At 72.3% G+C, this 55,253-nt stretch carries 55 protein-coding genes; 21 read left to right on the top strand and 34 right to left on the bottom strand.

Translation table 11 applies throughout. The features are described 5' to 3' along the window. Positions 1-155: 155 nt before the first annotated feature. Positions 156-1,709 carry an EamA family transporter gene (locus IG05_RS50700; RefSeq protein WP_158839042.1) on the bottom strand — a complete coding sequence of 518 codons (1,554 nt, stop codon included), beginning with the start codon at positions 1,707-1,709 and terminating at the stop codon, positions 156-158. 78 nt (positions 1,710-1,787) lie between these two features. On the opposite strand from IG05_RS50700, the gene IG05_RS0129935 reads away from it, so the two are divergent. Beyond that, positions 1,788-2,678, top strand: coding sequence for a LysR family transcriptional regulator (locus IG05_RS0129935; RefSeq protein WP_030347159.1), 891 nt, complete (start codon positions 1,788-1,790; stop codon positions 2,676-2,678). Between the two features lie 21 nt (positions 2,679-2,699). Here IG05_RS0129935 and IG05_RS0129930 read toward each other — a convergent pair whose 3' ends face one another. Further along, positions 2,700-3,584 (bottom strand): helix-turn-helix transcriptional regulator, encoded by an 885-nt coding sequence (locus IG05_RS0129930; protein ID WP_030347158.1) that lies wholly within the window; start codon positions 3,582-3,584, stop codon positions 2,700-2,702. Positions 3,585-3,890: 306 nt separating this feature from the next. On the opposite strand from IG05_RS0129930, the gene IG05_RS0129925 reads away from it, so the two are divergent. Beyond that, complete coding sequence (locus tag IG05_RS0129925; RefSeq protein ID WP_030347157.1) at positions 3,891-5,303, top strand: MFS transporter; 1,413 nt, start codon at positions 3,891-3,893, stop codon at positions 5,301-5,303. Between the two features lie 246 nt (positions 5,304-5,549). Continuing rightward, on the top strand, positions 5,550-5,783 hold the full coding sequence (locus IG05_RS48005; protein WP_030347156.1) for a hypothetical protein: 234 nt from the start codon (positions 5,550-5,552) through the stop codon (positions 5,781-5,783). On the opposite strand, the gene IG05_RS0129915 is transcribed toward IG05_RS48005, so the two are convergent. Continuing rightward, positions 5,758-6,588 carry a M55 family metallopeptidase gene (locus tag IG05_RS0129915; protein WP_030347155.1) on the bottom strand — a complete coding sequence of 277 codons (831 nt, stop codon included), beginning with the start codon at positions 6,586-6,588 and terminating at the stop codon, positions 5,758-5,760. The two genes, IG05_RS48005 and IG05_RS0129915, sit on opposite strands and share 26 nt — an antisense overlap. A gap of 89 nt (positions 6,589-6,677) precedes the next feature. Between IG05_RS0129915 and IG05_RS0129910 the strand changes: the two genes are divergently transcribed. Both IG05_RS0129910 and IG05_RS0129905 read left to right on the top strand, forming a co-directional pair. Next, positions 6,678-6,950: a hypothetical protein gene (locus IG05_RS0129910; RefSeq protein ID WP_030347154.1), complete on the top strand. Its 273-nt coding sequence runs from the start codon at positions 6,678-6,680 to the stop codon at positions 6,948-6,950. 259 nt (positions 6,951-7,209) lie between these two features. Next, entirely contained in the window at positions 7,210-8,970 is a 1,761-nt protein-coding gene (locus tag IG05_RS0129905; RefSeq protein WP_234336080.1) for a phosphatidylglycerol lysyltransferase domain-containing protein, read from the top strand. 16 nt (positions 8,971-8,986) lie between these two features. Here IG05_RS0129905 and IG05_RS0129900 read toward each other — a convergent pair whose 3' ends face one another. The 6 genes from IG05_RS0129900 to IG05_RS0129875 form a co-directional block, all read right to left on the bottom strand. Further along, positions 8,987-9,694, bottom strand: a complete 708-nt coding sequence (locus IG05_RS0129900; protein WP_030347152.1) for a hypothetical protein — start codon at positions 9,692-9,694, stop codon at positions 8,987-8,989. 98 nt (positions 9,695-9,792) lie between these two features. Further along, positions 9,793-11,229, bottom strand: a complete 1,437-nt coding sequence (locus IG05_RS0129895) for a sensor histidine kinase (protein ID WP_030347151.1) — start codon at positions 11,227-11,229, stop codon at positions 9,793-9,795. Then, the gene (locus tag IG05_RS0129890) at positions 11,230-11,955 is read right to left on the bottom strand and encodes a response regulator transcription factor (protein ID WP_078894590.1); all 726 of its coding nucleotides are present in this window, start codon (positions 11,953-11,955) and stop codon (positions 11,230-11,232) included. It abuts the gene before it with no gap. A gap of 319 nt (positions 11,956-12,274) precedes the next feature. Further along, a complete protein-coding gene (locus tag IG05_RS0129885; protein ID WP_030347149.1) occupies positions 12,275-12,847 on the bottom strand; it encodes a CE1759 family FMN reductase in 573 nt (190 codons plus the stop codon). Between the two features lie 8 nt (positions 12,848-12,855). Continuing rightward, positions 12,856-13,947: an LLM class flavin-dependent oxidoreductase gene (locus tag IG05_RS0129880; protein ID WP_030347148.1), complete on the bottom strand. Its 1,092-nt coding sequence runs from the start codon at positions 13,945-13,947 to the stop codon at positions 12,856-12,858. 111 nt (positions 13,948-14,058) lie between these two features. After that, positions 14,059-14,949, bottom strand: coding sequence for an NADP-dependent oxidoreductase (locus tag IG05_RS0129875; protein ID WP_030347147.1), 891 nt, complete (start codon positions 14,947-14,949; stop codon positions 14,059-14,061). A gap of 136 nt (positions 14,950-15,085) precedes the next feature. Between IG05_RS0129875 and IG05_RS0129870 the strand changes: the two genes are divergently transcribed. Further along, the gene (locus tag IG05_RS0129870) at positions 15,086-15,490 is read left to right on the top strand and encodes a winged helix-turn-helix transcriptional regulator (RefSeq protein ID WP_030347146.1); all 405 of its coding nucleotides are present in this window, start codon (positions 15,086-15,088) and stop codon (positions 15,488-15,490) included. 21 nt (positions 15,491-15,511) lie between these two features. On the opposite strand, the gene IG05_RS0129865 is transcribed toward IG05_RS0129870, so the two are convergent. Continuing rightward, positions 15,512-15,970 (bottom strand): hypothetical protein, encoded by a 459-nt coding sequence (locus IG05_RS0129865; RefSeq protein ID WP_030347145.1) that lies wholly within the window; start codon positions 15,968-15,970, stop codon positions 15,512-15,514. A gap of 150 nt (positions 15,971-16,120) precedes the next feature. Between IG05_RS0129865 and IG05_RS0129860 the strand changes: the two genes are divergently transcribed. The 3 genes from IG05_RS0129860 to IG05_RS48505 all read left to right on the top strand — a co-directional run bounded on the left by IG05_RS0129860 (position 16,121) and on the right by IG05_RS48505 (position 17,472). Next, positions 16,121-16,459 carry a YnfA family protein gene (locus tag IG05_RS0129860; RefSeq protein ID WP_030347144.1) on the top strand — a complete coding sequence of 113 codons (339 nt, stop codon included), beginning with the start codon at positions 16,121-16,123 and terminating at the stop codon, positions 16,457-16,459. A 63-nt stretch (positions 16,460-16,522) separates the two neighbouring features. Continuing rightward, entirely contained in the window at positions 16,523-17,299 is a 777-nt protein-coding gene (locus IG05_RS0129855) for an SDR family NAD(P)-dependent oxidoreductase (RefSeq protein WP_030347143.1), read from the top strand. Then, the gene (locus IG05_RS48505; protein ID WP_199808405.1) at positions 17,299-17,472 is read left to right on the top strand and encodes a hypothetical protein; all 174 of its coding nucleotides are present in this window, start codon (positions 17,299-17,301) and stop codon (positions 17,470-17,472) included. Before IG05_RS0129855 ends, IG05_RS48505 begins: the two co-directional genes overlap by 1 nt. A gap of 19 nt (positions 17,473-17,491) precedes the next feature. Here IG05_RS48505 and IG05_RS0129845 read toward each other — a convergent pair whose 3' ends face one another. Further along, on the bottom strand, positions 17,492-18,331 hold the full coding sequence (locus IG05_RS0129845) for an SDR family oxidoreductase (protein WP_030347142.1): 840 nt from the start codon (positions 18,329-18,331) through the stop codon (positions 17,492-17,494). Between the two features lie 93 nt (positions 18,332-18,424). Here IG05_RS0129845 and IG05_RS0129840 point away from each other — a divergent pair, with 93 nt between their 5' ends. Next, positions 18,425-19,006: a TetR/AcrR family transcriptional regulator gene (locus tag IG05_RS0129840; protein WP_037814953.1), complete on the top strand. Its 582-nt coding sequence runs from the start codon at positions 18,425-18,427 to the stop codon at positions 19,004-19,006. On the opposite strand, the gene IG05_RS0129835 is transcribed toward IG05_RS0129840, so the two are convergent. Next, positions 18,996-20,189, bottom strand: coding sequence for an RtcB family protein (locus IG05_RS0129835; protein ID WP_030347140.1), 1,194 nt, complete (start codon positions 20,187-20,189; stop codon positions 18,996-18,998). The genes IG05_RS0129840 and IG05_RS0129835 overlap by 11 nt on opposite strands. Before the next feature lie 215 nt (positions 20,190-20,404). Here IG05_RS0129835 and IG05_RS0129830 point away from each other — a divergent pair, with 215 nt between their 5' ends. From IG05_RS0129830 to IG05_RS0129820, 3 genes are all read left to right on the top strand, one after another. Next, complete coding sequence (locus tag IG05_RS0129830; protein WP_030347139.1) at positions 20,405-21,271, top strand: hypothetical protein; 867 nt, start codon at positions 20,405-20,407, stop codon at positions 21,269-21,271. Positions 21,272-21,398: 127 nt separating this feature from the next. Beyond that, a complete protein-coding gene (locus IG05_RS0129825; protein WP_107051445.1) occupies positions 21,399-22,286 on the top strand; it encodes a DUF3558 family protein in 888 nt (295 codons plus the stop codon). A 127-nt stretch (positions 22,287-22,413) separates the two neighbouring features. After that, entirely contained in the window at positions 22,414-23,703 is a 1,290-nt protein-coding gene (locus IG05_RS0129820) for a DUF2637 domain-containing protein (protein ID WP_030347137.1), read from the top strand. Positions 23,704-23,754: 51 nt separating this feature from the next. Here the strand turns inward: IG05_RS0129820 and lysS are convergent, their stop codons facing one another. After that, on the bottom strand, positions 23,755-25,497 hold the full coding sequence (lysS, locus tag IG05_RS0129815) for a lysine--tRNA ligase (protein WP_030347136.1): 1,743 nt from the start codon (positions 25,495-25,497) through the stop codon (positions 23,755-23,757). A gap of 128 nt (positions 25,498-25,625) precedes the next feature. Here lysS and argS point away from each other — a divergent pair, with 128 nt between their 5' ends. Then, positions 25,626-27,389 (top strand): arginine--tRNA ligase, encoded by a 1,764-nt coding sequence (gene argS, locus IG05_RS0129810; protein WP_030347135.1) that lies wholly within the window; start codon positions 25,626-25,628, stop codon positions 27,387-27,389. Positions 27,390-27,420: 31 nt separating this feature from the next. Here the strand turns inward: argS and IG05_RS0129805 are convergent, their stop codons facing one another. Beyond that, positions 27,421-28,389: a helix-turn-helix transcriptional regulator gene (locus tag IG05_RS0129805; RefSeq protein ID WP_030347134.1), complete on the bottom strand. Its 969-nt coding sequence runs from the start codon at positions 28,387-28,389 to the stop codon at positions 27,421-27,423. Positions 28,390-28,461: 72 nt separating this feature from the next. Between IG05_RS0129805 and IG05_RS0129800 the strand changes: the two genes are divergently transcribed. Next, positions 28,462-28,851 (top strand): VOC family protein, encoded by a 390-nt coding sequence (locus IG05_RS0129800; protein WP_030347133.1) that lies wholly within the window; start codon positions 28,462-28,464, stop codon positions 28,849-28,851. 70 nt (positions 28,852-28,921) lie between these two features. Then, the gene (locus IG05_RS0129795; protein ID WP_030347132.1) at positions 28,922-29,743 is read left to right on the top strand and encodes a DUF4253 domain-containing protein; all 822 of its coding nucleotides are present in this window, start codon (positions 28,922-28,924) and stop codon (positions 29,741-29,743) included. A 28-nt stretch (positions 29,744-29,771) separates the two neighbouring features. Here the strand turns inward: IG05_RS0129795 and hemB are convergent, their stop codons facing one another. The 4 genes from hemB to IG05_RS0129775 all read right to left on the bottom strand — a co-directional run bounded on the left by hemB (position 29,772) and on the right by IG05_RS0129775 (position 33,504). After that, a complete protein-coding gene (gene hemB, locus IG05_RS0129790) occupies positions 29,772-30,764 on the bottom strand; it encodes a porphobilinogen synthase (RefSeq protein WP_030347131.1) in 993 nt (330 codons plus the stop codon). A gap of 172 nt (positions 30,765-30,936) precedes the next feature. Further along, positions 30,937-31,635 (bottom strand): hypothetical protein, encoded by a 699-nt coding sequence (locus IG05_RS42625; RefSeq protein WP_158839038.1) that lies wholly within the window; start codon positions 31,633-31,635, stop codon positions 30,937-30,939. A gap of 173 nt (positions 31,636-31,808) precedes the next feature. Next, a complete protein-coding gene (locus IG05_RS0129780) occupies positions 31,809-32,771 on the bottom strand; it encodes a hypothetical protein (RefSeq protein WP_051790390.1) in 963 nt (320 codons plus the stop codon). A gap of 265 nt (positions 32,772-33,036) precedes the next feature. Further along, positions 33,037-33,504 (bottom strand): ATP-binding protein, encoded by a 468-nt coding sequence (locus IG05_RS0129775; protein ID WP_420707638.1) that lies wholly within the window; start codon positions 33,502-33,504, stop codon positions 33,037-33,039. A gap of 118 nt (positions 33,505-33,622) precedes the next feature. Between IG05_RS0129775 and IG05_RS0129770 the strand changes: the two genes are divergently transcribed. Continuing rightward, the gene (locus IG05_RS0129770; protein ID WP_030347128.1) at positions 33,623-34,456 is read left to right on the top strand and encodes a helix-turn-helix domain-containing protein; all 834 of its coding nucleotides are present in this window, start codon (positions 33,623-33,625) and stop codon (positions 34,454-34,456) included. Then, positions 34,453-34,632, top strand: a complete 180-nt coding sequence (locus IG05_RS0129765; RefSeq protein WP_030347127.1) for a DUF397 domain-containing protein — start codon at positions 34,453-34,455, stop codon at positions 34,630-34,632. The genes IG05_RS0129770 and IG05_RS0129765 overlap by 4 nt, the downstream gene beginning before the upstream one ends. Positions 34,633-34,773: 141 nt before the next feature. Here the strand turns inward: IG05_RS0129765 and IG05_RS0129760 are convergent, their stop codons facing one another. The 7 genes from IG05_RS0129760 to IG05_RS0129730 all read right to left on the bottom strand — a co-directional run bounded on the left by IG05_RS0129760 (position 34,774) and on the right by IG05_RS0129730 (position 43,720). Then, positions 34,774-37,452 carry a KGGVGR-motif variant AAA ATPase gene (locus IG05_RS0129760; RefSeq protein WP_030347126.1) on the bottom strand — a complete coding sequence of 893 codons (2,679 nt, stop codon included), beginning with the start codon at positions 37,450-37,452 and terminating at the stop codon, positions 34,774-34,776. Between the two features lie 5 nt (positions 37,453-37,457). Then, on the bottom strand, positions 37,458-37,874 hold the full coding sequence (locus IG05_RS0129755) for a hypothetical protein (RefSeq protein WP_030347125.1): 417 nt from the start codon (positions 37,872-37,874) through the stop codon (positions 37,458-37,460). 187 nt (positions 37,875-38,061) lie between these two features. Continuing rightward, positions 38,062-39,774, bottom strand: a complete 1,713-nt coding sequence (locus IG05_RS0129750) for a uroporphyrinogen-III synthase (protein ID WP_030347124.1) — start codon at positions 39,772-39,774, stop codon at positions 38,062-38,064. After that, positions 39,771-40,730, bottom strand: a complete 960-nt coding sequence (gene hemC, locus IG05_RS0129745) for a hydroxymethylbilane synthase (protein ID WP_030347123.1) — start codon at positions 40,728-40,730, stop codon at positions 39,771-39,773. Before hemC ends, IG05_RS0129750 begins: the two co-directional genes overlap by 4 nt. Continuing rightward, the gene (locus tag IG05_RS0129740; protein WP_030347122.1) at positions 40,727-42,409 is read right to left on the bottom strand and encodes a glutamyl-tRNA reductase; all 1,683 of its coding nucleotides are present in this window, start codon (positions 42,407-42,409) and stop codon (positions 40,727-40,729) included. The genes hemC and IG05_RS0129740 overlap by 4 nt, the downstream gene beginning before the upstream one ends. After that, positions 42,406-43,167, bottom strand: coding sequence for a redox-sensing transcriptional repressor Rex (locus tag IG05_RS0129735; RefSeq protein ID WP_030347121.1), 762 nt, complete (start codon positions 43,165-43,167; stop codon positions 42,406-42,408). The genes IG05_RS0129740 and IG05_RS0129735 overlap by 4 nt, the downstream gene beginning before the upstream one ends. A 280-nt stretch (positions 43,168-43,447) precedes the next feature. After that, positions 43,448-43,720, bottom strand: a complete 273-nt coding sequence (locus tag IG05_RS0129730; RefSeq protein ID WP_030347120.1) for a glutaredoxin family protein — start codon at positions 43,718-43,720, stop codon at positions 43,448-43,450. Positions 43,721-43,846: 126 nt separating this feature from the next. On the opposite strand from IG05_RS0129730, the gene IG05_RS0129725 reads away from it, so the two are divergent. From IG05_RS0129725 to IG05_RS0129715, 3 genes are all read left to right on the top strand, one after another. Next, entirely contained in the window at positions 43,847-44,767 is a 921-nt protein-coding gene (locus IG05_RS0129725) for an HAD family hydrolase (protein WP_078894588.1), read from the top strand. A 310-nt stretch (positions 44,768-45,077) separates the two neighbouring features. Continuing rightward, on the top strand, positions 45,078-45,854 hold the full coding sequence (locus tag IG05_RS0129720) for an ECF subfamily RNA polymerase sigma factor, BldN family (RefSeq protein ID WP_030347118.1): 777 nt from the start codon (positions 45,078-45,080) through the stop codon (positions 45,852-45,854). Positions 45,855-46,091: 237 nt separating this feature from the next. Continuing rightward, positions 46,092-47,330, top strand: coding sequence for a DUF5667 domain-containing protein (locus tag IG05_RS0129715; RefSeq protein WP_030347117.1), 1,239 nt, complete (start codon positions 46,092-46,094; stop codon positions 47,328-47,330). A gap of 64 nt (positions 47,331-47,394) precedes the next feature. Here IG05_RS0129715 and IG05_RS0129710 read toward each other — a convergent pair whose 3' ends face one another. The 9 genes from IG05_RS0129710 to IG05_RS0129675 form a co-directional block, all read right to left on the bottom strand. Further along, the gene (locus tag IG05_RS0129710) at positions 47,395-48,459 is read right to left on the bottom strand and encodes a lysophospholipid acyltransferase family protein (RefSeq protein WP_030347116.1); all 1,065 of its coding nucleotides are present in this window, start codon (positions 48,457-48,459) and stop codon (positions 47,395-47,397) included. Between the two features lie 14 nt (positions 48,460-48,473). After that, positions 48,474-49,535 carry an NAD-dependent epimerase/dehydratase family protein gene (locus IG05_RS0129705; protein ID WP_030347115.1) on the bottom strand — a complete coding sequence of 354 codons (1,062 nt, stop codon included), beginning with the start codon at positions 49,533-49,535 and terminating at the stop codon, positions 48,474-48,476. Positions 49,536-49,740: 205 nt separating this feature from the next. After that, the gene (locus IG05_RS45830) at positions 49,741-49,839 is read right to left on the bottom strand and encodes a 30S ribosomal protein bS22 (RefSeq protein ID WP_003948845.1); all 99 of its coding nucleotides are present in this window, start codon (positions 49,837-49,839) and stop codon (positions 49,741-49,743) included. 136 nt (positions 49,840-49,975) lie between these two features. Continuing rightward, a complete protein-coding gene (locus IG05_RS0129700; protein WP_158712621.1) occupies positions 49,976-50,188 on the bottom strand; it encodes a helix-turn-helix domain-containing protein in 213 nt (70 codons plus the stop codon). Positions 50,189-50,317: 129 nt separating this feature from the next. Further along, positions 50,318-51,133, bottom strand: coding sequence for a phosphatase (locus tag IG05_RS0129695; protein WP_030347113.1), 816 nt, complete (start codon positions 51,131-51,133; stop codon positions 50,318-50,320). 131 nt (positions 51,134-51,264) lie between these two features. Next, positions 51,265-52,437, bottom strand: coding sequence for an acetoin utilization protein AcuC (locus IG05_RS0129690; RefSeq protein WP_030347112.1), 1,173 nt, complete (start codon positions 52,435-52,437; stop codon positions 51,265-51,267). Continuing rightward, the gene (locus tag IG05_RS0129685; protein WP_030347111.1) at positions 52,388-53,611 is read right to left on the bottom strand and encodes an MFS transporter; all 1,224 of its coding nucleotides are present in this window, start codon (positions 53,609-53,611) and stop codon (positions 52,388-52,390) included. The genes IG05_RS0129690 and IG05_RS0129685 overlap by 50 nt, the downstream gene beginning before the upstream one ends. An 86-nt stretch (positions 53,612-53,697) precedes the next feature. Then, positions 53,698-54,411 (bottom strand): VC0807 family protein, encoded by a 714-nt coding sequence (locus IG05_RS0129680; RefSeq protein ID WP_030347110.1) that lies wholly within the window; start codon positions 54,409-54,411, stop codon positions 53,698-53,700. 92 nt (positions 54,412-54,503) lie between these two features. Next, complete coding sequence (locus IG05_RS0129675; RefSeq protein ID WP_030347109.1) at positions 54,504-55,148, bottom strand: HAD family hydrolase; 645 nt, start codon at positions 55,146-55,148, stop codon at positions 54,504-54,506. Positions 55,149-55,253 lie beyond the last annotated feature (105 nt).

Raw genomic sequence — 55,253 nt, 5'->3', positions numbered from 1 at the left:
CGGTCGGCGGCTGATGCGGCGAGGTTCCGGCAGGTTACGCCGATGGGGCCGGGGAGGGGGAGCCGCCGCCGACGCGCGCACATCCACGGGCGCCGCAGGTGCCCTCGGACACCGCGCCCGCTCCGGCCCGGGCTGACGCCGGTGACTCCCGCGCCTCAGGCCCCGGCAGCGTGGACGACCGTGATGTGCTGGTCCCCGCCGGGGGTCTCCAGCTCGTCCACGGCCGCTACGGCCAGGTCCTCCGCGCTGATCCAGGAGCGGCCGTCGGGCGCGGTCAGGAGGGTGGTCGTACCGCGGCGGTAACGGGCGGTGCGGGGGCCGGGCTCCAGGAGGGCCGGGGGGCTGAGGTAGACCCAGTCGGTGTGGGGGTGGGTCCGGCAGGTGCGGAGCTGGGCCACTCCCGCCGCCGCGACCGGCTGCCACTGTTCCGGGACGTAGCCGGGGTTGTCGGCCACGAGGACGTCGGGGGCGCCGGGGCTGCGCAGGGCGCCGGCGCCACCGATCACCAGGACGCGGATGCCCAGCCGTGCGGCCGCGTCCAGAACCGTCCGGGTCGTGCCGAGCAGGAAGTCCTCGTCGACCGGCTGGGTGCGTACGGTCAGTACGGCGGCGTCCGCGCCCGAACCCGCCAGCGCCTCGTGGACGGCGTCCGGATCGTTCGCGTCGACCGGGACGGGCGTCACGTTCGGATGCTCGCTCGCCGGCTTGCGGGACAGGGCCAGGACCCGGTGTCCGCGGGCGGCGGCCTCGGCGGTCACCCGGCCGCCGACCATGCCGGTGGCGCCGATGACGGCGATGGTCAGGCGTGGGCTCATCGGTGTCGCTCCCCTTGTCGTAGCGGACTTCTTCGTCGGTGGGTTCAGTTGCGCGGCGAGCATCGCCGTGAGGGCCAGGGCGAAGCCGGCCGTCTGGAGCGGGCTCAGCGACTCGCCCCGGAACGTGCCGATGGCCGTGGCGACCAGCGGCGAGAGGAGGACGAGCGGGGCTGAGGCGCCGACCGGGAGACGGGCTATGCCACGGAACCAGAGCGTGTACGCGATCAGGCCGCCCATGCTGCCGAGCCACAGGTAGCCGGCGGCCGCGCCGGCGTCGATCCGCGGCGGCGGCCCCTCGACCGCCAGCGTCGGCGGGAGCAGGAGCAGGCCGCCGGCCGTGAGTTGCCAGGCGGCCAGGGTGAGGGGGGTCGCGCCCGGGGGGCGGCCCCAGCGTTTGGTGAGGACGACCCCGGCGGCCATGGCGGCCGTGCCGCCGAGGCCGGCGAGTACGCCGACGGCGTCCAGGCGGGCCTGCGGGCCCAGGACGACCAGTCCGACGCCGGCCATACCGAGCACACCCCAGGCCCAGCGCCGGACGGTCGGCCGGTCCTGGAGCACCGGGATCGCCAGGGCGGCGACCAGCAGCGGCTGCGCGGCCCCGAGGGTGGCGGCGACCCCGCCCGGAAGTCGTTCGGCCGCCAGGAACAGCAGCGGGAACAGGGCGCCGATGTTGAGCGCGCCGAGGACGCCCGCCTTCCACCACCAGGCGCCGTGCGGCAGGACACGGGTGAGGGCCAGGCCGAGCAACCCGGCGGGCAGGGCGCGCATGAGGCCGGCGAACAGGGGGTGGCCGGGTGGGAGGAGTCCGGTGGTGACGACGTAGGTCGTGCCCCACGCCGCGGGGGCGAGGGCGGTCAGGAGGACGGTTGCCGCTCTGTCGGCGTCAGCAGGCATGGGACGAGTCTCGGCACCGGCCGCCCATGCGTCCAACACATGCTTGTCATCCCAGTCATGAACGAGAACGATGGATAAATGGACCTTCAGCAGCTGCGGTACGTCGTCGCCCTCGCCGAGACCCGCAACTTCACCCGCGCCGCCGAGCGGTGCTTCGTGGTGCAGTCCTCGCTCAGCCACCGGATCGCGGGCCTGGAGCGCGAGTTGGGAGTACGGCTGTTCGCGCGGTCCAGCCGGCGGGTCGAACTCACCAGCGCGGGCGAGGCGTTCGTGGCCCGGGCGCGCGAGGCCCTGGCCGCCGCCGATCTCGCCGTCGCCGACGCGGCCGCCGCGACCGGGGTGGTACGGGGGCGGCTCTCCGTCGGCGTGATCGTGACCGCGGCGGCCGTGGACGTGCCGGAGCTGTTGCAGCGGTACCGGGACCGGCACCCGGAGGTCCGCGTGATGCTCCGCTCCGGACGCAGCGACGAACTGGCGGCGGCCATCCGGGACGGGGACGTGGACATCGCCTTCCTCGGACTGCCGGAGGGTGAGCGGCCCTCCGGGGTGGAGAGCGTGGTGCTCGACCGCGACGAGCATGTGCTGGTGGCGGCGGCCGGGCACCGGCTGGCCGGGGCGGACCTGGTCACGCTGGAGGACATCGCCGGCGAGACGTTCGTCGACTTCGTGACCGGTACGCCGGCCCGAGCCCAGTCGGATCAGGCCTTCGCCGCGGCCGGTCTGGTCCGTGATGTCGCGTACGAGGCCGGGGTCGTCGAGCTGATCACCCGGCTGGTCGAGCGCGGGCTCGGCATCGCGCTGCTCCCCTCGGCGTTCATCCGCCCGCTGGCCGCGGACGACCCGGGCCTGGCACTGGTCCCGGTGGTCGACGGACCCCGCCGAGCCGAGTACCTGGCCTGGAGTCGCTTCAACCCGAGCCCGGCCACCCGCGCGATGCTCGACGTCCTCGGGGTGCGGCCGGCTGCGTAGGCCGCCGGGCGGCGCGGGCGGTCAGTGGGCGTCCCGCGCGGGCAGTTGCCGCTCGGTGGGGGCCGTGGTGGCGGTCAGGAGGCGCAGGGCCGCGTCGGACGGGGTGCCGGGCTCGGCCGTGTAGGCGATCAGGCGCTGGTCCGCGGTGCCGGGCAGGCACAGGTTCTCGAAACTCAGCTCCAGGGCGCCGACGGCCGGATGGTGCAGGGACTTGGTCCCGGAGGTGCAGGTGCGGACCGGGTGCCGGGCCCACAGGGCGGTGAACTCGTCGCTGTGGATGGACAGGTGGCCGATCAGCTCGGCCAGCGCGCGGTCCTCCGGATGCCGGCCGGCGACCAGGCGCAGGGAGGCGACCGCGAGGTGGGCCTCCTCCTGCCAGTCGGCGTACCGGGCCTGGTAGTGCCCGTCGAGGAACAGCATGCGGACCAGGTTGGGGCGGGCGGCGGGGGTGTCCGGGGCCTCCCACGGCAGGTGCGGGGCGAGCAGGGCGTGGCCGAGCCGGTTCCAGGCCAGGACGTCGCTCCTGCGGTCCAGGATCAGCGCCGGTACGTCCGTCATCGCGGCGAGCAACTGGCGTGCGGAGGGCGACGCGTGGGCGGCCCGGGGTGCGGGCGGGCGGCGCCGGACGGCGGGCCGGGCCAGGTCCCTGAGGTGGGCGGTCTCGTCCTCGGTGAGCCGGAGGGTGCGGGCGATCGCGTCCAGCACGGAGTCGGAGACGCCGGCCGCGCGGCCCTGTTCGAGACGGGTGTAGTGGGTGATGCTGACGCCCGCGAGCAGCGCCAGTTCCTCGCGGCGCAGTCCGGCGACCCGGCGGCGGCCCGGCCCGGTCGCGAGGCCGACGTCCTGCGGCCGTACCGCGGCACGGCGGGACTTCAGGAAGTCTCCCAGCTCGGACGACGCGTCCATGTCTGCCTCCGGGGAAAGGGGCGTCGGCCCTCCGGGTGTGCGGCGGCCGTCGTCCATCCTGCCCGGCGGACGGTGCGGACGGGATGCCCGAGGGTGGTCGTGCGATGACCACCCTCACGGTGGCCGGTCGCAGGGGGGTGCTGGCCGGGACGGGCGGGAGGGAGGAGGTTCGAGGGCGTCAACCACGGAATCGGCCGGTGACGTGGCCGCACACCGGTGGCTTGGCCGTTCTCCGGCCACAGCGCCGTACGCCGGTGGCTTCGCCGTGCTCCGGCCACTCCGCCGCATAGAGGGGACCGTCTCGTCATGTCCGTCGCCACCGTCCGGCCGGACGGCGCATCCGCCGTCCTGACCCCCCGGCTCCGCCTGGTGCTGGTGCTGCTGCTCGCGGCCCAGTTCATGCTGGCCGTGGACTTCTCCATCCTGAACGTGGCCCTGCCGGTGATCGGCGCGGGCCTCGGTTTCCCGCTCGCCCGGCTGCAGTGGATCGGTACGGCGTTCGCCCTGTGCGCGGCCGGGTTCACGCTGCTGTTCGGGCGGGTCGCCGATCTCTTCGGCCGCCGCCGGCTGTTCCTGGGCGGTCTCGTCGTCCTGGGCGCGGCCTCGCTGGCGGGCGGGCTGGCGCGGAGCCCGGAGGTGCTGCTCGCGGCCCGGGTGTTCCAGGGACTGGCCACCGCCGCGGTCACGCCGGCCGGTCTGTCACTGCTGACGACGTCCTTCCCGGAGGGCCCGCTGCGGGAGAAGGCGCTCGGTCTCAACGGGGCGCTGATGTCGGCCGGGTTCACCACCGGCGCGGTCCTGGGCGGGCTGCTCACCGACCTGCTGTCCTGGCGCTGGGCGTTCTTCGTCAACGTACCGGTGGTGCTCGCCGTGCTCCTGGTCGCGCCCGCGGTCGTCGCCGAGTCCCGGCCCGCGCGGCGCCCGCGGCTGGACGTGCCGGGGGCGGTCACGGTGACGCTCGGCCTGCTGGCGGTGATCCTCGGGCTGACGCAGGCCGGTGAGCGGGGCTGGGGCGCACCGGCCGTGCTGCTGCCGGCGGCGGCCGGGCTGGTGCTGCTGCTGGTGTTCGCGGCCGTGGAGCGCCGGGTGGCCGCACCGCTGGTGCCGCCGCACGTGCTGGGCAGGCGGTCGGTGGCGTGGGGCAACCTGGCCGGGCTGGTCGCGTTCCTCACCGAGACGTCCCTGGTGTTCCTGCTGACCCTGTATCTGCAGGAGGTGCTCGGTTTCTCGCCGCTGGCCGCCGGGCTGTCCTTCGGTGTGCTGGGCGCGGGGACGGTGGTCGGCGGTGCCCTCGCCCCGCGGTGGATCGGCAGGTACGGCGCCACCCGGGCGCTGCTGTCCGGCGGGCTCGCCCAGGCCGTGTGCACGGCGGCGCTGCTCGGGCTCGGCACCGGCCGTTCCTCGCTCTGGCTGCTGCTGGCCGCGACCTTCGCGGGCGGGGTGGGCAACATGCTGGTCATCGTGGGCTTCATGGTGACCGCGACCTCGGGTCTCGCCGACGACGAGCAGGGGCTGGCCACCGGGCTCGCGACGATGACCCAGCAGATCGGCATCACCATGGGCACGCCGGTGATGAGCGCGGTGGCCACCGCCGCGATGACCGGTACGGGGGCCCTGGCCGTCCTCGGCGGCCTGAGGACGGCGATCGCCCTGAACGCGGCCCTCACCCTCCTCGGCACGCTGACCAGCGCGCTGTTCCTGCGAAAGAGGGCCCGCTGACCGGGGGCCGGCGGCGCCGGTGGCGGCCGGGCCCGCGCGCCCCCCGCCTACGCCCGCCGCTCCCGCCCCGCGAGCGAGTGGTCCTGCCGGCGCGGCGGCACGGCCGCGTCACCCGGTCCGCCGGCCCGGGGAACTCCTCGCGGGCCAGTGCCACCAGCGCCGCGGCCGGCTGTCTCCGGCCGGGCACGAACCGTTCGGCCGCCGCGGTCCGTCCGGGGTCCGGGCGGCGGGGGGGACCGGCACGCCGTGGGCATCGGCCGCCTCCAGCGGGCCGGTGGTCTCCCCGGCGGACGGGAAGGCGCCGAAGGACACGAAGTCGACGCCGTCCCCGTCGTCGTGGTCGAAGGGGTGCGCGAGGGCGGCGGCGCGCTCGGCCGGGAAGGCGCGGCCGTCGGTGGTGGTGATCAGGCGGGCGGCGTGGCCGCGGGCACCGACGGCGCCCGGCCGGCGGGCGTCAGCAGTACGGCGGCTGGTTGGTGAGGGAGGCCGCCACCCGCATCCACACCCCGAACTGGCGGTAGAGCGCGGGCAGCGGGCCGGTGGCCCGGACCGTCCGGGCGTCCTCGGCGGTCACCCCGGGGATGCCGGGCAGCGTGGCGGCGACCGACGCGGACTGCCAGCGGACGGTGAGGGTCGCCTCGCCGGCGGGCGGCGCGGGGCGGGCCGGGGCCGGGGTCAGCGCCCGGGTCACCGCGTCCTCGATGGCCTGCCGCGCCTCCGCCGCCGGCCGCAGCTCGGCCGCGAACCGGTCGTGGGCGTACTTCACCGGGACGGTCCCGACCGACGCGTCCCACTCCGTCATCTCCGCGCACGCCGTGTCGTCACCCGTGAGGGCCACGACCGGCACGCCGAGCGAGGCCGCCGTGGCGTGGGCGAGGCCGATCTCGCCGACCGGGCGGCCGTCCAGCCACATGTCCTCGATCTCGTGGCCCATGAAGCTGTGGCTGAGCACACCCGGCGCACCGGCCCGGGCGTGGTAGCCGACGCACAGCGCGGCGTCGAACTCCCTGGTCAGGCCCTCCAGCATGCCCATCTGCTTGGGCTTGCCGCGCACCAGGCGGGCCGCCGGGTGCAGGGCCTCCGGGAGCAGGTTGCGCATCGGCCCGTGGGCGTCGTTGACCAGGATGCCGGTCGCTCCGGCCGCCAGCGCGCCGCGTACGGCGGCGTTGACGTCCTCGGCCATCATCGCGCGGCCCCGCTCGTAGTCCCGGCCGCCCGGCTGGACGTCGTCGGCGTCCACGAGCCCGGTGACGCCTTCCATGTCCACGCTGATGTAGATCCGCACGGCGTCGACCCTAACCAACCCTACGTATCGTAGGTTCCCGACCGCCATCGGCCACCGGGCTGTTCACACGTCTGTTCAACGGGGGACCCATGCAGGACACCACGGAAGCGGAGCCCGATACGCAGGTGTGCGCGCGCAGTCTCGCGCCGACGCTGGCCCTGCTCGTCGTCAGCCTGGCCATCGCCGCCGTCGGCGTGTACGAGCTGTGCGGTTTCGGGCTGCACAGCCTGGACCGGCGCCCGCACCTGTTCAGCGACGGGCTGGCGACCGGCGGGGTGATCGCGGCCACGGTGGCCGCCGGGGCGGCGGTCGGCAACCTGGCCTGGCACCTGACGGCGGCCCGGCGGGGAGCCGGCGACTGAGCACGCGCACCGGACCCGGACCCGGCGACCGAGTCCGGGTGACCACGTGCCGAACCGGTGACCGGACGCGGAACCGGTGACCGCGCGCGGGTGACCGGCCGCGGAACCGGTGACCGGATGCGGGCTGCGGATGAGAAGCTGTGTGCCGGCTGTACGGAACCTCGCCCCTCGCTTTACCCTACGAGCTGTAGGGTCGACCGTGCCCCGTCCCCGTCCCCAAGGGTGACCCGTCAGCATGCCCGCTCAACAGACGACCCTGATGCCAGCACCGGTTCCCGCACCCCGCTCCCCCCGCCGGGGCATCCGCTTCCTCCCGCCCCCGCTCCGCACCCGCCCCGGCGGCCGGCGGCTGCGCTCCCGCGCCGCCACCGCCACCGTCTGGTACCTGCGGCTGCTCGCCGTACTGAACATCGCGGCGGTGGTGTCCCTCCCGTTCCGCGAGGAGGTGCACGAGCACAACGCGGGCGAGTACTTCACCCCGTACCTGGCCACCGCCGGCCTGGTCTCGGCGGCCCTCGCCCTGTTCCTCGCGGTGGTGATGCGCCGCCGCAAACGCGCCGCCTGGCTCTTCAACCTCCTCCTCGCCGGCCCCCTCCTCGGCCTCTACGCCGTCGCGCTGACCCGCGCCCCCTACCGCGAGCACCCCTTCAACTGGGTCTCCACGGTCCTGACCGGCCTGTTCGTCGCCGCCCTGCTGCTCGGCCGCCGCGAGTTCGACGCCATCGGCGACCGCTCCAACCCGCGCCTGGCGCTCGCCGTCGGTGTGGGCGGCACCCTGGTCACCGGCGGCCTCGGCGCCCTGCTGGTGCACGCGACGAACAAGGTCACCGGGGCCACCCTCAAGGACGAGATCGCCTACACCCTGCTGCGCGGCATCAGCGTCGGCCCGCTCGCCGACCGCGTCCCCGCCGTCCACGCGCCCCGCTGGGCGGACATGACCGTCAACGTCCTGATGGCGGTCACCTTCCTGCTGGTCCTCTACGCCTGCTTCCGCGCCCCGCGCGGCGCCCGCCTGCTGGCCGAGGAGGACGAGCAGAGGCTGCGCGAACTGCTGGACCGGCACGGCGAGCGCGATTCCCTCGGCTACTTCGCGCTGCGCCGCGACAAGTCCGTCATCTTCTCCCCCAGCGGCAAGGCGGCCGTCGCCTACCGCGTCGTCGGCGGGGTCAGCCTCGCCTCCGGCGACCCGCTCGGCGACCCCGAGGCCTGGCCCGGCGCCATCGACGCCTGGCTCGCCGAGGCCCGCCTGCACGCCTGGACCCCGGCCGTGATGGGCGCGAGCGAGGAAGCGGGCACGGTCTACGCCCGGCACGGCCTGGACGCGCTCGAACTCGGTGACGAGGCCATCGTGGACCTCGCCGACTTCACCCTGGACGGCCGGGCCATGCGCGTGGTCCGCCAAGCCCACAACCGGGTCCGCCGAGCCGGCTACACGGTCCGCGTCCGCCGTCACGAGGACATCCCCGCCGAGGAGATGGCGCTGCTCGTGGACCGCGCCGACCACTGGCGCGACGGCGCCACCGAACGCGGCTTCTCCATGGCCCTCGGCCGCCTCGGCGACCCCTCCGACGGCCGCTGCGTGATGCTGGAGTGCCGGGACGCCGACGGCGCACCCCGCGCCCTGCTCAGCTTCGTCCCCTGGGGGGAGCGCGGCCTCTCCCTGGACCTGATGCGCCGCGACCGCGACTGCGAGAACGGCCTGATGGAGTACATGGTCGTCGAGCTCCTGCTCCAGGCGAAGGAGCTGGGGATCGACCGGGTCTCGCTGAACTTCGCGATGTTCCGCTCGGTCTTCGAACGCGGCGCCCGCCTCGGGGCCGGCCCGGTGCTGCGCCTGTGGCGCTCGGTCCTCACCTTCTTCTCCCGCTGGTGGCAGATCGAGTCCCTGTACCGCGCCAACGCCAAGTACCGGCCGGTGTGGGAACCCCGCTTCCTGCTGTTCGCCAAGAGCAGCGACATCCCGCGGATCGGCCTGGCGAGCGCCCGCGCGGAGGGCTTCCTCACCCTGCCGGGCCGCTGATACCCCCGGGGGGCGCTCAAGGCCTCCCGGGCCCGAGGGCCGGCGGACTCACCGAGGCGGCGGCGTCACTGGGGAACCAGGTTTCGCCGTCGCCCTCCGTCCACCCCGGGTCGTAGGCGCAGGGTGCGGTGGCGCCACCGGTGAAGTACCGCCGGTCCGGGAACCAGGTGAAGGACATCCGCTCGTCTCCGCCGTCCCGCTGCACGAACAGCGACCAGTCCTGCCCGTCCTTCCCGCCCTCTCGGTACGACGACACCTCCCAGCCGTCCTCCTGCAGCCGCCGGTGCAGCCGGCGCAGACCCGGGACGGCCTGGCTCGCCGGCACGTCGTCCAGTGCCCAGTCGTGGCCCATCCGGTAGGCGCCGTCGATGGTCTCGTCCTCCAGCCCCAGCAGGCCTCCGTCGTAGCAGTCGCCGGCGTCGAGCGTGTTCTGCGCGTCGACGCCGATGCGCCCGGCCCCGGGCGGCACGGTCCGCGTGAACCCCAGGACGTCGTACGCCTCCTGGGAGTGCCGGACGGCGCGGCGCGCCATCTCCCCGGGCGCGGTCCGGGGCAGGTCCCTCGGGGAGTCCCAGGTGAGCTGGATGAACAGGGCGACGACGGCGACGAACACGAGCCCGGCGCAGCCGAGGCAGCCGAGGCCCCGGGAACCGGTCCCGGACGCGGCGGGCGGGGTGCTGGGCGAGGCGGGGGGCGCGGCGGCGGGCGGGGTCTGCTCGGGCATACGGCGACGGTAGGGCGGCGGGTGCCCCGGCCGGATGGGCACGCGTACGGCCATCGGGTAGGTACCCGTACTCAACGCCGGGCGTCGTCCGTGCCCGGTCAGGCGCCGGTGCCGCCCGGGACGTAGCCGCCGCCCACCGTGAAGCCGATGACCGCGCCGCCGCCCTCCCGGCGGAAGGCGAAGGGTGCTCCGCCGTGGGCCATGGCGACCTCGCGGACGATGGACAGGCCGAGGCCGGAGCCCGGCAGGGAGCGGGCGTCGGCGGCGCGGTAGAAGCGGTCGAAGATGCGCACGAGGTCGCCCTCGGCGATCCCGGGCCCCCGGTCCAGCACCTCCACCCGCACCGTGCCGGGCCGGGCCGGCCCGGTGACGCTGACCTCGATCGGCGCCTTGCCGTCCCGGTCGAACTTGGCCGCGTTCTCCACCAGGTTGGAGATGGCCCGCTGGAGCATCCCGGGCCGCCCGTCGGTCGTCGTGTCACCACCGACGTGCAGCACGACGTCCCGGCCGGTACGGCGCCGGGCCAGCCCGACGACGTCCTCGGCGAGGTCGGCGAGGTCGAGCCGCTGCGGCGGCTCGCCGTCGGACTGCCCGGCGGCCAGGTCGACCAGTTCGTTGACGAGGTCGGTCAGCTCCCGGGCCTCCTGGGAGAGGTCGGCGACGAGTTCCTCGCGGGTCGCGGGCGGGAGTTCGTCGATCCGCCGCAGCAGCGAGATGTTCGTGCGCAGCGAGGTGAGCGGCGTCCGCAGCTCGTGGCCGGCGTCCTGCACCAGCCTGCGCTGGTCCTCCTCCGACTGCGCGAGCCGGCCCAGCATCCGGTCGAAGGCGCGGCCCAGCCGCCCCACCTCGTCCAGGCCGGCCACCGGGACCTGGATGCCCAGCTGCCGGGTGCGGGCGACGTCCTCGGCGGCGGAGGTGAGGACGACCAGGCGCCGGGTGATCCGCCGGGCCAGCCACCACCCGAACAGCCCGGCCGCCACCACGACCGCCGCCATCAGGATCAGCGTGCGCTGCTGGAGCGCCCGCAGCAGGTCCTCGGTGTCGCTGAACTCCTGCGCGACCTGGACGGCGCCGCGTCCCCGGCCGAGCGAGACGGTGGCGATGCGGAACAGGTCCGCGTCCACCCGTACGTCCTTGTGCTCGACCACCCTGCCGGCCGTCCGCGCGAGGGCCATGGCCCGGTCCCGGGAGGTGACCGGCAGCACCGGGCTGCCGTGGTCCTCGATCTCCCCCCGCGCGCCCAGTACCTGCACGTCCGTGCGGGCGGGGCGGACCACGTCGTGCCCGGGGCGGGAGGAGGAGAAGTCGTCGGGGCGCATCGGGTGCTGCCGTACCTCGTCCCGCACGTCCTGCACGACCTGCGTGAACACCGACTGCTGGTCGACGCGGACGAGCCGGGCGGCGGAGTTGTACGACAGGATGCCGACCAGGATGGTGACGGCGGCGGTGACGGCCGCGAAGGAGACGGCGAAGGTGGTGCGCAGGGAGACCAGCTTCGGCCGGGGCCCGGCCGGCAGCCGCCAGCGGCGGCCCACCTAGTCCTCCCGCAGCACGTAACCCACGCCCCGCACGGTGTGGATCAGCTGTGGGGCGCCTGGTTCGTCGAGCTTGCGGCGGAGGTAGCCGACGTAGACGGCGAGGTTCTTGGAGCCGGGGCCGAAGTCGTAGCCCCAGATCCGGTCGTAGATCGTGGAGTGGTCGAGGACGATGCCCGCGTTGCGCGCCAGCAGTTCCAGCAGTTCGAACTCGGTACGGGTCAGTTCCAGCTCGCGCCGGCCGCGCCAGGCCCGGCGGGCCTGGAGGTCCATGCGGATGCCGGCGGCCTCCACCTGCCGGTCGGAGACCTGGGGCTCGCGGACCGGGCCCTCGGGGGCGGCGCCGCCGGCGGGCACGGGGCTGGTGCGGCGCAGCAGGGCGCGCAGCCGCGCGAAGACCTCCTCGACGTCGAACGGCTTGACCACGTAGTCGTCGGCGCCGGCGTCCAGGCCCGCGATGCGGTCGGCGGTCTCCACGAGGGCGGTGAGCATCAGGATCGGGGTGCGGTCGCCCTCGGCGCGCAGCACCCGGCAGACCTGGAGGCCGTCGATGCCCGGCATCATCACGTCCAGGACGAGGACGTCCGGCGGGTTCTTGTGGGCCTGCGCCAGCGCTTCCACGCCGTCGGCGACCGCCGTCACCTGGTACCCCTCCAGCGTCAGGGCACGCTCCAGGGCATGGCGGATGGCACGGTCGTCTTCGGCGAGCAGCACAGTCTGGGGCACGCCCTCAGTGTGCCAAGCCCCCCACCGGTCCGGCCGGGCCCGATGGCCCTACGATCACCCTTTTTACCCCCCTCTCACCGTCACGGAGGCAACCCGGCCCCGGCCGGCCGCCGGCGGCGCTCGGGAGGCCGGAGCCGTCCCCGGTGCCGGGTGCGCGCCAGGGAGGCCGCCGGCCGGCAGGGCGATGCCGGTCCGGGCGAGCGACGCGGCCCGGGCGGCCGAGGCCCCGCCCGACCCGCGCCCTGCCACCCGCCCGGACGCCCGCCCACCGAATCGGCAGCCTCCCGGCCGGGCGAGTGGGGTGGGCGGGCGAACAGGATCAGCGCTGCAACGCCGCCAGCTGTTCGGCGAAGGGCACCACCACGTCCTCGCCGGCCCGCGGAGCCAACGGCATGAGCGCGGCCAGTTCGGCCGCCGCCCGCTCGGTCCGGGCGGCCAGCCCGTCCGCGCCCCAGTCCTCGGACGCCGCGTACACCCCGGTCGGCACGACCACGGCCCGCAGGTAGGCGAACAACGGCCGCAGCGCGTGTTCCAGCACCAGCGAGTGCCGCCCCGTACCCCCGGTCGCACCGATCAGCACCGGCTTCCCGGCCAGTGCGTCCTTGTCCAGCACGTCGAAGAACGACTTGAACAGCCCGCTGTAGGACGCGCTGAACACCGGCGTGACGACGATCAGTCCGTCGGCACCCGCCACCGCGTCCTGCGCGGCGGCCAGGCCCTTGCCCGCGAACCCGTTGGTGAAGTTGTGCGCGATCTCGACGGCGAGCTCGCGCAGCTCGATCACCTCGGTGTCCACCTCCGCCTGCCGGCCGACGGCGGCGGCCAGCCGGTCGGCGAGCAGCCGGGTGGAGGACGGGACGCTCAGTCCCGCCGACACGACGACGAGCTTCATGCGGTCGTTCATACGGTGGCCGCCTCCTTCTCCTTCGCGGCGAGCAGCGACTGGTGGGTCGGCGCCTCCGGCACGTCCGCCGGGCGCCCCTTGGCGAACTCCTCGCGCAGCACGGGCACGACCTCCTCGCCGAGCAGGTCGAGCTGTTCCAGCACGGTCTTCAGCGGCAGCCCCGCGTGGTCCATGAGGAACAGCTGGCGCTGGTAGTCGCCGGCGTACTCGCGGAAGGCCAGGGTCTTCTCGATCACCTGCTGCGGGGACCCCACGGTCAGCGGGGTCTGCTCGGTGAAGTCCTCCAGCGAGGGCCCGTGGCCGTACACCGGCGCGTTGTCGAAGTACGGCCGGAACTCGGTGACCGCGTCCTGCGAGTTCTTCCGCATGAACACCTGGCCGCCCAGGCCGACGATCGCCTGCTCGGGCGTGCCGTGCCCGTAGTGGGCGTACCGCTTCCGGTAGAACTCGACCATCCGCTTGGTGTGTTCGGCGGGCCAGAAGATGTTGTTGTGGAAGAAGCCGTCGCCGTAGTACGCGGCCTGCTCGGCGATCTCCGGCGAGCGGATGGAGCCGTGCCAGACGAACGGCGCCACGTCGTCCAGGGGTCGCGGGGTGGAGGTGAAGCCCTGCAGCGGTGTGCGGAACTTGCCCTCCCAGTCCACGACGTCCTCGGTCCACAGGCGGCGCAGCAGGGCGTAGTTCTCGACGGCGAGGTTGATGCCCTCCCGGATGTCCTTGCCGAACCAGGGGTAGACCGGCCCGGTGTTACCGCGGCCCATCATCAGGTCGACGCGCCCGTCGGCCAGGTGCTGGAGCATCGCGTAGTCCTCCGCGATCTTCACCGGGTCGTTGGTGGTGATCAGCGTGGTGGACGTGGAGAGGATCAGCTTCTGCGTCCGCGCGGCTATGTAGCCGAGCATGGTGGTCGGGGACGACGGCACGAACGGCGGGTTGTGGTGCTCACCGGTCGCGAAGACGTCGAGCCCGACCTCCTCGGCCTTCAGCGCGATGGCGACCATGGCCTTGATCCGCTCGCGCTCGGTCGGGGTCCGTCCCGTGGTGGGGTCCGGCGTGACGTCGCCGACCGTGAAGATCCCGAACTGCATGGTCGCTCACCCTCCAGGTTGTTGACCGTTCAACTATACCCCTCCAACGGTCACCCCGCCCCGGGTATTCCACCCCCCTCCCCACCCCTCCCACCGGCGCCTTTCCGGCCGCTACGGCACCAGCACCAGCCGCCCCCGCACCCCGCCCTCACCCAGCCGCGCGTGCGCCTTCGCCGCCTCCGCCAGGGGGTAGGTCTCGGCCACCCGCAGGGTCAGCACCCCCTCGTCCACCAGCCGGACCAGCTCCGCCAGCCCGGCCCCGTCCGCGGCCACCTCCACGGCCCCCGTCCGCACCCCGCGCACCGACCCCGGGAACGCCCCGGGCCGCACCCCCGCGTACGCGCCCCCGTCCCGCACCCACTCCAGGGCCGCCTCGCCGAGCACCGCCGCGTCCAGCACCGCGTCCACACTCCCCGGCGGCACCCCCTCGGACGTGAAGTGCGCGGCACCCAGCGAGCGCACCAGCTCCTCGTCAGCCGCCCGTGCCTGCCCGGTCACCTCGATTCCCCGGTGCGCCGCCAGCTGCACCGCGAACCCGCCGACCGCCCCCGCCGCCCCGGTCACCAGCAGTGACTGGCCCGGCGCGAGATCCAGCAGCTCCAGCGCCTGGAGCGCGGTCAGCCCGTTCAGCGGCAGTGTGCCCGCGTGTACGGCGTCCACCGCGGCCGGCGCCACCGCCACCGCGTCCGTGGCCACCACCACGTACTCCGCGTGCGCCCCCACCGGATCGGCCACCCCCGCCGCCAGCGCCACCACCGGGTCACCGACCTGCCAGGCCGCGGCCACACCGACCGCGTCCACCGTCCCGGCCACGTCCCAGCCGAGCCCGAGCGTCTTGCCGGCCCCGCCGAAGAAGCCGCTGCGCACCCCCGCGTCCACGGGGTTCAGCGCCCCCGCGGCCACCTTGATCCGCACCTGACGCGACCCGGGCTCCGGCACCGGAACCTCGGCGATCTCCACCGCTTCGGGACCACCGAACGTCCTCACCACAGCAGCACGCATGACAACTCTCCCTGAATGAACGGCACTTGCGGATCCCGCAGCCGGTCTTCCGGCCGCGACACCAACCGTAGGAGAGGTACTATCCATTGGTAAGTAGTTACCTGAGAGTGCGTAGCTGCCCCGGAGGGAAGAGCCCATGGCCACCACGACCGCCGCCCAGCGCCGCGAACAGGCCCGCGCCGACTACGACGCCTTCCTGCGCGAGTGCCCCACCAACCAGCTCCTCGGACGGCTCAGCGACAAGTGGGTCAGCCTCGTCGTCGCCGCCCTGGCCCCCGCCCCCCTGCGCTACAGCGACCTCGGCCGCAAGATCGCCGGCGTCAGCCCCAAGATGCTCACCCAGACCCTGCGCGCCCTCGAACGCGACGGCATCCTCAGCCGCACCGTCACCCCCACCGTCCCCGTCCGCGTCGACTACGCCCTCACCCCCCTCGGCGCCAGCCTCGCCGGCCTGCTCACCGCCGTGAAGGACTGGGCGGAGACCCACTTCGACGAGGTCCGCACCGCCCGCGAACGCTACGACGCCGACACCCCCGCCTGACCCCGCCTGACCGGCCAGGCCTCAGAAGGCGTACTCGTCCCCGGTGTCCAGCACCAGCACCGCCATCCGGTCGTTCGACCGGTCCTGGTCCACCGCACCCGCGCTCCACGCGGTGTCGATCTCCAGCGTCACCTCCGACGGCCGCTCCCGCAGCCGCACCGGCACCCGCACCTGCTCCCCCGCCGCGTCCACCACCAGCGCCCCCGTCCCGCACACCACCGTCCGCGCGTCCTCCCGGGCACACCGGGCCGGCAGCTCCTGCTCGTCGGCCAGCTCCACCGACCAGCGCAGCCGGACCGTGGCGTCCGCGACGGCGGCCGGCCCGTTGTTCCGCGGAGTCAGCCGCACCTCCACCCGGTCCCCGTTCAGCACCGCGGTCCCGTGGAAGGCCAGATCGGCCTCCGGAACCGGAGCGGCCACCGCGGTCCCCGGCACCAGGACGGCACCGGCACACACACCGGACAACACCCACGCCCGCATCCGCACGCCCTCACCACTCCTCGCTCGCGCCGGCACCGCCGCACACCCGGCCGCCGCAGCGACGACCGCCGTACGGATGTATGCCACGCGAGCCGCCCGCCAGGCGCCCTCCAACAAGGTGACACCACCCCCACATGCGAAGCTGCCCCCATGCCGGTCCTGCGCTCCGCCGCCCTGTTCGTCGTCGCCGCCCTCTTCGAGATCGGCGGCGCCTGGCTGGTCTGGCAGGGCGTACGCGAACACCGCGGCTGGCTGTGGGCGGCCGGCGGCGTCCTCTCCCTCGGCGCGTACGGCTTCGTCGCCACCTTCCAGCCCGACGCCCACTTCGGCCGCATCCTCGCCGCCTACGGCGGGATCTTCGTCGCGGGCTCCCTGCTGTGGGGCGTGATCGCCGACGGCTACCGCCCCGACCGCTGGGACATCACCGGAGCGCTGATCTGCCTGGCCGGCATGGCCGTCATCATGTGGGCGCCACGAAACGGCGGATGAGGCTCACTTAGGCTGGACGGAACCGACCGAGCGCACCACCCCGACGCAGCCCCAGGAGCAGCCATGGCCACCGCCGCCCCGTCCGCCGCCTCCCGCATCGCCGTCGTCACCGGCGCGAGCAGCGGCATCGGCGCCGCCACGGCCCGGCAGCTCGCCGCGGCCGGCTACCGCGTCGTCCTCACCGCCCGCCGCAAGGACCGCATCGAAGCCCTCGCCGAGGACATCACCAAGGCCGGCCACTCCGCCGTCGCCTACCAGCTCGACGTGACCGACCGCGCCGCCGTGGACGAGTTCGCCACCGCCTTCAAGACCATCGGCGTCCTCGTCAACAACGCGGGCGGCGCCCTCGGCGCGGACCCGGTCGCCACCGGCGACCCCGCCGACTGGCGCACCATGTACGAGACCAACGTCATCGGCACCCTCAACCTCACCCAGGCCCTGCTGCCGAAGCTGGTCGCGAGCGGCGACGGCGTCGTCGTGGTCGTCTCCTCCACCGCCGGCCACGGCACCTACGAGGGCGGCGGCGGCTACGTGGCCGCCAAGCACGGCGCCCACGTCCTCGCCGAGACCCTCCGCCTGGAGATCGTCGGCCGGCCGGTCCGCGTCATCGAGATCGCCCCCGGCATGGTCAAGACCGACGAGTTCGCCCTCACCCGCTTCGGCGGCGACAACGAGAAGGCCGCCAAGGTGTACGAGGGCGTCGCCGAGCCCCTCACCGCGGACGACGTGGCCGAGACCATCACCTGGGCGGTGACCCGCCCCAGCCACGTCAACGTCGACCTCCTGGTTCTGCGCCCGCGCGCCCAGGCGTCCAACACCAAGATCCACCGGGAAGGGTGATGGACGACGGCCCCCCGCCGGACGGCTCCCCGGCACAGGACACCTTCGAGCAGCGGCGCCTGGCCCAGGAGACGAGGAACGAACGCCAGGTCTGGTACTTCCTGGCCTACTTCCTCTTCGGCATCCACCTCGTCGCGTTCGTCATGATCTACGCCGTACGGCACGCGAAGTAGCCCGCCGGGCCGGGCGGGCTCAGGCGAACGCCGGCAGGTTCCGCGTGACCCACGCCGCGAACGGGGCGGCCGGCCGGTGCAGCACGGCCGCCACATCGGGGCCGGGCCGCCGCTCGGCCGGCAGCGGCGCACCGAGGACGTCCAGCGTGCCGGCGACCACCGGCTCCGGCATGAACCGCGCCATCCCCGCGTGCGCCTCCTCCCGGGACAGCTCCACGAAGGCCACCTCCTCGCCCAGGGCCGCCGAGAGGACCTCCGCCTGCCCGCGCGGACTGATCGGCTCCGGGCCGGTCAGCTCGTACACCCGGCCCGCGTGCCCGTCCTCCAGCAGCGCGGCGGCGGCCACGGCGGCGATGTCCGCCGGGTCGACCACGGGCAGCGCGACATCGCCGAAGGGCGCGTACACCGTGCGCCGGGTACGCACCGACTCGCTCCAGGCGAGCGCGTTGGACGCGAACCCCGCCGGCCGCAGCACGGTGAACTCCCGCCCCGACGCCCGCACGGCGGCCTCGAACTCCCGCAGCCGGGCATGCGAGAGCGCCTCCGGCCGAGTGGCGCTGACCTGCGACGACACCAGCACGATCCGCTCGGCCCCGGCATCCGCGACCGCCTCGACCACGGCGCCCGGGCTCTCCCCCCGGAAGTTCGACTCGCCGCCCAGCACGAGGAACACCGCGCGGGCCCCGTCCAGGGCGGGCCGCAGGCTCCCGGCGTCCCCGACCCCGCCCCGCACCCACCGCACCCCGTCCCGGACCGCCCCGTCCCCCCGAGACACGGCCACGACCTCCTCCCCGGCCTCGGCCAGCATCCCCACCAACACCCGCCCGATGTTCCCGGTGGCCCCGGTGACAACGATCATTGCTCCCCCTCTGCTTAGTCAGTCAACTAACTAAGTGAATAGTCAACACGCGGCCACCCCCGCCTGTCTATAGTCAGTCAGGTGACAAACTCAGTGGATCGGCGAGCACGGGCGTCACAGAAGCGCCGGCGACTCACGGCCGCGGCGGCCCGCGTCCTGCACCAGCAGGGCGTCGAGCGCACCACCCTCGCCGACATCGCCCGCGAGGCCGACGTCCCGGTCGGAAACGTCTACTACTACTTCAAGACCAAGGACGAACTCGTCCGGGCGGCACTGGCGGAGCACCAGGCCCACCTGGACGAACTCACCGCCGCCCTGGAGGAGTTGCCGGCCCCCCGCGACCGCCTCAAGGCGCTCGTCGAAGCCTGGGTCGCCCAGCGCGAGACCGCCGCCCGCCACGGCTGCCCCACCGGCACCCTGGCCGTCGAACTCGACAAACGCACCGACGGCACCCTGGACGCCGAGGCCGGCGCGGCCATCCGCCGCCTGCTGGACTGGACGGCCGCCCAGTTCCGCCAGTGGAACCTGCCCGACCCGGACGACCACGCCCTCACCCTGGTCTCCGCCTACCAGGGCATGTCCCTCCTGGCCAACGCCCTCCGCGACCCGGACATCATGACCAGAGAGGGCGAACGCCTCCTGCGCTGGCTGGACTCGCTCCAGGTCAGCCCTTGACGCAGACGACCTGCTTCAGCTTCGCCACGACCTCCACCAGGTCCCGCTGCTGGTCGATGACCTGGTCGATCGACTTGTAGGCACCCGGGATCTCGTCCACCACACCGGAGTCCTTGCGGCACTCCACGCCCCGGGTCTGCTCCGCCAGGTCCTGGGTGGAGAAGCGCCGCTTGGCCGCGTTCCGGCTCATCCGCCGGCCCGCGCCGTGCGAGGCCGAGTTGAAGGCCAGCTCGTTGCCGAGGCCCTTCACGATGTACGACCCCGTGCCCATGGAGCCGGGGATGATCCCGTAGTCGCCGGAGCCGGCCCGGATCGCGCCCTTGCGGGTGACGAGCAGGTCCATGCCCTGGTACCGCTCCTCCGCCACGTAGTTGTGGTGGCAGGAGATCTCCTGCTCGAAGGCCGGCTTCGCCTTCTTGAACTCCTTGCGGATCACGTCCTTCAGGAGCGCCATCATGAGCGTGCGGTTGTACTTGGCGTACTCCTGCGCCCAGAACAGGTCGTTGCGGTAGGCCGCCATCTGCGGGGTGTCCGACACGAAGACGGCGAGGTCACGGTCGACGAGGCCCTGGTTGTGCGGGAGCTTCTGGGCCACGCCGATGTGGTGTTCGGCGAGTTCCTTGCCGATGTTCCGGGAACCGGAATGGAGCATGAGCCATACAGAACCGGTCGTGTCCGTGCACACCTCGACAAAGTGATTGCCCGATCCGAGCGTTCCCATTTGCTTCCAGGCGCGCTCCTGACGGAACTTGACCGCATCGGCGACCCCGTCGAACCGTCCCCAGAAGTCGTCCCACCCGGCCGTGGCCAGTCCGTGGAAGTCTGCCGGCTCGACCGGTTCGTCGTGCATCCCCCGCCCCACCGGAATGACCTGCTCGATCCTCGACCGCAGTCGGGACAGGTCCCCGGGGAGGTCGTTCGCCGTGAGGGACGTCTTCACCGCCGACATCCCGCAGCCGATGTCCACGCCCACCGCCGCCGGGCACACCGCGCCCTGCATCGCGATGACCGAGCCGACCGTCGCGCCCTTGCCGTAGTGCACGTCCGGCATCACGGCCAGGCCCTTGATCCACGGCAGGGTGGCCACGTTCTGGAGCTGGCGCAGGGCCACGTCCTCGACCGTCGCCGGGTCCGTCCACATCCGGATCGGGACCTTGGCGCCCGGCATCTCCACGTACGACATGTGTTCCTCGTTCCCCCGGAAGCGACAACAAAAGGCTTGAAAGCAGCAAAAAGCAAAAGCGGCGCCAAGGTCGACGAAAAGGGACAAGGGACCGGCGTCCACAGCAGTGCGTGCGATAGACATTGTCTCCAGGGGGCGCCCCGCTGCGGCAAGCGAATAACCAGCGGGGACACTGGACCACCGAGCGAGCACAGACCGTCGAGAGGAGCCCGACCGTGCAGCGGAAGGCGTACGTAACCGGCACCGCCGCCCTCCTCGCGGCGCTGCTGGCCGGCTGCACGAGCGGTTCCGGGAGCGACGGCGCGACGGACGACGCCAACCCGGGCGACGCCGGTACGGCGACGGTGGCGGCGCAGCCGGGCAGGTACCGCACGCTCCCCGAGCCCTGCGGTGCGGTCGACCACGACACGCTGGACGCGCTGCTGCCGGGCATCCGGCAGATCACCGACCCGGATCAGCGGGACAAGGCGTACCAGGGCGAGGCCGCGCTCACCTACGACACCGATCGCAAGGTCGGCTGCCGGTGGAAGGTGGAGTCGGCCGACGCCACGGACCGGCTGTCGGTGGACTTCGAGCGCGTGGTGTCGTACGACAACACGGTCAGCGACGACGATCAGGCGCAGAAGCTGTTCGCGGAGAAGGAGACGGCCGCGGATCTGCCGGCGCCGAGCAGTTCGCCGGCGCCCGCTTCCCCGACGCCCTCCTCCTCGGCGCCGTCCTCCTCGGCGTCCTCCTCATCGGCGTCCGCGCCCTCGGCCGCGCCCTCGAAGGGGGCCGCGAGCGGCAGTGCCTCCTCGTCCGCGTCCCCGGACGCCTCTTCGTCCGGTGCCACGCCCACGGATCTGCAGCCTCGTGCGCTGTCCGATCTCGGTGACGAGGCGTATCTGGACGACCAGCTGAACGCGTCCGGTTCGACGGCCGAACAGCGGACGGTGACTGTGGTGTTCCGCACGTCCAATGTCATCGTCACGTTCCAGTACGAGGAGCAGCCGATGGCCCTGGGGGCGGTGCCGGACAGCAAGGAAATGCAGGACAGGGCCCTGAATCTGGCCTCCCGGCTGGATGACGCGCTGGGCGGCTGACGACCCCGCCGGTCCCGTCCGCACCTGTCCGCGAAGCGCGGGAACGGACGGCCCACGGCTGCTTCACCGCGTACCGTGGCCCCCGCAGGAACCCGCACGAACACCGAGCGTCATGAGTGAAGGAACCATGCAGCGAGCAGCCCAGCGAGACGACCGTGCCCAGTCCAGCCGGCGAGCCGAGCGCCTGCGCCGCGCTCTTGTCTGCGCGGCAGCCGTTCCCGCGGTTCTGATCACGGCCGCCTGTTCCTCGGACTCGGGTGATTCCAAGGCCAAGTCCGGCGAGGAGAGCACGCGGTCGGCGGAGGCCGGCAGTACGCAGCCGTCGGCGAGTGCGTCGCCGACCGTGGAGGCCGCCGCGTACCAAAAGCTTCCCGACGCGTGTGCGGTGCTGGCGAGGAAGAGCCTGGAGGACCTGGTTCCGAAGGGTGTGAAGTCGGCGAAGAAGGGCGGTTCGGACGATCCGTCGTCGCGGGCGTCCTGTTCGTGGAACAGCCTGGACAACAACGGGGTGAAGGGGTCGCAGTTCCGCTGGCTGACGGTCTCCCTGCTGCGGTTCGACTCCGATGCCACGCGTGGCTCCGGCGCGGACCAGGCGCACGCGTACTTCACGCGGCAGGCCAAGGACGTCCAGTCGGTGGACGGCGCCAGGAACACCAAGGTCGTGCCGTTGTCGGGCACGGGTGCGGAGGCGACGGCGGTGCGGTACGACCTGAAGAAGAAGGAAGGCCTCTTCAAGCAGCAGACGGTCGTCGCCCGGGTGGAGAACGTCGTGGTGACGCTGGACTACAACGGTGCCGGTCTGGCGGGTGAGAAGACTCCGGACGCGGACGATCTGGCGAAGGCGGCCCAGAAGGCGGTCAAGGAGGTCGTGGCGTCGGTGTCGTCCGCCAACGGCGTTGGTGGTGCGGGGAGTTCGCCGAGCGGGTCCGCGGAGCCGTCGAAGCCGTCGGCGCCGTCGAAGTCGCCGTCGAAGCCGGCCTCCTCCAGTGCGTCTCCGTCCAAGTCGGCCGCGTAGGGGAGCCGGCCGGGGGCGTAGCGGCTGACCGGCACCACGTTCGCCGCACACGTGTGCCACTCTGTTGCGCGCAACAACACGCAATGGGAGGGGAGTACGAGTGGCCGCGCCACTGCAGCTGACTCGGATGCACCGCGTTCTCATCGGCGTGGTCGTGACCGGCGCCTTGATCATCGCCGGCATCGGCTTCGCCGGTTCGTACGCGGCTGTCCGCGAGCTGGCCATCAAGAAGGGCTTCGGGAACTTCTCCTATGTGTTCCCGGTGGGTATCGACGCAGGTATCTGTGTTCTCCTGGCCCTTGATCTGCTGCTGACCTGGATCCGGATTCCCTTCCCGCTGCTGCGCCAGACGGCGTGGCTGCTGACGGCGGCGACGATCGCGTTCAACGGCGCCGCCGCCTGGCCCGACCCGCTGGGTGTCGGCATGCACGCGGTGATCCCGGTCCTGTTCGTCGTGTCGGTCGAGGCGGCCCGCCACGCGGTCGGCCGGATCGCGGACATCACGGCCGACAAGCACATGGAAGGCGTCCGCCTCACCCGCTGGCTGCTCTCCCCTCTGCCCACGTTCCTGCTGTGGCGCCGGATGAAGCTGTGGGAGCTGCGCTCCTACGACCAGGTGATCAAGCTGGAGCAGGAACGTCTCGTCTACCAGGCGCGGCTGCGCAGCCGCTTCGGCCGGGCGTGGCGCAGGAAGGCTCCGGTGGAGTCCCTGATGCCGCTCCGTCTGGCGAGGTACGGCGTGCCGCTGGCGGAGACGGCCCCGGCGGGTCTGGCGGCGGCGGGCATCGAACCGGCGCTCCTTCCTCCGGTGGCGCGGCAGCCGCAGCTGGCGACGGCGGGTGCCGCGGCAGCGGGCGGACCGGCCGCCGGGGTCGCGAGCGGACCGGCCGCGGCGGCGGGTGGCCGTGCGGCCGGGGCCGCGCCGGTGCCGAGGCAGGCGGCGCCCGCCGGAGAGCAGCGCCCGGCGGATCCCGCGGAGGACGAGCAGAGCCCCTGGTTCCAGGCGCCGCGGGAGATCGAGTACCACGGCGGGTACGACCCGACGTACGACCCGATGATGCAGGAGCCCCAGTACGCCCCGGAGGAGGAGTACGGGGAGTGGTACGAGGAGCAGCCGCCGGAGCAGTTCCAGCAGCCCTCTCCGGAGGAGACCGGCAGCTTCCCGATCCCGGTGAGCGCGACCCGGACGCGGGAGCTGGGCGAGGGCGGCGGCACGACGGAGCCGGAGCCGACGGAGGAGGACTTCTACCAGGTCTTCCGCAAGTCGATCGACGGCAGCTACCCCACGGGGCCGCAGCTCAGGGAGGACGTGGAGGCGACCTACGGCGTCTCGCTCCCCCGGGGCGAGGCCGAGCGCCTGGCGAAGGTCTTCGCCGAGCGGCACTACCAGGAGATGCAGGACGAGCACATCGCATGACGGCAACACGAAAGGGGCCCTCCGCCGAGGAGGGCCCCTTTCGTGTGCCGCTTACTCGCCGAGCAGGCGCCGTACCCGGTCCTGCCCGACCGCGAGCAGTAGGGTGGGCAGTCGGGGGCCGGTGTCGCGGCCGACGAGCAGGTGGTACAGCAGGGCGAAGAACGTCCGCTGGGCCGTCTTGATCTCGGGCGGGAGTTCCTTGGGCGTGGCGTCGGCGGCGAAGCCGGCCTGGACCTTCGGGACGCCGTAGACGAGGTGGGTGAGTCCGTCGAGGGACCAGTGGTCGGCGAGTCCGTCGAGGAGCAGGCGTACGGACTGCTGGGAGGCCTCGTCGAGGGACTTGAGCAGGTCGACGTCGGGTTCGTCGCGCACGATGGTCCGCTGGTCGGCGGGGACGTGCGTGTTGATCCAGGCCTCGGCCCGGTCGTAGCGCGGCCGGACCTCGTCCAGGGTGGCCAGCGGCTGCTCCGGGTCGAGCTCGGAGAGGATGCGCAGGGCCTGGTCCTCGTGTCCGGCGGTGATGTCGGCGACGGAGGCCAGCGTGCGGTACGGCAGCGGGCGCGGCGTCGCCGGCAGTTCACCGGCGGCGGTGCCGACGGCACGGGTGTACGCGGCCACGTCGCCGGGCAGGGCGGAACCGTCGGAGACCTTCGCGGCGAGCTTGTCCCACTCGTCGTAGAGCCGCTGGATCTCCTGGTCGAAGGCGATCTTGAAGGACTGGTTGGGCCGGCGGCGGGCGTAGAGCCAGCGCAGCAGCTGCGGTTCCATGATCTTCAGCGCGTCGCCCGGGGTCGGGACCCCGCCGCGCGAGGAGGACATCTTCGCCATGCCGGAGATGCCGACGAAGGCGTACATGGGGCCGATGGGCTGCTTGCCGCCGAAGATGCCGACGATCTGGCCGCCGACCTGGAAGCTGGACCCGGGGGACGAGTGGTCGACACCGCTGGGCTCGAAGATCACGCCCTCGTAGGCCCAGCGCATCGGCCAGTCGACCTTCCAGACCAGCTTGCCGCGGTTGAACTCGCTCAGCCGGACGGTCTCGGCGAAGCCGCAGGCGGTGCAGGTGTACGCCAGCTCGGTGCTGTCGTCGTCGTAGGAGGTGACGGTGGTCAGGTCCTTGCCGCAGCCGCCGCAGTACGGCTTGTACGGGAAGTACCCGGCGGAGCCGGAGCTGCCGTCGTCCTCGGAGGCGGCGCCGGAGCCCTCCTCGGCCTCCAGCTCGGCCTCGTCGGCGGCCTTCTGCTGCTGCTTCTTCGGGACCTTCTTCGTGCGGTACTGGTCGAGGATGGCGTCGATGTCGTTCCGGTGCCTCATGGCGTGCAGGATCTGCTCGCGGTAGGCGCCGGAGGTGTACTGCTCGGTCTGGCTGATCCCGTCGAACTCGACGCCGAGCTGGGCGAGCGACTCGATCATCGCGGCCTTGAAGTGCTCGGCCCAGTTCGGGTACGGCGAGCCCTTGGGCGCCGGGACGGAGGTCAGCGGCTTGCCGATGTGCTCGGCCCAGGCCTCCTCGTCGACGCCGTCGATACCCTTCGGCACCTTGCGGTAGCGGTCGTAGTCGTCCCAGGAGATCAGGTGCCGGACCTGGCGGCCGCGGCGGCGGATCTCGTCGGCGACGAGGTGCGGGGTCATGACCTCGCGGAGGTTGCCGAGGTGGATCGGCCCGGAAGGGGAGAGTCCGGACGCGACGACGACCGGTTTGCCCGGGGCCCGGCGCTCCGACTCCTCGATGACCTCATCCGCGAAACGGGAGACCCAGTCGGTGGTCTCGGTGCTCTGAGCCACGATCGGCACGTCCTTCTTTCTGAACGGGGTGACACTCCATTCTCACAGACGGGAACGCGGCCGGGAAAACGGCTTTACCCCCCATGGGATACTGAGTGGGTCTATCCATCCCCACGAGGAGAACGGCACCCCTTCCTATGGCCTCGGTCACGTCCCTCAGCGACAGCGTCCAGCAGCACCTCGGCTCCGCTCTCTCGGCCACCCTGCCGGAGGCCGCCGGCGCGGACCCGCTGCTGCGACGAAGCGACCGGGCCGACTTCCAGGCCAACGGCATCCTGGCGCTGGCGAAGAAGGCGAAGGCGAACCCGCGGGAGCTGGCGGCGCAGGTCGTCTCCCGGGTGGTGACGGGTGACGTGATCCAGGACGTCGAGGTGTCCGGCCCCGGCTTCCTCAACATCACGATCGCGGACCGGGCGATCACCGCGAACCTGGCCGCGCGGTACGCGGACGAGACGGGCCGCCTCGGCGTGCCGTCCGCCGAGCAGCCGGGTACGACGGTGATCGACTACGCGCAGCCGAACGTGGCGAAGGAGATGCACGTCGGCCACCTGCGGTCCGCGGTGATCGGCGACTCGGTGGTGCAGCTGCTGGAGTTCACCGGCGAGAACGTGGTCCGCCGGCACCACATCGGCGACTGGGGCACCCAGTTCGGCATGCTCATCCAGTACCTGGACGAGCACCCGCACGAGCTGGACCACGAGGCCGCCGAGGTGACGGGCGAGGAGGCGATGTCGAACCTGGACCGCCTCTACAAGGCCGCGCGGGGGCTCTTCGACTCCGACGAGGAGTTCAAGACGCGGGCCCGCCGCCGGGTGGTCGACCTCCAGGCCGGGGACGAGCACACCCTCGCCATGTGGCAGAAGTTCGTGGACGAGTCGAAGATCTACTTCTTCTCCGTCTTCGAGAAGCTGGACATGGAGATCCGGGACGCGGACATCGTCGGCGAGTCCGGTTACAACGACATGCTGGCCGAGACCTGCCGCCTCCTGGAGGAGTCGGGCGTGGCCGTCCGCTCCGAGGGCGCCCTGTGCGTGTTCTTCGACGACATCAAGGGTCCGGACGGCAACCCGGTCCCGCTGATCGTGCAGAAGTCGGACGGCGGTTACGGCTACGCGGCCACCGACCTGTCCGCGATCCGCGACCGCGTCTTCCACCTCAAGGCGAACACCCTGCTGTACGTGGTGGACGCCCGGCAGGCCCTGCACTTCCGGATGGTCTTCGAGACCGCCCGCCGGGCCGGCTGGCTGAACGACGACGTCACTGCGGTGCAGCTGGCCTTCGGCACGGTCCTCGGCAAGGACGGCAAGCCGTTCAAGACCCGTGAGGGCGAGACGGTCCGCCTGGTCGACCTGCTGGACGAGGCGGTCGACCGCGCATCGGCCGTGGTCCGGGAGAAGGCGCAGGACCTGTCCGAGGAGGAGATCGCCGAGCGGGGTGCCCAGGTGGGCATCGGCGCGGTGAAGTACGCGGACCTGTCGACGTCGGCGAACCGGGACTACAAGTTCGACCTGGACCAGATGGTCTCGCTGAACGGCGACACGTCCGTCTACCTCCAGTACGCCTACGCCCGTATCCGGTCCATCCTCCGCAAGGCCGGCGAGGTCGCCCCGGCGGCCCGCCCCGAGCTGGCCCTGCACGAGGCGGAGCGCGCCCTCGGCCTGCACCTGGACTCCTTCGCGGAGACGGTGCGGGAGGCGGCGACGGAGTACGCCCCGCACAAGCTGACGGCGTACCTGTACCAGCTGGCGTCCCTGTTCACGTCGTTCTACGACAAGTGCCCGGTGCTGAAGGCCGGTTCGCCCGAGCAGGTGGAGAACCGCCTGTTCCTGTGCGACGTCACGGCCCGCACCCTGCACCAGGGGATGGCCCTGCTGGGCATCCGCACGCCCGAGAAGCTCTGACCGGACTCGCGCCGGCGCCGGCGGCCCGCCCTCACTCCGGGGGCGGGCCGTCGGCCGTCTGCGCGGCCAGGAGTTCCCGGGTACGGCGTACGAAGGCCTCCCGCACGGTGTCCGGGGCCAGGACGCGCAGGGGGGTGGCGAGGCCGAGCAGGTAGCGGGCGAGGCCGTCCGCGTCGGGGCCCCCGATGTCGACGACGGTGGCGTCCGGGCCGTCGGCCCGGTGGGTGCCGACGGTGGCGGGCACGACCCGCAGGGCGTCCGCCAGGGGCAGCGGCAGCCGGATGGTGACCGACAGCGGGTAGGGGCCGTTGGCGGTGTTGCGGGAGACGAGCCGGGCCGGGTCGGGCGGGTCGGTGATCTCCACCGGGTGGCCGGTGGGCTGGAGCCGCTCGACGCGGTCGACGCGGAAGGTGCGCCAGCCCCGCTCCACGTCCCGGGCGACGAAGTACCAGCGCCGTCCGGTGTGGACGAGCCGGTACGGATCGACGTCCCGGACCGTGCCACGGCCCTGCCCGTCGCGGTACGACAGCCGGGCCCGCTCCCCGCGCCGGCAGGCGGCGGCCAGTTCCAGCAGCATCCCCGGCCGCAGCCGCGGCGCGTCCGGCCAGGGAAGCCGTACCAGGGCGTCGTCCCACTCGCCGAGCCGTTCGGCGATCCGGGGCGGCAGCACCTGCCGCAGCTTCAGCAGCGCGGACAGCGCGGCCTGGTCCCCGCCGAGTGCTCCGCCGAGCGCGGCCTCCCGCAGCCCCACGGCCACGGCCAGCGCCTCCTCGTCGTCCAGGATCAGCGGCGGCACGCGGGAGCCGGCCCGGAGCCGGTAGCCGCCCCAGGGCCCGGCGTCGGAGTCGACGGTGTAGCCGAGGTCCCTCAGCTTGGCGATGTCCCGCCGCACGGTGCGGTCGGTGACGGCCATCCGGTCGGCCAGCTCGGCGCAGGTCCACGAGGGCCGGGCGGCGAGCAGCGCAAGCAGACGCAGCAGACGGGCGGACGCACTCAGCACGGGCGAAGCTTTGCACACGGGCCCGCACAACCAGGACCGTATCTGTCCGGGTCGTGTCCTACGGTCGCCCCCATGAGCACAGACACCGCTTCCGCACCCGTCCTCCGCTACGCCGCCGTCACCTTCGACTGCGCCGACCCGCTCGAACTGTCCCGTTTCTACGCCGAGATGTTCGGCCTCTCCGTCGTCTACACCTCCGCGGACTTCGTCTTCCTCGGCGGCAAGGACGGCGCGCCGGGCCTGGGCTTCAACCGCCTGGCCGACTACCGCCGCCCCACCTGGCCGGACCCGGCCCAGGAGAAGCAGGCCCACATCGAGGTGGGCGTGGACGACCTGGAGGCGGCCGAGGCCCACCTGCTGAAGCTCGGCGCGACCAAGCCGGAGGCGCAGCCGCAGCCGGACCGCTGGCGGGTCCTGCTGGACCCGGCGGGCCACCCGTTCTGCATCACCACGCTGGTCTGACCGCCCGCTGTCACGGCAACGGCCGTGACGGCCACGGGCGTTGTCAGTGGGGGGCCGTACAGTCGGCGGTATGGCGACTCTTCCCAATCCGCTGCCCAAGCTGGCCACCGACCCCAGTGGGCGTTCGCTGGGTCTTCAACTGCCGCCCGGCAGGCTCGTCGACACGGCGTACGACGGCCCCTGGCCCGAGCCCCTGTTGTGGTACGCGGAGAAGCCGGCCGCGCCGGGCTCCTGGAAGGCGCTGGGGGCGCCGGGCGCGCGGGTCGGCCTGCTGCCGGTGCTGGTCGACACCGGCGCCGGCCCGGGCGGCCTGGACGGCTGGGTGCTGCTGCCGGGCGAGGCGTCGTACCCGGGCGACCACGACGGGGCGGACGTCCTCGCGGAGTACTGGGAGGAAGAGACGGAGGACGGCGAACTCGCCGAGGAGATCGAGCCGTTCGGGGACGAGTGGCCCGGCCTCGCGCCCGCCCCCGCCGCCCTGTCCGCCGACCCGGACACCCGTGCCGCGCAGGTCGCCGACGTGCTGGCCGCCGATCCGGACCGGGGCGTGGAGGTGGCGCACCTCGCGCTGGTTCCGGCCCGGCGGTCCGCCGACATACCGGCGGCGATCGGCTGGACCGGCGCCGTGAACTACGAGGCCGACGTGGCCCGGATCTGCGCGGTGCTGCGCTCCTGGGAGGACCGGTTCGGCGTCCGGGTGGTGGCGCTCGGCCCGGACACCCTCGTCGTGTCCGTCGCCGCGCCGCCGGCCACGCAGGAGCAGGCCGAGGCGGTGGCGGCGGAGCACTTCGCGCTCTGCCCGGACAACGTGCTCCAGGGCGAGCAGGACACCCTCGCCGCGTACGCGAAGGGCCTGATCGGGGCGCCCGCCTGGTCCTTCTGGTGGGACTGACGCGGCGCCCCCGCGGGCCGGCGGTAGGTCAGCGCAGCTTCCGGGCCGCCTCGGTGGCCCAGTAGGTGAGGATGTTGCGCGCCCCGGCCCGCTTGATGCCGGTGAGGGTCTCGAAGATCGCCTGGTCCCGGTCGATCCAGCCCTTCTCGGCGGCGGCCTCGACCATCGCGTACTCGCCGGAGATCTGGTAGGCGGCGACGGGCACGTCCACCGCGTCCGCGACCCGGGCGAGGATGTCGAGGTAGGGACCGGCCGGCTTGACCATGACCATGTCGGCGCCCTCGGCCAGGTCCAGCTCCAGCTCCCGCAGGGACTCGCGCCAGTTCGCGGGGTCCTGCTGGTACGTCTTGCGGTCGCCCTTGAGGGAGGAGGCGACGGCCTCGCGGAAGGGGCCGAAGAAGGCGGAGGAGTACTTGACGGTGTAGGCGAGGATCGCGACGTCCTCCCGGCCGATCTGGTCGAGCGCGTCGCGGATGACGCCGATCTGGCCGTCCATCATGCCGCTCGGGCCGACGACGTGGGCGCCGGCGTCGGCCTGCACCTGCGCCATCTCGGCGTACCGCTCCAGGGTGGCGTCGTTGTCGACACGGCCCTCGGCGTCCAGCACTCCGCAGTGCCCGTGGTCGGTGAACTCGTCCAGGCACAGGTCGGACATGACGAGCAGGTCGTCACCGACCTCGGCCCGGACGTCCCGCAGGGCGACCTGGAGGATCCCGTCCGGGTCGGTGCCGGCCGTGCCCAGGGCGTCCTTCTTGCCGTCCTCCGGCACGCCGAACAGCATGATCCCGGAGACGCCCGCCTCCACGGCCTCCAGCGCGGCCTTCTTCAGGCTGTCCCGGGTGTGCTGCACGACCCCGGGCATCGCCCCGATCGGCACCGGCTCGCCGACACCCTCGCGGACGAACGCCGGAAGGATCAGATCGGCGGGGTGCAGCCGGGTCTCGGCGACCATACGGCGCATGACGGGGGTGGTGCGCAACCGTCGGGGACGCGTACCGGGAAAGGATCCGTACTTCGTCATGCCTCCTACGCTACGCCCGCCCGGGCGGTGCCTTTGCCGACGCGGAGTCGGCCCGGCGGTCGGCCCACCACGGTCCAGAGCCGACTCACAGACAGCCCGTCCCGGGCATGGCTGCGGCCTGAGCCGACAGCAGGTCGGCGGATCACCGGCCCAGCCCCGACCCGGCGGCCGCTCAGCCCCCGCCGAACTCGGTGAGCACCCGGTCGGCGAGCTGACCCCGGTCGCTGTCGTGCGGCATCCGGGAGCGGAACTCCTCCAAGCGGCGCACCACACCGAGCGGCACGTGCTCCGCTCCCATCTCCTCCACGTTCCTGCCGATCACGCGCAGCCCCCAGTACTGGTTGAAGGCGAGCGGTTCCGCGGTCACCACGTCGACCAGGGTGCCCAGCAGCTCCGGCTCGGGCAGCGCGTACAGGCGCGCGTAGGCCGCGAGCCGCAGCCCGGCGTCCTGCGAGCACAGCGGCGTCTTGGCGTCGAACTCCCGCACCCGCTGCGTCGCTCGTACCAGGCGGGCGAAGATCTGGTCCATCCGGTGGGTCCGCGCGGCACTGGGGGGCAGCTCGTCGCGCACCTTCGTGTACTCGGCGGCCAGTTCCCGGACCGCGTCCCAGGCGGCCCTGCCGTCCCCGGCCCCACCCTGCGGACCGTCACCGAGCAGAGCCGCGTCGGCCGTCCGCTGTACTGCGTCGAGCTGGCGTTGCATCTCCCGGAATTCGATCCGCCCGAGGCCCGGTACGTCGATACTGCGGACCAGATCCCCGAGCCACGGCACGACCGCCACCGCGAGGAGCATGACGGTGACACCGTCGATCTTCAGTCCGGGCGCCGTGACATGCACGAGGGCGACCCCCACCCCGACACATGTCAGCATCACCGCCACAGCGCGCCGCCGGAACCAGGCAGCACCGCCCTGGACCCGTCCCCGACCCCCCTCACCCATGCCGTTCAGCATCGCAGACGTGCGGTTGCCGGGAAGGCGATTCGGCCACTCGGATGGCTCCGAGGCCACCGGGTGCAGACGTTCGGGGGGCCGGTACGGCAAGCTCAGGCGACGCACACATTCTCCCCCGGCACCGTTCGGGCGGTGCGGCAGTCACGGCAGCTTCCAGGAGCCGCGGCCCGGAAGGCGCGATCGCAGCCGTCGCAGTTCTGCAGGGGGTCGGACCGACGGGTGGCTCCGACCGGCTTGGCGGTGGGCTGCGAGGCTAGGGGGCCGGCCGGGAGCGACACCGGCCGCATCGCGTCGAGCCGATAGGCGAGCACGCCGGCCGGGTGCGGCATGTGCACAGGCAGACCGGCGGTCAGAGCGTGGTGGACAACGGTCTCCGCAGCCCCCGCCTCGAACCACGCGGCGACGGCGGGAGCGAGTCGGTCCACCTGCCGCTGGGAGAGGATGAGGCGTTCGTCGGTGCGGCGCAGGCCTGCCAGGAGGGCTGCGGCCCTGTCATGCCGGGGGTCGCGTGGCCCGCTCGCCCTGGTCGTGGGCGTCGGCGGTTCGGGCTTGGGCGACGGTTGGGGCGGGGCTTGTTCGTCCTCCTCGGGGGCTGCCTGGACGTCCGTACCTGCCGGGGGCCGGCGGTCGTGGGTACGGGGCGGGCGTCCGGCGAGACGAAGCGACCTGGCAGAACCGGCATCGACATCCGGCGCTGGCGTGTGGTGGACGTACGTCCGTGTGACCAGTCGGCCCGACTCCGTGTGCTCGCGGACCCGCGCCAGGTAGCCGTACGCCTCCAGCTCGCGCAGGGCGGAGGCGATCCGCTCGCGCCCCTCGGGGAAGCGGCCGGCGAGACTGCGGATGTCGACGGGGGTCCCCTCGGGCACCGACAGGATGTGGGTCGCCAGCCCGATGGCGGTCAGCGACAGCTCGCGGTGCTGGGCGAGGTGGTTGCCGACGACCACGTACTGGCCGGACTGGTACGTACGTACGTGGGTGACACCGGAGGGGGTGGCGGATCGCCGAACGCCCTGAATCGGGCGCAGGGCGGCGTTAGGCTTCTTCTCAGCCATAGGGAAGGGCTCTTCTTCCTCGTTGGTCAGGCCCTCGCACTGGGATTGCCGTCCCGGCGGGGGCCGATGCATGTGTGGCGTTGTGAAGTGGCGAGGCGCATATGCCTCGGGCTGAGACTGCACGCCCGAACCGCCGCTGCGCCAGCCGGACCGACCCGTTTCACCCGCGCGAGTGACCTACGCGGGGTTTGGTTTGGTTGGTTGGTTTTTTCCCCGGGTTCTTAGGTCTTTTACGGCCCGCAGCCCCGGCTGCGGAGCGGCCGCGTCACGTGTTCCCCGGCTCCGGTGCGAGGTGCGCCGATGGCCCGGCCGTATCGATTTCGGCCCACACCGTCTTGCACGGCACCGGCCCCTGCCGCACACCCCAGCGGTCCGCCAACTCCTCGATCAGCAGCAGCCCGTAGCCGGACTCGGCCGACCCCGGGGCGACGGCCCGCGGAACGGGCAGCGCGTCACCACGCGTATCGGTGACCTCGATCCGCAGAACCCCCTCGGCCGTCACCGCGATAGCCAGCCGGAAGCTCCGCCCGAGAACCCGGCCGTGCAGCGCGGCGTTCGCCGTCAACTCGGCGACGATCAACCGGGCGGGGTCCAACGGCATTCCCCAGGAGCGCAGCTGCTCGGTTGCGAGCAGCCGGCCGAGGCGGGCGCCGCGCCGGGTCGAGGAGAGAGGCACGCAGAACTGCCGCGCCGGAAGGTGGAGGGTGGAGATTCGCTCGTTCACGTCACTCAGCGTGTCCGCACGTGTTTAGCCTGTGAAGAACGGCGGCCCGTGCGGACGGAGGCTGTCCGTGCCGTGTCCGGGCGCGTCCGGGCCGTACGGGGTGAGTGGTGACGGGACGACGGCTTACGTGAGCGACTGGGATGCGGGGCTGGAGGACGACGAGGCCGGGGCCGTGATGCGGACGGTCTCACGGCAGCTGAAGCTGTGGCGGGAGGCGGCCGGCCTCACCCAGGCCGAGTTCGGGGCGGCCATCGGGTACGGGGAGGAACTGGTCTCCTCGGTGGAGCGGGGACGGCGGATTCCCCGGCCGGAGTACCTGGACGGAGCGGACGAGGTGTTGGGGGCGGCCGGGAAGATCGCCGCGCTCAAGCAGGACCTGGCGGAGGTCCGGTACCCGAAGAAGGTGCGGGACCTGAAGAAACTGGAGGCGGATGCCGTCGAGCTGTGCGCGTACAACAACTCCGTCGTCCATGGGCTGTTGCAGACGAAGGAGTACGCACAGGCGGTCTTCAGCGCTCGTCGGCCGCCCTTCACCGCAGAAGAGTTGGACCAACGGCTGGCGGCCCGAGTCGCTCGTCAGGGGATCGTCGACGAGACGACCGCTCGGCCTGTCTTCAGCTTTGTCCAGTGCGAGTCGACGCTCCGTCGGCCCATCGGCGGCAGGATGGTGATGCGAGCGCAGCTGGAACGCCTGCTGGAAGTCGCCGGGTTCTGCAACGCCGACCTCCAGGTACTGCCGCTCGGGCGTGAGCAGAACTCCGGCCTCGCCGGGTCGTTCAGGTTGCTCAGACTGAAGGACGGCACCACGGTCGGACACGTGGAGGTGCAGCACATCAGCCGAGTGATCGTGGACCCGAAAGAGGTGCAGCTCCTCGATATGCGTTATGGGATCATCCGGGCACAGGCTCTCGACCCGCGGGAGTCGACGGCCCTCATCGAGAAAGTGCTGGGAGAGACATGAAGCTGGAGTGGATAAAGAGCAGCTACAGCACGGACGAGGGCCCCGACTGCGTAGAGGTGGCCACCCCCGACGAGACCCACGTCCTCGTCCGCGACTCCAAGAACCCCACCGGCCCCCGTCTCACCCTCACCCCCGACGCGTGGGCGACCTTCCTGCCGTACGCCTCCGCCGACTGACGGACTGCGCACACGGCCCGCCACCCGGGGCCGGGTAGCGGGCCGCACGTACGCCGTGACTCACCTGCTGGAGCCTCCTCCGTACGAAAGGGAAGTCGCAGACCTACGGTTTCTCGGACCGGGGCAGCCGACCCAGGTCGTTCACAGGCTCCTGACGACCCGGGCCCTGCCCTGCGTGCGGAAGCCGAGGGCGTGACGGTAGATCTCGGGCATGCGGTAGCGCCCGTCGGCGTCCCTGGTAAGGGCGCCCCACTGCTCAAGGGCCTCCACACCGTCGCTGGCCAGATCCACATCGGATGCCTCGAACGGCATTTTCACCGACTCCGAGAAGCTCGACATGCTACGCAGCAGCTTTCCCAGGCGCGGATTCTCCTGGTTGATCTCCTCGATCTTGGCCCGGCTGCACTCCCCCAGCGCTCGGCGCATGGCCGTGGGAGTCAGCACACGGTCGGACCATCGGCTGTCCCCCACAGAGGCCTTGGCCGCCTCGCACAGGAAGCGCACCACGTCGCGAGCCTGGATCTGCTCCTTGAAGTCCGCGAGGGCCGCGGGCACCCACCGCTCGGTCCACGCCTCACGGGAGGCGTCCGTGCCAAGCTTCGCCCCCCACAGCGGAAGCAGGGCCTGGACGATCTCCTCATAGCCCATATCCGCGATCGACCGCGCCGGTTCGGTGACGGCACGCGCGTTCACCGCCACCCACAGGGACAGCCGCAGCGCGTCCTCGGCGTCCCAGCGCAGTTCGTAGGGTGAGTAGCGGTCGAGGAACTGCCCGAGATTCTGCCGGATCGCGGTGCGGACCAGGTCCTGCCGCACGAACACCACGAGTCCGAGCGAACGGCTGCGCAGCTGGCGCAGCCAGGCAGGGACCTCGATGAGCAGGGTGCGCAGGGCGATGCGCTTGGATTCCGTGTCCGGCGACTCCAGCCAGTCCTCTAGGCCGTCGATGACGAAAAGAGAGCCGACGGAGTCATACCGGTTGAGTGCGAAGAGGAACTCGTCGGCGCGCTGGTCTCGTGCCGCACCAGCCGCCCAGGCCAGACACTCCAGCCAGCGGTAGGTCCAGAATTCAGGGTCGTCCGCCCGTTCGTCGCGCAGACCGGAGTTGAGATGGCTGCGGAGCTCGCCCGCAGTGATGCCGGTACCGTCCGCCGCCAGGTCACGCAGGTGCTGCGGCGACGCCACGCCTTCCCTCGGCTCCGCCATGTTGGCGGGGTCGAGGACGGGTACGACCCGCGCCGACCGCTCAACACGCTGGTCGTTCTCGGCGGCGAAACCCTCCCAGGTCTTCTGGGCACACATGCGCGCGAAGGTGAACGTCTTACCGGAGCCCTTCGCACCCACCACGACCGCGACCGGCAGGTCCGTGCTGTGATCGGTGATCAGCCGGCGTACCGGCTCGGTGGTGAGAAAACCGAGACCGGCGTCCATTCCGCGCTGCTCAGCGAAGACGAGGCGTCCCGCGCTGTCCTTCAGCGCGCGTCGGCGACTGTCAAGGGTGTCCGGCTCCTCGGCGGGCGCGGCGGACGGCGTCGTACCAGGGGCGAACTCCACCAGCAGGTCTGGAAGGCCGCAGCGGCGCACGACCTCCGTGACCGCGTCCCAGCTCTGCGGCAGTGCCAGCAATTCCTCACGGAACGGGCTCAGCACCGGTTCTGTCAGGACTTGCTCGTCGACCGCCAGATCGTCCGGGGGGAGCCCGTCGGAAGACGTCCCGGGCAGGGCGATGGTCGACGCAAGCGCCGCCGAAAGCCGTGTGCAGGCCTGCTCAGCGTGACCGTCGTGGACGTCAAGCCGGTATTGGGTGACGATGGCGCCCGGCGTGGGATCGGTCCCCGCTACCGCCGGCGACTGCAGACCGAGCTGCCGGATCAGCGCCTCGGTACCCTGGAGTGACTGGCTGCTGATCGTGGTGACGAAGACCCGCATGACGCGTGGGTCCAGCAGGATCGGAGCGGCCAGTTCAGAAGCGCCCGCCCGCAGATCGAGGACGACCGTGTCCGCGTCGGCGGCGACAGCCAGCGCGGCGAGGGACTCGCTCAGGAAGTACGGCGACCGGTCCTCGGTCAGGAGATCCGCAGGGGCGATCCTTGGCGGGCCGAGCCGCGTCCGTCGACTGGTGGGCAGGACCGTCACGCATCCTGTGCCCGGATACCTCGACACCCGCTGGTTGGGCAGGTAGGCGGCGGCGATCTGTACCGCCTGCGTCGGATCGCCCTGCTGGGCGGAGTGCAGGAGGGCGAGGACGTCCTCGTACGCGATGTCGCAACGCCCTCCCTGCGCCTGGTACATCCAGGTGACGCCGGGTGCCTCCAGATCTGCGTCTACGAGCAGCACGTGCTGTCCCCGCATGGCGAGGTGATCGGCCAGCGCCACAGCATGCAGCGTGCGGCCCACGCCGCCCTTAAAGGAGTGGAAGGCGATCAACTGCCTGCCATCGGCGAACTCGGCGGCCTGCGGGCGCGGCAGCGCCTCGCCCAGCTCCCGCGTGACACGACGTTCCCTGAGGCTGGGACGGCGTGTGATGCGCTCTGGCTGCGCGGCCTCGACCAGCCGCACCTCCAGCGCGTCCGGAGCGTGGGAGCTGGGGCGGTCCAGACCCAGTTCCAGAACACCGCCGCGCTCCGCGGTTGAGCCGAGCCCGAACAGCGCGTCCAGCCACTCACGGACCTCCGCGTCGGTGACGTTAGGAAGCACGGTGAGTTCCAGGCCGTCCCACCAGGCGTCGGCTTCCAGCAGCCACACGGGCCACTCACCCTCCACTGCGGCCTGGGCCAGTTGGGAGTCGACGTCGACCCAGGTGAAGAGCTTGCCCGCCATCACGCTCACGTTCCCTTCCTGGCGTCGTTCAGAAGCGACTTCAGGGCTTCCAGCGCCGCTTTCTGATCATCCGCTCGCAGCTCCGCACCATAACGCCACGCCTCGTGCAGTTCATGGCACTCGACCCAGGTACCACCCCTGTGCCGACGGCACCTCAACGGGTCGGGCCCCGGCCCCGGGTCTTTGAGGTTCAGTGCCTTGGCCAGGCGGCGCAAATCGTGCGACCGCAGATCCTTCGGCAGAGCGGCCGTGTCGTTGCGGTTCAGGACGCTCCGCAGCAATTCGGCCTTCAATCCGCACTCGACCGCGTAGAAGAGCAGCAGGCCGCTTGCCGCCCTCTCTCCAGCCTGCTCCGCCGCCTGCGCCTGCCGCCCCAGTCTGTCGCGGCTGCGGCGCAGCTCGCTCACCCCCACGTCGACCATTGGGCCAGACTACTGAGCGGGAGGGGGCGCCAGGAACGTCTTACCGACACCTCGCAAGCCCCGCAGACACCCGCACAGGAAAACACGCCCCGTACCGCAGTACGGGGCGTGTTCGCCGGGACCGGGCGTCGGCCCCACTCCGAGAACCTCGCGTGAGCCTGACGGCGCGAGCCTCACGGCGTAGACCTCACGTCGTCGAGCGGCGCCTGCGTGCTCCCGGCCGGCGTTCGCTCGGCCGGGTCACCGGGTCGCCCGCCTCCAGGGCGGCGGCGCGGCGCTTCATGCCGAAGTCGGCCAGGGCCTCGGCCAGCTTGTGCACGGACGGCTCCGGGGCCATGACGTCGACCCGCAGGCCGTGTTCCTCGGCCGTCTTCGCAGTGGCGGGGCCGATGCACGCGATCACCGTCACGTTGTGCGGCTTGCCCGCGATGCCGACCAGGTTGCGGACCGTGGAGGACGAGGTGAACAGCACCGCGTCGAAGCCGCCGCCCTTGATGGCCTCGCGGGTCTCCGCCGGCGGCGGCGAGGCCCGTACGGTCCGGTAGGCCGTGACGTCGTCGACCTCCCAGCCCAGCTCGATCAGACCGGCCACCAGGGTCTCCGTGGCGATGTCGGCGCGGGGCAGGAAGACGCGGTCGATCGGGTCGAAGACCGGGTCGTAGGGGGGCCAGTCCTCCAGCAGGCCGGCCGCCGACTGCTCACCGCTCGGCACCAGGTCGGGCTTCACGCCGAAGGCGACCAGCGCCTTGGCGGTCTGCTCGCCCACCGCGGCCACCTTGATCCCCGCGAAGGCACGGGCGTCGAGGCCGTACTCCTCGAACTTCTCGCGGACCGCCTTCACCGCGTTGACGGAGGTGAACGCGATCCACTCGTAGCGGCCCGTCACCAGGCCCTTGACCGCCCGCTCCATCTGCTGGGGCGTCCGCGGCGGCTCCACCGCGATCGTCGGGACCTCGTGCGGCACCGCGCCGTAGGACCGCAGCTGGTCGGAGAGCGACGCCGCCTGCTCCTTCGTGCGCGGCACGAGCACCTTCCAGCCGAACAGCGGCTTGGACTCGAACCACGACAGCTGGTCGCGCCGGGCGGCGGCACTGCGCTCACCGACCACGGCTATCACCGGCCGGCCGCCGTCCGGCGACGGCAGCACCTTCGCCTGCTTCAGCGTCTGCGCGATCGTGCCGAGCGTCGCCGTCCAGGTCCGCTGCCGGGTCGTCGTACCGGCGATCGTCACCGTCAGCGGGGTGTCCGGCTTGCGGCCCGCCGCGACCAGCTCGCCCGCCGCGACGGCCACGGAGTCCAGGGTCGCCGACACCACCACCGTGCCGTCGGACGCGCCCACCTCCGCCCAGCACCGGTCGGAGGCGGTCCGGGCGTCCACGAACCGGACGTCCGCGCCCTGCGCGTCCCGCAGCGGCACACCGGCGTACGCGGGCACGCCGACCGCCGCCGCGACACCGGGGACGACCTCGAAGGGCACCCCGGCGGCCGCGCAGGCGAGCATTTCCTCCGCCGCGTACGTATCAAGTCCCGGGTCCCCGGACACCGCACGGACGACCCGCCTGCCGCCCCGCGCGGCCTCCATGACAAGATGAGCGGCATCCCGAGCAGCAGCGGGGACAGCGGCGGGTGTTGACGTGCCGTCAACGACCGTCAGCTGGGGCGTGCCCGTGCCCGGCGGGGACACCGGTGAGGAGTCCGCGTCCGTCGGCACCACGGAGACGCCCTGTCGGGCGTGCGTCCGGATGACGTCGAGCACCTCGTGCTCGGCGACCAGGACGTCCGCGTGCGACAGCGCCTCCACGGCGCGCAGAGTCAGCAGTCCCGGATCTCCGGGTCCGGCACCGAGGAAGGTGACGTGCCCGTGTTCCGGACCGGCGGCAGGAAGGGCGGTGGGGCTCACTGTGCTCGCTCCCCCATCAGACCGGCCGCGCCCTGGGAGAGCATCTCGGTGGCGAGTTCGCGACCGAGTGCCCACGCCTGGTCGTGCGTCTGGGGCACGGGACCGGTGGTGGACAGCTGCACCATGCGCGTGCCGTCGGTCGTGCCGACGACGCCGCGCAGGCGCATTTGCTTGACAATGTGCCCGTCGGCCAGAAGGTCGGCCAGCGCGCCCACAGGGGCGCTGCAGCCGGCCTCCAGGGCGGCGAGCAGTGACCGTTCGGCGGTCACGGCGGCCCGCGTGAACGGGTCGTCGAGCGCGCCGAGTGCCGCGATGAGCTCCGCGTTGCCCGCGGGACACTCGATCGCCAGGGCCCCCTGGCCGGGGGCGGGCAGAACCGTGTCGACCGACAGGAAGTCGGTCACCTCGTCGATCCGGCCGATCCGGTTGAGTCCGGCGGCGGCCAGCACGACCGCGTCCAGCTCGCCGTCGCGGACGTACCCGATGCGGGTGTCGACGTTGCCCCGGATCGGGACCGTCTCGATGTCCAGGCCGTGGGCGCGGGCGTACGCGTTCAGCTGCGCCATGCGGCGCGGCGCACCGGTGCCGATGCGCGCTCCGCGCGGCAGGTCGGTGAACTTCAGCGCGTCCCGCGCGACGATCACGTCCCGGGGGTCCTCGCGCACCGGTACGGCGGCCAGGGCCAGCTCCTCGGGCTGCGCGGTCGGCAGGTCCTTGAGCGAATGAACCGCGAAGTCCACCTCGCCCCCGAGCAGCGCGTCGCGCAGCGCCGTGACGAACACGCCGGTGCCGCCGATCTGCGCGAGCGCCTCCCGGGAGACGTCGCCGTACGTGGTGATCTCGACCAGCTCGACGGGCCGCCCGGTCACCCGGCGGACGGCCTCCGCCACCTGGCCGGACTGGGCCATGGCGAGCTTGCTGCGCCTGGTCCCCAGCCTCAAAGCCTTCTCACTCATGCCGGTCGGTCCTTCGTCTGTGTACTGTCCCCGGCCCGGGAGACGGCGGCCACCGTCTCGGGGTCGAGGTCGAACAGGGTGCGCAGCGCGTCCGCGTACCCGGCGCCGCCGGGCTCGGCCGCGAGCTGCTTGACCCGTACGGTCGGCGCGTGCAGCAGCTTGTCGACGACGCGGTGCACGGCCTGGCGGATCTCGCCGCGCTGGCGCTCGTCCAGGTCGGGCAGGCGGCCGTCGAGGCGGGCGATCTCACCGGCGACGACGTCGGCGGCCATGGTGCGCAGCGCGACCACGGTCGGCGTGATGTGCGCCGCCCGCTGTGCCGCGCCGAAGGCCGCGACCTCGTCGGAGACGATACGCCGGACCTGGTCCACGTCGGCCGCCATCGGGGCGTCGGCGGAGGCTTCCGCGAGCGACTCGATGTCCACCAGGCGGACCCCGGCCAGCCGGTGCACGGCCGCGTCGATGTCGCGGGGCATGGCCAGGTCGAGCAGGAAGAAGAAGGGCGCGGGCCGCTCGGCGACCGGTTCGGGCCTGCGCCGCTCGGGGATCCGGCCGACGGTGGCCACGGTCGCGGCGAGCGCGGTGATCAGCTCGGCGTCCGTCTCGGGCGTACGCCGCTCGCGGCGGTCCACCGTCGTGCCCTTGTCGACCCAGGCCGCGTGCTGCTCCAGGGTGGCCGCGTCCAGACCGGCCACGGCGGCCTCGCCCATGACGGAGAAGCCGGGCTGTACGGCGGCGAGGTCCAGCGGGCAGTTCTCGTCGGCGCCGATGCCGGCGGGGCGCGGCGGGACGGCGGGCCGTCCGGCCGTGCCGCCGGTGTCGGCGGCGGGCTGCCCGGTGCGACCCTCGACCGCCTGCGCGACCGTCTCCGCGGTGAGCACCAGACCCGTCGCCCCGGTACAGGAGACGACGACGTCGGCACGTGTCAGCTCGGCGGCTACGGCGTCCATCCGTACCGCGCGGGCACTCACCCCGGTGTCCCCGTCCTCGGTGAGGATCCGGGCGAGCCGCTCGGCGCGGTCGAAGGTGCGGTTGGCGACGACGACCTCGGCGACCCCGGCACGCGCGAGGGTCGCGGCGGCCAGCGACGACATCGACCCGGCGCCGATGACGAGGGCCTTGCGGCCGCTCGCCCAGTCCGGCACGTCCCCGCCCGCGGCCAGCTGCTCCAGGCCGAAGGTGACCAGGGACTGGCCGGCGCGGTCGATGCCGGTCTCGGAATGGGCGCGCTTGCCGACCCTGAGGGCCTGCTGGAACAGGTCGTTCAGCAGCCTGCCCGCGGTGTGCAGGTCCTGGGCGCGGGCCAGGGAGTCCTTGATCTGACCGAGGATCTGGCCCTCGCCGACGACCATCGAGTCCAGACCGCAGGCCACCGAGAACAGGTGGTGGACGGCCCGGTCCTCGTAGTGCACGTACAGATAGGGGGTCAGCTCTTCCAGGCCGACGCCGCTGTGCTGGGCGAGCAGCGTGGACAGCTCGGCGACACCGGCGTGGAACTTGTCCACGTCGGCGTACAGCTCGATGCGGTTGCAGGTGGCGAGCACCGCGGCCTCGGTGGCGGGCTCGGCGGCGACCGTGTCCTGGACGAGCTTGATCTGGGCGTCCGCGCCGAGCGCGGCCCGCTCCAGCACGCTGACCGGTGCGCTGCGGTGGCTCAGTCCGACGACGAGGAGGCTCATGCCGGCATCACGGCGGGGACGTCCCCGTCGGGTCCCTGGTCGGCGGACTTCTCGCGGGTGGCGGCGGGCAGCGCGCCGTCGCCGGCGGCGGTCTCCTCGCCGGCCTTGCGCTGCTCGTGGAAGGCGAGGATCTGCAGCTCGATGGAGAGGTCGACCTTGCGCACGTCGACGCCGTCCGGGACGGACAGCACGGTGGGCGCGAAGTTCAGGATGGAGGTCACGCCGGCGGCCACGAGCCGGTCGCAGACCTGCTGGGCGGCACCGGCGGGGGTCGCGATCACGCCGATCGAGACGCCGTTGTCCTTGATGATCTTCTCGAGGTCGTCCGTGTGCTGGACGGGGATGCCGGCGACCGGCTTGCCGGCCATCGCCGGGTCGGCGTCGATCAGCGCGGCGACCCGGAAGCCACGGGAGGCGAAACCGCCGTAGTTGGCCAGGGCGGCGCCGAGGTTGCCGATACCGACGATCACGACCGGCCAGTCCTGGGTCAGGCCGAGTTCGCGGGAGATCTGGTAGACGAGATACTCCACGTCGTAGCCGACACCGCGCGTTCCGTAGGAGCCCAGGTACGAGAAGTCCTTGCGCAGCTTGGCGGAGTTGACCCCCGCCGCCGCGGCCAGCTCCTCGGAGGAGACCGTGGGGACCGAGCGCTCCGACAGTGCGGTCAGGGCTCGGAGGTACAGCGGAAGCCGGGCGACGGTGGCCTCGGGAATCCCTCGGCTACGGGTCGCCGGTCGGTGTGTTCGGCCAGTTGCCACGGTGCTCCTGCGGGTAGAGCGGGGCTGCAGGCGGTCATACGTCCCCAGACCGCCCCGTCGACAGCAGGCTATGTCTTTGTGAACGCGTGCACAAAGATGGTGTCCGATTTGCCCGGCAGAAGTGACCGGGGTCACGCGGGTTTCGCGCCCTCGCCCGGAACCGGTGCCTACGCACCGCCGCTCCTTCATTACTGGGGGCAAAACCGCACACACTCCTCACGAATCCCGCCCCCGAGACCAAACCGCCGTCGATCCTAAGCGACTTTCCGGCCAGTTTGGACTACTCGGTCAGTGCCCGCCGCAGCCGCTCCTCGTTCACGCGCCAGAAGGTGTGCTGCTCACCGTCGATCAGCACGACCGGGATCTGCTCCCAGTAGCGGTCGTACAGCTCCCGGTCCTCGGTGATGTCCTTCGGCTCCCACGGCACACCGAGGTCGCCGCACACCTTCTCGATCACCACCTGCGCGTCGTCGCACAGATGGCAGCCGGGCTTGCGGACGAGCGTGACCTGCCGCGCGCGCGGCTCGGACCTGCGTCGGAAGAGGGGACTCATGCGGGCCATTCTCGCGCGCTCCGTGCCCATTCCGGATCGCTTCTTTTACGGCCCGGTCAAGCAGAGTTCACACCGCGCCCACCTTGCGGCGCCGGAACCGCCGAACCGACTGGCTATGCTCACGTCATGGCCGCTCTCGGATGGCTCACTCCCCGTAGGCGCTCCGCCACGGCGCGGAGCGTGTTGGCAGGCGAGGCCTCGGCGGAGGCCGCCCGCAAGTCCTCGCAGGAGGCCCCGCCCACCACCCCGGAGGAACCGCAGTTCCCGGTGATGGGCGACGACCGGGCCGCCGCCTTCTTCGACCTCGACAACACGGTCATGCAGGGCGCCGCGCTGTTCCACTTCGGCCGGGGACTGTACAAGCGGAAGTTCTTCGAGACCCGCGACCTCGCCAGGTTCGCCTGGCAGCAGGCCTGGTTCCGGCTGGCCGGCGTCGAGGACCCCGAGCACATGCAGGACGCCCGTGACTCCGCGCTGTCGATCGTCAAGGGCCACCGGGTCGCCGAGCTGGAGTCGATCGGCGAGGAGATCTACGACGAGTACATGGCCGACCGCATCTGGCCCGGCACCCGCGCCCTCGCCCAGGCCCACCTGGACGCCGGCCAGAAGGTGTGGCTGGTCACCGCGGCCCCGGTGGAGATCGCCCAGGTGATCGCCCGCCGCCTCGGCCTGACCGGCGCCCTCGGCACGGTCGCCGAGTCCGTCGACGGCGTCTACACCGGCAAGCTGGTCGGCGAGCCGCTGCACGGACCTGCCAAGGCGGAGGCGGTGCGCGCGCTGGCCGCCGCGGAGGGCCTGGACCTCTCCCGCTGCGCGGCCTACAGCGACAGCCACAACGACATCCCCATGCTGTCCCTGGTCGGCCACCCCTACGCCATCAACCCGGACGCCAAGCTCCGCAGGCACGCCCGCGAGCAGGACTGGCGGCTGCGCGACTACCGCACCGGCCGCAAGGCCGCGAAGGTCGGCATCCCGGCCGCGGCGGGCGTGGGCGCGGTCGCCGGCGGCACCGCGGCGGCCATCGCCCTGAGCCGCCGCCGCCGGTAAGCCCTGAACCGGTCCCTCCCGCACGTCCCGTTCCGGTCCCGCGCGCACGGAATTATGCCGCGGCCACTTCAACACGCCCTGTACCTCACCGAAACCGGCACCATTCCGGTCAACAACCGATCATCTTGTGGCACTTGACCTGGCATCAAACGGCTATAGATGCGACGCAATCGATGATTTGAGCAACTCGGTGTAGCAGGGCCTGTACGAAGCGTTATTCTCCTCAGACGCATACCGGTACCCCTCCGTCGCTACGACGGGTGAAAGGTCCCGCACTGCACGTGATGGAAGCTCTGCCTCTGGGAGTCCCGTGTACCCACACGTCGGGGTTGACGCCTCGGGCCTGGCTACGCTGCGCGCAAGGATCGCGACGGTCAAAGAGACGCTGCGCGGCTTCGTCCCCCCCGCGTACGCCGTCCCGGCCTTCGCCGCCGCGCCCGCAGGCCCGTGCTACGCACTGGCCGACGGCAGCGCCGCCGTCGGCAGACGAGGGCGTGCCACCGGCGCGGCCACCGCCCGCCGCCCGGCCGCCGACAGCGACAGCGCCCGGATGATGGACCTGGTCGAACGCGCCCAGGCGGGGGAGGCCGAGGCCTTCGGACGGCTGTACGACCAGTACAGCGACACCGTCTACCGCTACATCTACTACCGCGTGGGCGGCCGGGCCACCGCCGAGGACCTCACCAGCGAGACCTTTCTGCGGGCGCTCAGGAGGATCGGCACCTTCACCTGGCAGGGCCGCGACTTCGGCGCATGGCTGGTGACGATCGCCCGGAACCTGGTCGCCGACCACTTCAAGTCCAGCCGCTTCCGGCTGGAGGTCACCACCGGCGAGATGCTCGACGCCAACGAGGTCGAGCGCTCCCCGGAGGACTCCGTCCTGGAGTCCCTGTCCAACGCCGCCCTGCTCGAAGCCGTACGGCGGCTCAACCCGCAGCAGCAGGAGTGCGTGACGCTCCGCTTCCTCCAGGGCCTCTCGGTCGCCGAGACCGCCCGGGTCATGGGCAAGAACGAGGGCGCCATCAAGACCCTGCAGTACCGCGCCGTCCGCACCCTCGCCCGGCTGCTGCCGGACGACGCCCGCTGAAGCCCGCCACCCAGGGCAACGTCCAACTCACGTCCGGTGAAGCAACGTTGCCTCTTCAGAACCGTTCATCCGCCGTCCGTAACCCAAGTGCCGCGCCAGTCGTTGTGCGGGATACAGGCTCCCTGTGGTCACGTCCTGGCCGACCTTGATCGCTCGATCGGGTGGAAGTGGTCGTGGGCGTGCAACCCTCAGGACCCCCTGGGGAGTCGACCGTCATGACGAGAGGAGGTGCCGCCAGTGATCGCGAACGTATCGGCGCACCGGCGGGCGAACGCCTTCGCCCAGGCCCTGGAGGAGCAGTCCGACCGGGACACGGCGGCCGAGCAGTCCGCAGCACCGGCGGAATCACCGCCGGCCACCGAGGAACACACCGAACGGGGCACACTGCTGGCCCTGGCGGCGGGACTCGGCGCACTGCCCAAGCCGCAGCTCGACCCGGAGGTCAAGGTCGTCCAACGGGCCCAGCTGGTGGCCGCGATGGAGGCCATGCTCCAGGAGGGAACCGGGGCGGCGGATGCGTCGGTACCGGAACAGCGGTCCCACCGGGCCAGGGGCGCGCACCGGGCGAGCCCGCTGGGCAAACTCCGCCCGCGCACCAGACTGACCAAGGGCCTCGCGGCCGGCGGGCTGAGCGTGGGCGTGGCCGCCGGGGCCTTCGGCGGCGTCGCCGCCGCCAGCTCCGACGCCCTGCCCGGCGACTCGCTGTACGGCCTGAAGCGCGGCATCGAGGACTTCAAGCTCAACTACCTGAGCGACGGCGACGACCAGCGCGGCGAGACCTACCTCGACCAGGCCTCCACCCGGTTGAGCGAGGCCCGCCGGCTGCTGGAGCGCGGCCGGGGCGGCCACCTGGACCACGAGTCCATCGGTGAGATCCGCCGCACCCTGGCCGGGATGCAGCACGACGTCACCGAGGGCCACCGGCTGCTCCACGCGGCCTACGAGGCCGACCCGGAGTCCCTCGGCCCCATCCAGACGCTGTCCGCGTTCTCCAGATCCCACCGGGAGGCCTGGAGCGCGCTCAGCGACAGGCTGCCCGTCCAGCTGGGCGACGTCAAACAGCAGGTGTCCTCGGTCTTCGACGCCATAGACGAAGAGGTCGCCCCGCTGCAGTCCCTGCTCCCGCAGCCACCCGCACCGCCGGGCGGCGGCAGACACCCGGGCAGCTCCGGCCCGGCGTCCACCGGCTCCTCCGGCAGCCACCGCTCCACCGAGCCCAGCTCCTCCGGCAGCACACCCTCCGCCGGCAAGCACAGCGGCACCGGCACACCGAGCGGACCGGCCACCGGAAGCAGCGGTGACGGACTCATCGGCGGCGACACGGGCGGCCTGCTCGACCCGCCGCGGACCGGGTCGGAGGGCGGCAGCTCCCCGTCCGCCGGCAAGTCCCCCACGGGCCAGCCGGACGTCACCATCCCGCCGCTCATCCCGGACCTGCTCCCGGGCCTGGGCATCGACGGGCAGGACGCGGACTAGCGCGGGCACGGCGACGGCACCGGGGGCGCCCCTTTCCGAGCGGGGGCGCCCCCGGTGCCGGACGTCAGAAGAACACGGAGCGCCGCTGCACCAGCAGCTTGTACAGCGTGTGCTGGATCTGCTCCCGCACCTGATCGGTCAGGTTGAACATCAGCATCGGATCCTCCGCCGCCTCCGGCGGATAGCCGTCCGTCGCGATCGGCTCGCCGAACTGGATCGTCCACTTGGTGGGCAGCGGGATCGCGCCCAGCGGACCCAGCCACGGGAAGGTCGGCGTCAGCGGGAAGTACGGGATGCCCAGCACCCGGGCCAGCGTCTTGGCGTTGCCGATCATCGGGTAGATCTCCTCCGCCCCGACGATCGAGCACGGAATGATCGGCGCGCCCTGCCGCAGCGCCGTGGAGACGAAGCCGCCCCGGCCGAACCGCTGCAGCTTGTACCGCTCGCCGAACGGCTTCCCGATGCCCTTGAAGCCCTCCGGCATCACTCCGACCAGCTCGCCCTGCCCCAGCAGCCGTTCCGCGTCCTCCGCGCAGGCCAGCGTGTGCCCCAGCTTGCGGGCCAGCTCGTTCACCACCGGCAGCACGAACACCAGGTCGGCCGCCAGCAACCGTAGGTGCCGGCCGGCCGGATGGTGGTCGTGCACCGCCACCTGCATCATCAGCCCGTCCAGCGGCAGCGTCCCGGAGTGGTTGGCGACGATCAGCGCGCCGCCCTCGGTCGGGATGTTCTCGACGCCCTTCACCTCGACCCGGAAGTACTTGTCGTACACCGGCCGCAGCAGCGACATCAGGACCTGGTCGGTCAGCTCCTCGTCGTACCCGAAGTCGTCGACCTCGTAGTCCCCGGTGAGCCGGCGCCGCAGGAAGGCCAGTCCGGCCGCCACCCGCCGCTCCAGGCCGCCGTCCCGCCCGCCGGTGTCCGGCGCCTCCGGCGGCTCCTCCTCGCGGCCCACGGGCCCGTCCTCCTGCGCCCGCTCCCGGCCGGGCAGGGGCTGCACGGCCCCGATCTCGCCCGGCTCCCCGAGCGCGCCGCGCCGGATCCCCGCGCTCCGGCGCCGCGCCGGGCGCTGTGCGGCGCCCCCGCGGGACCGGTCGTCGTCGAACGGAATGACCTTGGCGTCCGCCATCGTTGCCGCTCTCCTCAGTTGGCGCCGTGCGTCTGGGGTTGGCCGCCTGCCCGCGCGGTCAGCGCGGCGAGCCGGTCCACGGCTCCCGCGAGAGTCTGCGGCGGCAGCAGCCCGGGGGCCTGGCCGCGCGCGAAGTCGGCGAAGGCCTCGGCCGTCGTGTAGCGGGGCGTGAAGCCCAGCGTCTCGCGCATCTGGACGGTGTCCACCACCCGTCCGTGGGTGAGCAGCCGGATCTGCTCCGGCGAGAAGTCCGTCATACCGAGCGTACGGACCAGGGAGCCGGCCCAGGTGACCGCGGGCAGCAGCAGCGGCACGGTGGGCCGGCCGAGCCGCCGGGAGCACTGCGAGAGCAGCAGCACGCCGTCCCCGGCGATGTTGAAGGTGCCGCTGTTGAGGGTGCCCCGGCGCGGTTCGTGCGAGGCGAGCCGCAGCACCTCGATCACGTCGTCCTCGTGCACGAACTGCAGCCGCGGGTCGTAGCCGAGCACGGTCGGCAGCACGGGCAGCGCGAAGTACGAGGCGAGCGGGGTGTCCGCGGCCGGCCCGAGGATGTTGGCGAACCGCAGCACGCACACGGCGACGTCCGGCCGCCGCCGCGCGAACCCGCGCACGTACCCCTCGACCTCGACGGCGTCCTTCGCGAAGCCGCCGCTGGGCAGCGACTTGGGCGGGGTCGTCTCGGTGAACACGGCCGGGTCGCGCGGCGCCGCGCCGTAGACGTTCGTACTGGACTTCACCACCAGCCGCCGCACGGCCGGCGACTTCTGGCAGGCGCCGAGCAGCTGCATGGTGCCGATGACGTTGGTCTCCTTGACCGTGGCCCGGCTGCCGCCGCCCAGCGCCGTGCCCGTCACGTCCATGTGGACGACCGTGTCGGCGCCCGTCTCGGCGAGCACCCGGGCGATCGTCGGCTGCCGGATGTCGGCCTGGATGAAATCGGCACCGCCCAGGTGGTGCGCCGGCGGTACCGCGTCCACCGCGATGACACGGTCGACCTCCGGGTCCCGCTGGATCCGCCGTACGAACCGGCCGCCCAGCTGCCGGGCCACTCCGGTGACGAGCACGATCCTTCCCAAGATCAGCGCCTTCCTTCCGCGTAACCGGTATCCCGCGTTCCCGTGTGCGGCCAACCTAGCCGGTCGATGTCGCGCTGTGACGACCCCAGGTGCGCGAGGTGACGGATTTTCCCCCTTCGGAATATGCCGGGACCGCCGGAACATGCCTGTGGCCCCCCACCGGTTCCGGTGGGGGGCCACAGCCGTCACGCTCTCGCGGCGCCGCTTACTTCTTGTTACGGCGCTGAACGCGCGTGCGCTTGAGCAGCTTGCGGTGCTTCTTCTTGGCCATCCGCTTGCGCCGCTTCTTGATAACAGAGCCCACGACTACCCTCGCTCACTTCTCATCACTCGGTTGTTTGGGCGCCATGGGCCCACACGACCTACGAGGGGCTAGCCTACCCAACCGAGCGCCGAGGTCGTAATCGAGGGGGCACCCCCTGATCATCCGGGGGTGACCGTCAGACCGTCTCCACCCCCACGTAGCTGTCGCGGAGGTACTCGTGTACCGCTTGCTCCGGGACGCGGAACGACCGTCCCACCCGGATCGCGGGCAGATGACCGCTGTGCACCAGGCGGTACACGGTCATCTTCGACACTCGCATCACCGAGGCGACTTCCGCCACGGTAAGGAACTGAACCTCGTTCAGAGGCCTCTCGCCAGCTGCAGCCATGACACACCTGAACCTTCCGCACTCGACGGCCACCGGCTTCCCCTTCCGGTGACTCTTCGTCGTTGCGTGCTCACTCCCCAGACTAGGGGCGGGTGATGCGAGTGGGGAAGAGGTGCACCCATCGGCGGCCTACTGTGACAGACATGCTCGATTGAGCACGTAGCGGGCCAGCGGTCCGTAGTGAGCAGACCGCACTGCGTCATCAACCGGAACGACGACGGACACCCGCCCCTCGGCCTCCCCGACGAACAGCGCGGGATCGTCGGTGTCGGCCAGCCCGATGGCCTCGAACCCCAGCTGACCTGCACCGCAGACCCAGCCGTGGTCCCCGACGACCAACTCGGGCAACGGCCCGCCGGCGTCCGCCGCGGCGTCCAGCGCGACCCGAACCGGGAGGGGCGAGTGGGTGTGGGAGCCCGGCTCACAACCGGGGCGCCCGCTCGCCGGTTCCCGCACCAGGGCAACCCCTCGTACGTAGTCGAGACGATGGGTGCGTAGGCCGAACCGGGTCAATATGTCGACACGGCGACCCTGCGCCGGTGTGAGGACCTCACATCCTGCCGTCGACAGAGCGTCCGCGAGGACGGCGTAGAAACCCAGCAGCCGGTGCGGGTGCCCGGTGCCCAGCAGCACGGGCGCACCGCGCCGGGCCGCCTCCCGGAGCCGCCCCGCGAAAGCGTCCAGCGCGGCAAGCGTCCGGTCGGGATCGATCACATCCGGTCCGGATGTGTACTGCGGATCGGCCGAAACCCCACACCTGTCCGCCATCAACCCGAGCAAGTCCCGGACCTGCCAGGCGCCTTCGGGATCGATCCCGATCAGCACCCGCGGATCCCGGGCGGCGAACAGCCGGTACCTGCGCAGGCTGTCCTCCCGCGGCGTCGCCACGACCCCGGCCAGCCGAGCGGCCACCAGATGCGCACGGAGACGGGCGGCGGTCCACACGGATGCGATGGTGGCCGACGGCGGGCGGGGCCGGGGCGGAAACCGGGGAATTCCGCACGGTTGGCCTAATCGGCGCCCCTGATCGGCGGCCCTGATCGACGTGCCTGATCGGAGGCCCCTGATCGGCGCCCCTAGGGGAGCAGCCCCCGCAGCGGGAACGCCGCCCGCCGGGTCGCCAGTACCGCCTGGTCCACGCGGTCGGCGGGGTCGTAGCCGTCCTCCCACGTCCCGTACTCCACCGGCCACCGCCCGTCCGTCATCCGCTGCGGCCCCAACTGCCGGGTCCGCGCGAACACTGCCCGGCGCCACTCCTCCGGGATCATCGCCTCCGGCGCCACCGGCCTGCCCGCCGCGATCCCCACGAGATGCGTCCACGACCGCGGTACGACGTCCACCACCGCGTAGCCACCCCCGCCCAGCGCGACCCACCGGCCGCCGGCGTACTCGTGCGCCAGCTCGTGACACGCCACCTGCACCGCCCGCTGCGCGTCCAGCGAGACCGCCAGGTGCGCGAGCGGGTCCTCGAAGTGCGTGTCGGCCCCGTGCTGGGAGACCAGCACCTGCGGCCGGAACTCCGCGAGCAGCTCCGGGACCACGGCGTGGAAGGCCCGTACCCACCCCGCGTCCCCGGTCCCGGCCGGCAGCGCCACGTTGACCGCGGCCCCCTCCCCCGCGCCCGCCCCGGTCTCCTGCGGCCACCCGGTCTGCGGGAACAACGTACGGGGGTGTTCGTGCAGCGAGATGGTCAGCACCCGCGGGTCCTCCCAGAACGCGGCCTGCACCCCGTCCCCGTGGTGCACGTCCACGTCCACGTAGGCGACCCGCTCGGCCCCCAGCTCCAGCAGCCGGGCGATCGCGAGCGAGGCGTCGTTGTAGATGCAGAACCCGGACGCGCCCCCCGGCATCGCGTGGTGCAGCCCGCCCGCGAAGTTCACGGCGTGCTCGGCGTCACCCCGCCACACCGCCTCGGCCGCGCCCACCGACTGGCCCGCGATCAGCGCGGACACCTCGTGCATCCCGGCGAACGCGGGATCGTCGGCCGTACCGAGCCCGTACGACCCGTCCGCCCCCGCCGGATCCGCCGACGCGGCCTTCACGGCGTCGATGTAGTCCTCCCGGTGGACCAGCCGGAGCGTCGACTCGCCGGCCGGCTTGGCCGCGACGACCTCCAGTTCCCGGTCGAGCCCGAAGGCACCGACCAGCCGGCGGGTCAGCTCCAGCCGGACCGGGTCCATCGGATGGTTCGGACCGAAGTCATAGCCCGTTACTGCCTCGTCCCACATCAGCTGTGCGCGGCCGCTCATGCCCGCCACCGTATCGGTCCGGTTGAGCGGCGAACGACCTGGCGTACCCCAGTGTCACCAGGACCAACACCATCGGCACGAGCATGGCCCCCCGGTAGCTCCAGGCGTCCCCGAGCGCCCCCACCAACGGCGACCCGATCAGGAAGCCCACGTAGTTGAAGATGTTCAGCCGAGCGATCGCCGCATCGGAGGCATGCGGGAACAGCCGCCCGGCCGCCGCGAACGTCTGCGGCACCAGCACACAGAGCCCCAGCCCCAGCAGGGTGAACCCGAGCATCCCGATCCACGCGCCGGGCGCCACGGCCACCACCGCGAACCCGCCGGCCGCGACCAGTGCCCCGAGCCGGACGACGGCCGCCGCCCCGAACCGCCGCACCCCGAGGTCCCCGAGCGACCGCCCCACCAGCGTGGTCACCATGTACACGTTGTACGGCACGGTCGCCAGCTGCTCCGAGCTGCCCAGCACGTCCTTCAGGTACTTCGCGCTCCAGTTGGAGACGGTCGAGTCCCCGATGTAGGCGAAGGTCATCACCAGGCACAGTGGAAGCAGCAGCTTGAAGACGACGCTCCCGCGCTCCCCGTGCTCCTCCGCCACCGGTGCCGGTGCCGGCTCCCCGTCGACGTACCACCGGCTGCCCGCCAGCGCCGCCGGCAGCAGTACGGCCACCACCGGCAGGTACGACACCCACAGCGCCAGGTCCCAGTGCGCCCCGGCCCATGCCAGCGAGGCCCCGAGGATCCCGCCCAGGCTGTAGACCGCGTGGAAGCCGAGCATGATGCTGCGCCCGTACGACCGCTGGAGGCTGACCCCGAGCATGTTCATGGACGCGTCCAGCACCCCCACCGCCAGGCCGAAGACGCCCAGCGCCACCGCGAGCACGGTCACCTCCCCGTGCCCGCCCGCCCCGACGCCGAGGAGCGCCAGCAGCACCACCGGCTGGGACCAGCGCAGCAGCCGGCTGGGCCGTATCCGCTTCACCAGCTGCTCGGTGGTCACGCTGCCCACACCGGCGAGGATCGGCACGGCGGCCAGGAAGACCGGCAGCAGCGCGTCGGAGACGCCGTACCGGTCCTGGATGGCCGGGATCCGCGTCACCAGCAGAGCGAAGGCGACGCCCTGGGCGAAGAAGCCGAACGCCAGCGAGGCCCTACCGCGCCGCAGCACATCAGTCATGGCGGCGAGAGTAGGGCCCCGGGCTACCTGTGGGTAGATCCAGCCAAAGATGAATTGGCCTCAACTTCGGTCTTGGAGTCCCGCGTTCAGGCGGCGACGGCCGGCGTGGGCTGCTGTGCCCGGCCGGCCTCCACCTCGGCCTCCAGCATCCGCTCCATCGGCCCGGCGGCCAGGCCGCCGCCGACCACGAACCCGATGGCCATCGCGCCGATCAGGATGACGGTGCCCAGCCACACCATGGTGTCCACCGGGACGGTGTAGGCACCCACAGCCCGCACGAGGCACTCGGTGAGCAGGGCCAGCCCCCACACCACGGAGAACGCCCGCTCCTTGGACCGGAAGGCCGCCGACCCGGCCGCCGCCCCGGACACCAGCCGCTCCCAGGCGGCCTCCTTGGCGACGTCGCCCTTCACCAGGAAGGGCTTCATACCGGCGGTCATCATCGGCTTGCCGAGCCGGACGGAGACCAGGATCCCGATGGCGACCGTGCTGCTGACCGCGCTGTCCTTGGCCAGCATCAGCCGCGGGTCGCCCGAGACGAAGCTCAGCAGCAGCGAGACGACGTTCACGACGAGGATGAGACCCGCCAGCGCATTGGTCGTGCGCTCCTTCAACAGGCCCCACACCGTCCGCACCGCGGGCACCACGCTGCTCCAGGCGAGCGCCGCGAAGGTGCTCATTCCGAAGGCGTCCTTGAAGAGGTAGTAGGAACCGAGCGGCACCGCCACATCGATGAGCAGCGGCTTGAAGTTGTCGAACGCGCTCGGCTGCCGGTCCTGGTTCCCCGTGTTCTTCGTCATGCCCTCAGCTTCCCGCGCGGGCGGGGTCCCGCAGTAGAAACGATCGTCCGGTGCTCCGCATGACAAATGTCAGCGCGGGCCGGCGACCGGGGTCATACCAGCAGAACAGCCAACTCGCCCAGGTCCGCGAACAATCGGCCTGCACCAGCGAGCCGCGCCGCCGGTGTCATCGCGGTGAACCCGAACACGTCCATCCCGGCCGCCACGGCCGCCTGTACGCCCAGCGGTGAGTCCTCCACGACCACGCACCGCTCGGGGGCCACGCCCATCCGCTCGGCCGCGTACAGGAACAGGTCCGGCGCCGGCTTCCCCCGCCCCACGTCCTCCGAACTGAAGATCCGCTCCTCGGGGAACCACTGGTCGAGCCCGGTCGTCCGATGCCCGACCCGGATCCGCGCATGACTCCCGGAGGAGGCCACGCAGTACGGCACCCCGTCCGCGGCCAGCTTCTCCAGTACGCCGGTCACCCCGGGCACGGGCTGCAACTCCCGCTCGAACGCGGTGAACACCCGCTGGTGGAAGACCTCGTCGAATTCCGCCGGCAGCCGCTGGCCCGTCCGCTCCAGGATCAGCTCGTGGATCCGGTGCATCGCCGACCCCATGTAGTCGCGGACGGAGTCCTCGTAGGAGGTGGGATGCCCCAACTCGGTCAGATAGGCGGCCAGGAGCCGGTTGGATATGGGCTCGCTGTCCACGAGGACACCGTCGTTGTCGAAGATGACGAGGTCGTATCTCATGAAGTCACCCTAAACGCAGAAAACCCCCGCACCGAAGTGCGGGGGTTTCCTCAAAAATTGTTCGGCGGTGTCCTACTCTCCCACAGGGTCCCCCCTGCAGTACCA

The organism is Streptomyces sp. NRRL S-1022 (genome assembly GCF_000720135.1).
Taxonomy (GTDB): domain Bacteria; phylum Actinomycetota; class Actinomycetes; order Streptomycetales; family Streptomycetaceae; genus Streptomyces.
This window is presented reverse-complemented; position numbering and strand designations above follow the sequence as displayed.

What these genes read in the sequence shown, in the direction of transcription:
- IG05_RS50700 (WP_158839042.1), bottom strand. Translation starts at nt 1,709, where the DNA reads ATGCCTGCTGACGCCGACAGAGCGGCAACCGTCCTCCTGACCGCCCTC.
- IG05_RS0129935 (WP_030347159.1), top strand. Translation starts at nt 1,788, where the DNA reads ATGGACCTTCAGCAGCTGCGGTACGTCGTCGCCCTCGCCGAGACCCGC.
- IG05_RS0129930 (WP_030347158.1), bottom strand. Translation starts at nt 3,584, where the DNA reads ATGGACGCGTCGTCCGAGCTGGGAGACTTCCTGAAGTCCCGCCGTGCC.
- IG05_RS0129925 (WP_030347157.1), top strand. Translation starts at nt 3,891, where the DNA reads ATGTCCGTCGCCACCGTCCGGCCGGACGGCGCATCCGCCGTCCTGACC.
- IG05_RS0129910 (WP_030347154.1), top strand. Translation starts at nt 6,678, where the DNA reads ATGCAGGACACCACGGAAGCGGAGCCCGATACGCAGGTGTGCGCGCGC.
- IG05_RS0129905 (WP_234336080.1), top strand. Translation starts at nt 7,210, where the DNA reads ATGCCAGCACCGGTTCCCGCACCCCGCTCCCCCCGCCGGGGCATCCGC.
- IG05_RS0129900 (WP_030347152.1), bottom strand. Translation starts at nt 9,694, where the DNA reads ATGCCCGAGCAGACCCCGCCCGCCGCCGCGCCCCCCGCCTCGCCCAGC.
- IG05_RS0129885 (WP_030347149.1), bottom strand. Translation starts at nt 12,847, where the DNA reads ATGAAGCTCGTCGTCGTGTCGGCGGGACTGAGCGTCCCGTCCTCCACC.
- IG05_RS0129880 (WP_030347148.1), bottom strand. Translation starts at nt 13,947, where the DNA reads ATGCAGTTCGGGATCTTCACGGTCGGCGACGTCACGCCGGACCCCACC.
- IG05_RS0129875 (WP_030347147.1), bottom strand. Translation starts at nt 14,949, where the DNA reads ATGCGTGCTGCTGTGGTGAGGACGTTCGGTGGTCCCGAAGCGGTGGAG.
- IG05_RS0129870 (WP_030347146.1), top strand. Translation starts at nt 15,086, where the DNA reads ATGGCCACCACGACCGCCGCCCAGCGCCGCGAACAGGCCCGCGCCGAC.
- IG05_RS0129865 (WP_030347145.1), bottom strand. Translation starts at nt 15,970, where the DNA reads ATGCGGGCGTGGGTGTTGTCCGGTGTGTGTGCCGGTGCCGTCCTGGTG.
- IG05_RS0129860 (WP_030347144.1), top strand. Translation starts at nt 16,121, where the DNA reads ATGCCGGTCCTGCGCTCCGCCGCCCTGTTCGTCGTCGCCGCCCTCTTC.
- IG05_RS0129855 (WP_030347143.1), top strand. Translation starts at nt 16,523, where the DNA reads ATGGCCACCGCCGCCCCGTCCGCCGCCTCCCGCATCGCCGTCGTCACC.
- IG05_RS48505 (WP_199808405.1), top strand. Translation starts at nt 17,299, where the DNA reads ATGGACGACGGCCCCCCGCCGGACGGCTCCCCGGCACAGGACACCTTC.
- IG05_RS0129845 (WP_030347142.1), bottom strand. Translation starts at nt 18,331, where the DNA reads ATGATCGTTGTCACCGGGGCCACCGGGAACATCGGGCGGGTGTTGGTG.
- IG05_RS0129835 (WP_030347140.1), bottom strand. Translation starts at nt 20,189, where the DNA reads ATGTCGTACGTGGAGATGCCGGGCGCCAAGGTCCCGATCCGGATGTGG.
- IG05_RS0129825 (WP_107051445.1), top strand. Translation starts at nt 21,399, where the DNA reads ATGCAGCGAGCAGCCCAGCGAGACGACCGTGCCCAGTCCAGCCGGCGA.
- IG05_RS0129820 (WP_030347137.1), top strand. Translation starts at nt 22,414, where the DNA reads ATGCACCGCGTTCTCATCGGCGTGGTCGTGACCGGCGCCTTGATCATC.
- argS (WP_030347135.1), top strand. Translation starts at nt 25,626, where the DNA reads ATGGCCTCGGTCACGTCCCTCAGCGACAGCGTCCAGCAGCACCTCGGC.
- IG05_RS0129800 (WP_030347133.1), top strand. Translation starts at nt 28,462, where the DNA reads ATGAGCACAGACACCGCTTCCGCACCCGTCCTCCGCTACGCCGCCGTC.
- IG05_RS0129795 (WP_030347132.1), top strand. Translation starts at nt 28,922, where the DNA reads ATGGCGACTCTTCCCAATCCGCTGCCCAAGCTGGCCACCGACCCCAGT.
- hemB (WP_030347131.1), bottom strand. Translation starts at nt 30,764, where the DNA reads ATGACGAAGTACGGATCCTTTCCCGGTACGCGTCCCCGACGGTTGCGC.
- IG05_RS42625 (WP_158839038.1), bottom strand. Translation starts at nt 31,635, where the DNA reads ATGCTGACATGTGTCGGGGTGGGGGTCGCCCTCGTGCATGTCACGGCG.
- IG05_RS0129780 (WP_051790390.1), bottom strand. Translation starts at nt 32,771, where the DNA reads ATGGCTGAGAAGAAGCCTAACGCCGCCCTGCGCCCGATTCAGGGCGTT.
- IG05_RS0129765 (WP_030347127.1), top strand. Translation starts at nt 34,453, where the DNA reads ATGAAGCTGGAGTGGATAAAGAGCAGCTACAGCACGGACGAGGGCCCC.
- IG05_RS0129760 (WP_030347126.1), bottom strand. Translation starts at nt 37,452, where the DNA reads ATGGCGGGCAAGCTCTTCACCTGGGTCGACGTCGACTCCCAACTGGCC.
- IG05_RS0129755 (WP_030347125.1), bottom strand. Translation starts at nt 37,874, where the DNA reads ATGGTCGACGTGGGGGTGAGCGAGCTGCGCCGCAGCCGCGACAGACTG.
- hemC (WP_030347123.1), bottom strand. Translation starts at nt 40,730, where the DNA reads ATGAGTGAGAAGGCTTTGAGGCTGGGGACCAGGCGCAGCAAGCTCGCC.
- IG05_RS0129740 (WP_030347122.1), bottom strand. Translation starts at nt 42,409, where the DNA reads ATGAGCCTCCTCGTCGTCGGACTGAGCCACCGCAGCGCACCGGTCAGC.
- IG05_RS0129730 (WP_030347120.1), bottom strand. Translation starts at nt 43,720, where the DNA reads ATGAGTCCCCTCTTCCGACGCAGGTCCGAGCCGCGCGCGCGGCAGGTC.
- IG05_RS0129725 (WP_078894588.1), top strand. Translation starts at nt 43,847, where the DNA reads ATGGCCGCTCTCGGATGGCTCACTCCCCGTAGGCGCTCCGCCACGGCG.
- IG05_RS0129710 (WP_030347116.1), bottom strand. Translation starts at nt 48,459, where the DNA reads ATGGCGGACGCCAAGGTCATTCCGTTCGACGACGACCGGTCCCGCGGG.
- IG05_RS0129700 (WP_158712621.1), bottom strand. Translation starts at nt 50,188, where the DNA reads ATGGCTGCAGCTGGCGAGAGGCCTCTGAACGAGGTTCAGTTCCTTACC.
- IG05_RS0129690 (WP_030347112.1), bottom strand. Translation starts at nt 52,437, where the DNA reads ATGAGCGGCCGCGCACAGCTGATGTGGGACGAGGCAGTAACGGGCTAT.
- IG05_RS0129685 (WP_030347111.1), bottom strand. Translation starts at nt 53,611, where the DNA reads ATGACTGATGTGCTGCGGCGCGGTAGGGCCTCGCTGGCGTTCGGCTTC.
- IG05_RS0129680 (WP_030347110.1), bottom strand. Translation starts at nt 54,411, where the DNA reads ATGACGAAGAACACGGGGAACCAGGACCGGCAGCCGAGCGCGTTCGAC.
- IG05_RS0129675 (WP_030347109.1), bottom strand. Translation starts at nt 55,148, where the DNA reads ATGAGATACGACCTCGTCATCTTCGACAACGACGGTGTCCTCGTGGAC.